The 44,014-nt window shown below is 72.9% G+C and carries 37 protein-coding genes, 2 rRNA genes and 1 pseudogene; 12 read left to right on the forward strand and 28 right to left on the reverse strand.

Translation table 11 applies throughout. The features are described 5' to 3' along the window. The first annotated feature begins 93 nt into the window (after window positions 1-93). Window positions 94-1,377 (forward strand): DUF2637 domain-containing protein, encoded by a 1,284-nt coding sequence (locus CK485_RS05530; RefSeq protein WP_109447463.1) that lies wholly within the window; start codon window positions 94-96, stop codon window positions 1,375-1,377. A gap of 77 nt (window positions 1,378-1,454) precedes the next feature. Here the strand turns inward: CK485_RS05530 and lysS are convergent, their stop codons facing one another. Continuing rightward, window positions 1,455-3,122, reverse strand: coding sequence for a lysine--tRNA ligase (gene lysS, locus CK485_RS05535; RefSeq protein WP_109447465.1), 1,668 nt, complete (start codon window positions 3,120-3,122; stop codon window positions 1,455-1,457). Between the two features lie 210 nt (window positions 3,123-3,332). Here lysS and argS point away from each other — a divergent pair, with 210 nt between their 5' ends. Further along, window positions 3,333-5,084, forward strand: a complete 1,752-nt coding sequence (gene argS, locus CK485_RS05540) for an arginine--tRNA ligase (protein ID WP_109447467.1) — start codon at window positions 3,333-3,335, stop codon at window positions 5,082-5,084. Between the two features lie 112 nt (window positions 5,085-5,196). Here the strand turns inward: argS and CK485_RS05545 are convergent, their stop codons facing one another. Beyond that, entirely contained in the window at window positions 5,197-5,847 is a 651-nt protein-coding gene (locus CK485_RS05545) for a TetR/AcrR family transcriptional regulator (protein WP_241968143.1), read from the reverse strand. Between the two features lie 132 nt (window positions 5,848-5,979). Here CK485_RS05545 and CK485_RS05550 point away from each other — a divergent pair, with 132 nt between their 5' ends. Further along, entirely contained in the window at window positions 5,980-7,092 is a 1,113-nt protein-coding gene (locus tag CK485_RS05550) for an NAD(P)/FAD-dependent oxidoreductase (RefSeq protein WP_109447469.1), read from the forward strand. A 43-nt stretch (window positions 7,093-7,135) separates the two neighbouring features. Here CK485_RS05550 and CK485_RS29385 read toward each other — a convergent pair. The 3 genes and pseudogenes from CK485_RS29385 to CK485_RS05565 form a co-directional block, all read right to left on the reverse strand. Beyond that, a pseudogene (locus CK485_RS29385) lies at window positions 7,136-7,428 on the reverse strand (response regulator transcription factor); the annotation flags it as partial. Between the two features lie 47 nt (window positions 7,429-7,475). Further along, on the reverse strand, window positions 7,476-9,077 hold the full coding sequence (locus CK485_RS29390) for an FAD-dependent oxidoreductase (RefSeq protein ID WP_241968144.1): 1,602 nt from the start codon (window positions 9,075-9,077) through the stop codon (window positions 7,476-7,478). Window positions 9,078-9,197: 120 nt separating this feature from the next. Further along, complete coding sequence (locus CK485_RS05565) at window positions 9,198-9,944, reverse strand: VOC family protein (RefSeq protein WP_109447471.1); 747 nt, start codon at window positions 9,942-9,944, stop codon at window positions 9,198-9,200. Window positions 9,945-10,200: 256 nt separating this feature from the next. Between CK485_RS05565 and CK485_RS05570 the strand changes: the two genes are divergently transcribed. Further along, window positions 10,201-10,641: a nitroreductase family deazaflavin-dependent oxidoreductase gene (locus CK485_RS05570; protein ID WP_109447473.1), complete on the forward strand. Its 441-nt coding sequence runs from the start codon at window positions 10,201-10,203 to the stop codon at window positions 10,639-10,641. 2 nt (window positions 10,642-10,643) lie between these two features. Here CK485_RS05570 and CK485_RS05575 read toward each other — a convergent pair whose 3' ends face one another. After that, window positions 10,644-12,191, reverse strand: coding sequence for an FAD-dependent oxidoreductase (locus CK485_RS05575; protein ID WP_241968145.1), 1,548 nt, complete (start codon window positions 12,189-12,191; stop codon window positions 10,644-10,646). A gap of 125 nt (window positions 12,192-12,316) precedes the next feature. Beyond that, on the reverse strand, window positions 12,317-13,441 hold the full coding sequence (locus CK485_RS05580; protein ID WP_109447475.1) for an FAD-dependent monooxygenase: 1,125 nt from the start codon (window positions 13,439-13,441) through the stop codon (window positions 12,317-12,319). A 330-nt stretch (window positions 13,442-13,771) separates the two neighbouring features. On the opposite strand from CK485_RS05580, the gene CK485_RS05585 reads away from it, so the two are divergent. Then, window positions 13,772-15,406 carry a VCBS repeat-containing protein gene (locus CK485_RS05585; protein WP_109447477.1) on the forward strand — a complete coding sequence of 545 codons (1,635 nt, stop codon included), beginning with the start codon at window positions 13,772-13,774 and terminating at the stop codon, window positions 15,404-15,406. Window positions 15,407-15,475: 69 nt separating this feature from the next. Here CK485_RS05585 and CK485_RS05590 read toward each other — a convergent pair whose 3' ends face one another. Beyond that, window positions 15,476-16,054: an NAD(P)H-dependent oxidoreductase gene (locus tag CK485_RS05590; RefSeq protein ID WP_109447479.1), complete on the reverse strand. Its 579-nt coding sequence runs from the start codon at window positions 16,052-16,054 to the stop codon at window positions 15,476-15,478. A 385-nt stretch (window positions 16,055-16,439) separates the two neighbouring features. Here CK485_RS05590 and CK485_RS05595 point away from each other — a divergent pair, with 385 nt between their 5' ends. The 4 genes from CK485_RS05595 to CK485_RS05610 all read left to right on the forward strand — a co-directional run bounded on the left by CK485_RS05595 (window position 16,440) and on the right by CK485_RS05610 (window position 19,582). Continuing rightward, window positions 16,440-17,267 carry a helix-turn-helix transcriptional regulator gene (locus tag CK485_RS05595; RefSeq protein ID WP_109447481.1) on the forward strand — a complete coding sequence of 276 codons (828 nt, stop codon included), beginning with the start codon at window positions 16,440-16,442 and terminating at the stop codon, window positions 17,265-17,267. After that, the gene (locus CK485_RS05600) at window positions 17,264-17,521 is read left to right on the forward strand and encodes a DUF397 domain-containing protein (protein ID WP_109447483.1); all 258 of its coding nucleotides are present in this window, start codon (window positions 17,264-17,266) and stop codon (window positions 17,519-17,521) included. The genes CK485_RS05595 and CK485_RS05600 overlap by 4 nt, the downstream gene beginning before the upstream one ends. A 21-nt stretch (window positions 17,522-17,542) precedes the next feature. Continuing rightward, window positions 17,543-17,725 carry a DUF397 domain-containing protein gene (locus CK485_RS05605; protein ID WP_109447485.1) on the forward strand — a complete coding sequence of 61 codons (183 nt, stop codon included), beginning with the start codon at window positions 17,543-17,545 and terminating at the stop codon, window positions 17,723-17,725. A gap of 210 nt (window positions 17,726-17,935) precedes the next feature. Further along, complete coding sequence (locus CK485_RS05610) at window positions 17,936-19,582, forward strand: LCP family protein (RefSeq protein WP_109447487.1); 1,647 nt, start codon at window positions 17,936-17,938, stop codon at window positions 19,580-19,582. On the opposite strand, the gene mgtA is transcribed toward CK485_RS05610, so the two are convergent. From mgtA to CK485_RS05660, 10 genes are all read right to left on the reverse strand, one after another. Continuing rightward, window positions 19,560-22,154, reverse strand: coding sequence for a magnesium-translocating P-type ATPase (gene mgtA / locus CK485_RS05615; protein ID WP_241968146.1), 2,595 nt, complete (start codon window positions 22,152-22,154; stop codon window positions 19,560-19,562). The two genes, CK485_RS05610 and mgtA, sit on opposite strands and share 23 nt — an antisense overlap. Window positions 22,155-22,185: 31 nt before the next feature. Further along, a complete protein-coding gene (locus tag CK485_RS05620; protein ID WP_199239231.1) occupies window positions 22,186-22,524 on the reverse strand; it encodes a metalloregulator ArsR/SmtB family transcription factor in 339 nt (112 codons plus the stop codon). Window positions 22,525-22,568: 44 nt separating this feature from the next. Further along, on the reverse strand, window positions 22,569-24,176 hold the full coding sequence (locus CK485_RS05625) for a helix-turn-helix transcriptional regulator (protein WP_109447491.1): 1,608 nt from the start codon (window positions 24,174-24,176) through the stop codon (window positions 22,569-22,571). A 344-nt stretch (window positions 24,177-24,520) separates the two neighbouring features. Further along, entirely contained in the window at window positions 24,521-25,522 is a 1,002-nt protein-coding gene (gene hemB / locus CK485_RS05630; RefSeq protein ID WP_109447493.1) for a porphobilinogen synthase, read from the reverse strand. Window positions 25,523-26,061: 539 nt separating this feature from the next. Then, window positions 26,062-27,681, reverse strand: coding sequence for a uroporphyrinogen-III synthase (locus tag CK485_RS05635; RefSeq protein WP_109447495.1), 1,620 nt, complete (start codon window positions 27,679-27,681; stop codon window positions 26,062-26,064). Then, a complete protein-coding gene (gene hemC, locus CK485_RS05640) occupies window positions 27,678-28,694 on the reverse strand; it encodes a hydroxymethylbilane synthase (protein WP_109447496.1) in 1,017 nt (338 codons plus the stop codon). Before hemC ends, CK485_RS05635 begins: the two co-directional genes overlap by 4 nt. After that, window positions 28,691-30,022, reverse strand: coding sequence for a glutamyl-tRNA reductase (locus CK485_RS05645; protein WP_109447498.1), 1,332 nt, complete (start codon window positions 30,020-30,022; stop codon window positions 28,691-28,693). Before CK485_RS05645 ends, hemC begins: the two co-directional genes overlap by 4 nt. Further along, window positions 30,019-30,768 carry a redox-sensing transcriptional repressor Rex gene (locus CK485_RS05650; RefSeq protein WP_109447500.1) on the reverse strand — a complete coding sequence of 250 codons (750 nt, stop codon included), beginning with the start codon at window positions 30,766-30,768 and terminating at the stop codon, window positions 30,019-30,021. Before CK485_RS05650 ends, CK485_RS05645 begins: the two co-directional genes overlap by 4 nt. Before the next feature lie 131 nt (window positions 30,769-30,899). Then, on the reverse strand, window positions 30,900-31,574 hold the full coding sequence (locus CK485_RS05655; RefSeq protein WP_241968147.1) for a 3'-5' exonuclease: 675 nt from the start codon (window positions 31,572-31,574) through the stop codon (window positions 30,900-30,902). A gap of 631 nt (window positions 31,575-32,205) precedes the next feature. Beyond that, the gene (locus tag CK485_RS05660) at window positions 32,206-32,493 is read right to left on the reverse strand and encodes a glutaredoxin family protein (RefSeq protein WP_199239232.1); all 288 of its coding nucleotides are present in this window, start codon (window positions 32,491-32,493) and stop codon (window positions 32,206-32,208) included. 126 nt (window positions 32,494-32,619) lie between these two features. Here CK485_RS05660 and CK485_RS05665 point away from each other — a divergent pair, with 126 nt between their 5' ends. The 3 genes from CK485_RS05665 to CK485_RS05675 all read left to right on the forward strand — a co-directional run bounded on the left by CK485_RS05665 (window position 32,620) and on the right by CK485_RS05675 (window position 36,325). Next, the gene (locus CK485_RS05665) at window positions 32,620-33,567 is read left to right on the forward strand and encodes an HAD-IB family hydrolase (RefSeq protein WP_109447504.1); all 948 of its coding nucleotides are present in this window, start codon (window positions 32,620-32,622) and stop codon (window positions 33,565-33,567) included. A gap of 358 nt (window positions 33,568-33,925) precedes the next feature. Continuing rightward, on the forward strand, window positions 33,926-34,753 hold the full coding sequence (locus tag CK485_RS05670) for an ECF subfamily RNA polymerase sigma factor, BldN family (protein WP_109447506.1): 828 nt from the start codon (window positions 33,926-33,928) through the stop codon (window positions 34,751-34,753). 327 nt (window positions 34,754-35,080) lie between these two features. Next, on the forward strand, window positions 35,081-36,325 hold the full coding sequence (locus tag CK485_RS05675; protein ID WP_109447508.1) for a DUF5667 domain-containing protein: 1,245 nt from the start codon (window positions 35,081-35,083) through the stop codon (window positions 36,323-36,325). 54 nt (window positions 36,326-36,379) lie between these two features. Here the strand turns inward: CK485_RS05675 and CK485_RS05680 are convergent, their stop codons facing one another. From CK485_RS05680 to CK485_RS05725, 10 genes are all read right to left on the reverse strand, one after another. Beyond that, window positions 36,380-37,645: a lysophospholipid acyltransferase family protein gene (locus CK485_RS05680; RefSeq protein WP_109447510.1), complete on the reverse strand. Its 1,266-nt coding sequence runs from the start codon at window positions 37,643-37,645 to the stop codon at window positions 36,380-36,382. A 53-nt stretch (window positions 37,646-37,698) separates the two neighbouring features. Continuing rightward, entirely contained in the window at window positions 37,699-38,739 is a 1,041-nt protein-coding gene (locus CK485_RS05685) for an NAD-dependent epimerase/dehydratase family protein (RefSeq protein WP_109447512.1), read from the reverse strand. Between the two features lie 310 nt (window positions 38,740-39,049). Next, window positions 39,050-39,148 (reverse strand): AURKAIP1/COX24 domain-containing protein, encoded by a 99-nt coding sequence (locus CK485_RS05690; protein WP_003948845.1) that lies wholly within the window; start codon window positions 39,146-39,148, stop codon window positions 39,050-39,052. Between the two features lie 135 nt (window positions 39,149-39,283). Beyond that, window positions 39,284-39,493, reverse strand: coding sequence for a helix-turn-helix domain-containing protein (locus tag CK485_RS05695; protein ID WP_109447514.1), 210 nt, complete (start codon window positions 39,491-39,493; stop codon window positions 39,284-39,286). A 129-nt stretch (window positions 39,494-39,622) separates the two neighbouring features. After that, entirely contained in the window at window positions 39,623-40,438 is an 816-nt protein-coding gene (locus CK485_RS05700; protein ID WP_109447677.1) for a phosphatase, read from the reverse strand. Between the two features lie 126 nt (window positions 40,439-40,564). Continuing rightward, window positions 40,565-41,746, reverse strand: a complete 1,182-nt coding sequence (locus tag CK485_RS05705) for an acetoin utilization protein AcuC (RefSeq protein ID WP_109447681.1) — start codon at window positions 41,744-41,746, stop codon at window positions 40,565-40,567. Beyond that, window positions 41,715-42,917: an MFS transporter gene (locus CK485_RS05710; RefSeq protein ID WP_109447679.1), complete on the reverse strand. Its 1,203-nt coding sequence runs from the start codon at window positions 42,915-42,917 to the stop codon at window positions 41,715-41,717. Before CK485_RS05710 ends, CK485_RS05705 begins: the two co-directional genes overlap by 32 nt. A gap of 68 nt (window positions 42,918-42,985) precedes the next feature. Next, the gene (locus CK485_RS05715; RefSeq protein ID WP_109447516.1) at window positions 42,986-43,672 is read right to left on the reverse strand and encodes an HAD family hydrolase; all 687 of its coding nucleotides are present in this window, start codon (window positions 43,670-43,672) and stop codon (window positions 42,986-42,988) included. A gap of 79 nt (window positions 43,673-43,751) precedes the next feature. Next, window positions 43,752-43,868: ribosomal RNA gene (gene rrf / locus CK485_RS05720) — 5S ribosomal RNA — on the reverse strand. Window positions 43,869-43,937: 69 nt separating this feature from the next. Beyond that, window positions 43,938-44,014: ribosomal RNA gene (locus tag CK485_RS05725) — 23S ribosomal RNA — on the reverse strand; the annotation flags it as partial.

The raw sequence follows: 44,014 nt of genomic DNA on the forward strand, positions 1-44,014 counted from the left end.
CCGCGGCCGGACTCGGCCGTACCGGCCCGCACCCTCCCGCACACGTGTGCCAGGCTGTCGCCCGCAACAGCCCGAACAGGGAGGGGTTCCCAAGTGACCGCGCCACTGAAGGTCACACGCGCACACCGCGTACTCATCGGGGTGGTCGTCGCGGGTGCGCTGGTCATCGCCGGCATCGGCTTCGCCGGTTCCTACGCTGCCGTGCGCGCGCTGGCCCTCAGGAAGGGATTCGGCGACTTCGCCTACTTCTTTCCGATCGGCATCGACGCGGGCATCTGCGTGCTGCTCGCCCTGGACCTGCTGCTGACCTGGATCCGCATGCCGTTCCCGCTGCTGCGGCAGACGGCGTGGCTGCTGACCGTCGCGACCGTGGTGTTCAACGCCGCGTCGGCCTCCGACCCGCTGGGCATGGGCATGCACGCCGTCATCCCGGTGCTGTTCGTCGTCACCGTCGAGGCCGCGCGCCACGCGGTCGGGCGGATCGCCGACATCACCGCCGACAAGCACATGGAAGGCGTGCGCCTCACCCGCTGGCTGCTGGCGCCGGTCCCGACGTTCCTGCTGTGGCGGCGGATGAAGCTGTGGGAGCTGCGCTCGTACGACCAGGTCATCAAGCTGGAGCAGGAGCGGCTCGTGTACCAGGCGCGGCTGCGGTCGCGCTTCGGGCGCGCCTGGCGGCGCAAGGCACCGGTCGAGTCCCTGATGCCGCTGCGCCTCGCGCGCTACGGCGTACCGCTCGCGGAGACCGCGCCCGCCGGGCTCTCGGCGGCGGGGATCGAACCGCAGCTGCTGCCCGAGCTGCCGGCGCGGCCCACGACACCGCAGGCGCAGGCCCGGCCCGCCCGGCCGATCGACCACGACCGGCCCGTCGAGCCCGCCCAGTACGACGAGCCGGTCGCGCCCGCCGAGGAAGGGCCGAGCCAGTGGTTCGCCACGCCTCAGCACGTGGAGTACACCGGCGACTACGACCCGCACTACGAACCGCCCGCGTACGACGTACCCGTACAGGAGCCGCAGCCGCAGGAGATCCCGGTCCCCGAACCCCGCGCGGCGGAACCCGTGCCGGACCCGGCCGAGGTCCAGGCCGAGGACCGACCCCCCGCCTCCGCCCCCGAGCCCCCGCTCCAGGTGCCCAACGGGGCGGGCGGCGTACGGCCGTTGGGCAAGGGCGCTCAGGAGGCGGGGTCCTCGGAGGAGGAGCTGTACCAGGTGTTCCGGCGCTCGATAGCGGGCGAGGGCATGCCGACGCCCGGCGCGTTCGCCGCCAACGTCGAGGCCGAGTACGGGCTGCGCCTGAAGTCCCGCGAAGTGAACCACTACATGGACCAGTTCACGGCCCGTCTCAACAACGAGCTGATGGAGGACCACATCGCGTGAGGCGCGCCGGGGGCGCCGGACCGCTCACGTGAACGGTCCCGCGCCCCCGGCGGCGGGCTTCCGGACGGCTCCGCGACTCAGCCGGCCGCCAGCAGCTCGCGCACCCGCTGCTCGCCGACCGCCAGCAGCAGCGTGGGCAGCCGGGGGCCGGTGTCCCGGCCGACCAGCAGCTGGTAGAGCAGGGCGAAGAACGAGCGCTGCGCCGCCTTCAGTTCGGGCGTCGGCTTGGCGTCGGCGTCCAGACCCGCCTGGAGCTTCGGCACCGCGTAGACCAGCGTGGTCAGGCCGTCGAGCGACCAGTGGTCGGACAGCCCGTCCAGCAGCAGGCGCAGCGCCTCGCGGTCGGAGTCGCCGAGCGAGTCCAGCGTCTCCTTGTCGGGCTCGGTGCGCACCCGGGTGCGCTGCTCGTCCTCGACGTGGGTGTTGACCCAGGTCTCCGCCTTGTCCAGGCGCGGGCGGGTCTCGTCCAGCGACGCGATCGGGTCCTCGATGGTGAAGTCCCGCAGGATGCGCAGCGTCTGCTCGTCGTCCCCGGTGGTGATGTCCACGACCGAGGCGAGCGTGCGGAACGGCAGCTTGCGCGGGGTGACCGGCAGCTCGCCGAGCGCGGTGCGGGCGGCGCGGCCGTGGACGGCGGCGTCGACCGGGGCGGCCGAGCCGTCGGCGATCTTCCGCTCCAGCGCGTCCCACTCGTCGTAGGTGCGGCTGATCTCCTGGTCGAAGGAGATGTTGAACGCCTGCTTCGGCTGGCGGCGCGCGTACAGCCAGCGCAGCAGCTGCGGTTCCATGATCCGCAGCGCGTCCTCGGCGGTCGGCACACCGCCCTTGGAGCTGCTCATCTTGGCCATGCCGCTGATGCCGACGAAGGAGTACGGCAGGTAGACCGGCGGCAGCCCGCCGAAGATCTCCCGGACCAGCTGCCCGCCCACGGTGAACGACGACCCCGGCGAGGAGTGGTCCACGCCGCCGGACTCGAAGGTCACGCCCTCGTACGCCCAGCGCATCGGCCAGTCGACCTTCCACACCAGCTTGCCGCTGTTGTGCTCCGACAGCCGCACGGTCTCGGTGTGGCCGCACTCGCACACGTAGGTCAGCTCGGTGGTCGCGTCGTCGTACGCGGTGACCCTGGTCAGGTCGCGGGTGCACACGCCGCAGTACGGCTTGTACGGGTAGTAGGCGCTGCCCGCGCCACCCTCGTCGTCCTCGGCCGCGCCCTCGCCCGCCTCGGCGGCCTTCGCCTTCTTGGTGCGGTAGCGGCCGAGCACCTCGTCGATGCGGTGCCGCTCGCGCATCGCCAGCAGGATCTGCTCGCGGTAGGCGCCCGAGGTGTACTGCTCGGTCTGGCTGATCTCGCGGACCTCGACGCCGAGCGCGGCCAGCGCGGCCCGGAACGGCGCCTTGAAGTGGTCCGACCAGCTGGCGTACGCGCCCGACGGGTCGGGCACCGAGGTCAGCGGGCGGCCGATGTGCTCGGCGAACTCGGCGGGCTGCCCGGCCGGCACCTTGCGCAGCCGGTCGTAGTCGTCCCACGACAGGATGTGCTCGCAGTCGACGCCGCGGCTCTTGATCTCGTCGGCGATCAGGTGCGGGACCATGATCTCGCGCAGGTTGCCGAGGTGGATCGGGCCCGAGGGGCTGATCCCGGAAGCGCAGACGATTTTCGCGCCCGGAGCCCGCCGCTCGGCTTCCGCGATGACGTCGTCCGCGGCACGGGCGACCCAGTCGGCTTCGGTGCTCTTGGCCACTGTCCTTGCTTCCTTCCGCTCACGGCATACCACCGCTCATTCTCCCACCCCTAGGAGTCGCTCCGGTGCCACGCGGTTGCCTGGGCCCGGCGGGTATCGCTCCGCGGGGCCGCGGCACCGGTGCCGCTTGACAAACGATTAGGCACCACCGCTTCCCATGGGATACTCGGCCCGTACCCCTTTCCCTTTGACAGGAACGGCACACAGCCCATGGCTTCGGTCCCCGCCCTCTCCGCCTCGATCCAGCAGCGCGTATCGGCCGCCCTCGCGGCAGCCGTGCCGTCGGCCGCCGATGCCGACCCGCTGCTGCGACGAAGCGACCGGGCGGACTTCCAGGCCAACGGAGTGCTGGGCCTGGCCAAGCGGAACAAGGCGAACCCGCGCGAGCTGGCCGCCGAGGTCGCCGCGCACCTGCCCAAGGACGACGTGCTGGCGGACGTCGAGGTCTCCGGCCCCGGCTTCCTCAACCTGACCGTCTCCGACGCCGCGATCCTGCGCAATCTCGCCGCGCGCGCCGAGGACGACCGGCTCGGCGTGCCGGCCGCCGCCGAACCGCGCCGGATGATCATCGAGTACTCCCAGCCCAACGTGGCCAAGGAGATGCACGTCGGCCACCTGCGCTCGACGGTGATCGGCGACGCGCTGGTGCGGATCATGGAGTTCCGGGGCGAGACGGTGATCCGGCGCAACCACGTCGGCGACTGGGGCACCCAGTTCGGCATGCTCGTGCAGTACCTGATCGAGCACCCGCACGAGCTGGACCACGACGGCGGGGAGACCGGCGGCGCCGCGATGTCCCGGCTCGACCGGCTCTACAAGGCGTCCCGGGCGCTGTTCGACTCCGACGCGGAGTTCAAGGAGCGCGCGCGGCGCCGGGTGGTGGACCTCCAGGCCGGGGACCCGCGGACCACCGAGCTGTGGCAGAAGATCGTCGACGAGTCGAAGATCTACTTCAACGCGGTCTACGACCGGCTGGACGTGCTGCTCACCGACGACGACCTGGTCGGCGAGAGCGCGTACAACGACGATCTGCCGGTGCTGGCCAAGGAGTTGGAGGACTCCGGTGTCGCGGTGCGCTCCAACGGCGCGTTGTGCGTGTTCTTCGACGACGTCCTGGGGCCGGACGGGCAGCCGGTGCCGCTGATCGTGCGGAAGGCGGACGGCGGTTTCGGCTACGCGGCCACCGACCTGGCGGCGATCCGCAACCGGGTCGGCGTGCTGAAGGCCGACACCCTGCTGTACCTGGTGGACTCACGCCAGGCGCTGCACTTCAAGATGGTCTTCGAGACCGCGCGCCGGGCGGGCTGGCTGCCCGAGGGCGCCGCGCACCACCTGCCGTTCGGCACGGTGCTGGGCAAGGACGGCAAGCCGTTCAAGACCCGCTCCGGCGAGACGGTCCGGCTGATGGACCTGCTGGACGAGGCGGTGGACCGGGCGCGGGCGGTCGTGGAGGAGAAGAGCGCGGGCCTGGGCGCCGACGAGGTCGGCGAGCGGTCGGTGCAGGTCGGCATCGGCGCGGTCAAGTACGCGGACCTGTCGACGTCGCGCGCCCGCGACTACGTCTTCGACCTCGACCGCATGGTCTCGCTCAACGGCGACACCAGCGTCTACCTCCAGTACGCCTACGCGCGCATCCGCTCCATCCTGCGCCGGGCGCAGGAGCGCACGCCGAAGGCCCACCCGCAGCTCGAACTCGCCCCGGCGGAGCGCGCGTTGGGCCTGCACCTGGACGAGCTGGCGGCCACGCTCGACGGCGTCGCGGAGACCTACGAGCCGCACAAGCTGGCGTCGTACCTGTACGGGCTGGCCTCGGCCTACACGACGTTCTACGACCAGTGCCCGGTGCTGAAGGCGCCGACGCCCGAGATGGTGGAGAACCGGCTGTTCCTGTGCGACCTCACCGCGCGGACGCTGAGCCGGGGCATGGGCCTGCTGGGCATCAGGACGCCGGAACAGCTGTGACCGGCGCACGGTAGGCGCGGTCTTCCAGGGCCGCCCGCGGGGGGTGGACGCGTCAGTCCACCCCCCGCGGGCGGCCCTTCCTCTGTGTCCGGGTGCGCGGCGGCCCCGGTGCTCAGGTCCCGCCGGCCCTGCCCGGGCGCGCCGTCTCCCAGCCCCGTTCCAGCAGCGCGAACACCCGCCGCACCGCCTCCTGCGGGTCGGGCTGCCGCCGGGCGAGGAAGGACGACTCCAGGGTGAAGCGGGCGAGCGCCGCGCAGACCACGTCGTCCGGCGGCGCGCCCTCCTCCTCGGCGATGGCCCGGGCGAGCGCGGCCTCGTGGCGCAGCCACATGCGGTGGCGGTAGTCGATCAGCGCGGGCGTGCTCTCCACCATGCGCGAGAACGCGGCGAACTCCTCGTCGTCCTCCGCCGACGGCCACTCGGGCCCGTTCAGGAGGCGGTCGCGCAGCGCCTCGGGGACGGACTGCCCGGCGGGGCGGTCGCGCACGGCCGCGACGAGAGAGGCCTCGATGTCGTCGTCGAGGTCGAAGACGAGCGCTTCCTTGCAGGGGAAGTGCTTGAACAGCGTCGTCACCGACACGTCGGCGGCGTCGGCGACCTCCTTGACGCCGACCTGGTCGTAACCGCGTTCGAGGAAGAGCCGCAGGGCCGCGTCGGCCAGCGCCTGGCGGGTCCGGGCCTTCTTGCGCTCCCGGCGGCCGACCGGAGGGACGCCCGCCCGGGGGCCGGCGGCCGGGGGGTCCTGGTTCACGTCGACGTTCACCGGATCAGGGTACCTCCCTCTAGGTTGTCTCGCTGCGAAAGTTTATCCGTTGCACTTTTTTAGTCGCTGTGCTTTCGTGGAGGAGCCCGGCCGGTCCCCTCGACTCCCGGCCTCCAGAGAAAGGGCAGCCTCATGACGAATCCCGCCCGCTCCCCCCGTATCGCCGTCTCCGGTGCCGGCCCCGGCGGCCTGACCTGCGCCCGCGTGCTCCAGCTGCACGGGTTCGACGTCACCGTGCTCGAACTCGACGCCTCCCCCGACGCCCGGCCGCAGGGCGGCACGCTCGACCTGCACGAAGGGGACGGCCAAGTGGCCCTGAAGGCGGCCGGGTTGCTCGACCGGTTCCTCGAACTGGCGCGGCCCGAGGGCCAGGAATGGCGGACGCTCGACGCGTACAGCGCGCGGCGGCTGGACGTCCGGGTGCCTGCCGAGGGCGCGACCGAGCGGCCCGAGATCGACCGGGGCACGCTGCGCGCGATGCTGCTGGAGTCGCTGGCGCCGGGCACGGTGTGCTGGGGCAAGGGCGTGGCGTCGGCGCAGCCGCTGGACGGCGCGGGCTGCCGGGTCGCGTTCCGGGACGGCTCTAGCGAGGAGTTCGACCTGGTCGTCGGCGCGGACGGCGCCTGGTCGCGGGTGCGCGCGGCGGTCTCGGAAGCGGTGCCCGCGTACACCGGGGTGACCTTCGTCAGCACCGGCTTCGAGGACGCGGACGTCCGCCACCGGGCGCTGGCGGAGCTGGTCGGCCCGGGCACGATGATGGCGCGGGCGGACGGCAAGGGCCTGTGCGTGCAGCGCAACAGCGGCGGCTACCTTGACTGCGCGGCGATGCTGCGCGTGCCCGAGCAGTGGCGGCGCGACGGGTTCGAGGACCAGGAGGGGGTGCGCGCGGAGCTGCTGGAGCTGTACGGCGACTGGCACGAGGACCTGCGCCACGTGTTGCGCGCCGGCGAACGCCCGCTGCTGCGGCGGCCGTTGTACGCCCTGCCGGTGCCGCACGAGTGGCGGCACGTCCCCGGCGTGACGCTGCTGGGCGACGCGGCGCACCTGATGCCGCCGCTGGGCGTCGGCGCGAACCTCGCCATGCTGGACGGGGCGGAACTGGCGCTGGCCGTCGCCACCGCCGCCACGGTCGACGAAGGCGTCCGCGCCTACGAGTCCGTCATGCTCCCGCGCTCCGCGAAGTACGCGAGGGACTGCGAGGAGGGCCTGAAGACCTTCCTGCCGGAGGCCGAAGCGATCGCCTGAGGCCGCTCCCGGTCACGGCGCCCTTTGCCTCACGCGCGGTCGCTCAGCCTCGCAGCAGCCCCCTCGCCAGGGCCTCCGTGACCGCCGCCGTGCCGCTGGAGACGCCCAGCTCGCCGTAGGCGCGCAGCAGGTGGGTCTTGACCGTCGCCTCGCTGATGAACAACCGTCTGCCGATCTCGGCGTTCGTCGCGCCCTTGGACGCGAGCGTGAGGACCTGGGTCTCCCGGGCGGACAGCGGGGGGCCCGCGGGGTGCGCAGGTGGGTGACCAGGCGGCCCGCCACCGTCGGGGACAGGACCGTCTCGCCGCGGGCCGCCGCCCGGACCGCGTCGGCCAGTAACCGCCCGGCCACACCCGTTGTCCACCGAACGGTGGACAACGGGGTCAGGGCGCGGCCGAGTCCGGCGCGGGCGCGCCGAACCACCGGGCGAGCGCGTCGCGCAGCGCGGGCACGGCGGCCGACGCCGGTTCGCCGAGGGCGGCGGCCCAGGCGACGTGGGCGTCCGGGCGGATCAACAGGGCGTCGGCAGGCGGTTGTCCGGTGGTGGCGGACACGACGTCCACGCGATCGCGCCAGCCGTACGCGGCCTCGCGCAGGTCGTCGCCCTCGCCGAGCAGAAGCAGCACCGGCCGCGCGGTGTGCAGGAGCCGGGCGACGCTCGTCGTGCCCTCACCGGTGGTCAGGCTCAGATCGGGCGCGAAGTCACCGGACAACGCGTGCCCGTTGGGGTTCGGCAGCCGGTAGCGGACGTCCGTGCCCGCGACGAGGGCCGCGATCCTGCGCAACGCCCCCTCGTCCGCGCACAGTTCCCGGAACACCTCGCGCAGCGCGTCACCCGCCGCGTCGTGTGAGCGCCGCAACGCCACCTGCGCCTGGGTCTGGAGCATCGTCCGCTCTCCGGCGAAGCGGCGTTCGTCGTGGTACGTCTCCAGCAGCACGTCGGGCACGCGGCCGTGGACGACGGCGGCCAGCTTCCAGCCGAGGTTGACCGCGTCGAGCATCCCCACGTTGAGGCCGATGCCGGTGGCCGGGAACTGGTGGGCCGCGTCGCCCGCCAGCAGAACCCGCCCCTCGCGGTAGCGCTCGGCCAGCCGGGCCTGGAACCGGTAGCGCGACAGCCGCGTCGCGCCGTCGAACGGCAGGTCCGCGCCGAGCACCCGGCGGATGCTCGCCCGCAGTTCGTCCAGCGTCATGGGCACGTCGCCCTCGTCCGTCACCGACTCGTCCTCGGTGGTCTGCACGAGCAGGTCACCCCCGCTCAGCGCGCCGAACGCGAACACCCCGCGATCCGTGCGCGTGAAGCCCGCCCGGAGCCGGCCGAGGCCGGGCACGTCGAGGCCGCCGTCGTCCCGCAGCGTCAGCGCGTCGGGCACGGGGACCTGCGCGAGCCGGTTGACCTCCGGGTACGCCGTGCCGGGGAAGGCGATGCCGGCCGCCTCGCGGACCCGGCTCCAGCCGCCGTCGCATCCCACGAGGTAGCGCGCGGTGATCGCGTCCGTGCCGTCGGGGCCGCTGACGTGCGCGGTCACCGCGGTCTCGTCCTGGGTCAGCCCGGTCACCGTCCGGCCTCGCAGCACCCGCGCGCCGAGGTCGCGCGCGCGTGCGTCGAGCAGGCGTTCAAGCCGTGGCTGGGGGAGGTGGAGCGCCTGGAGCGGGGAGTCGGGCAGGCGGCCGAGGTCCAGCTGCATGCCGCCGAACGGGATCGAGGGACTCGGCACGAGGCCGCGCCCGCCCTCGCTGAACCCGTCCAGCAGCCCCCGGTAGCGGAGGAGTTGGACGATCCGCCCGTTCATGCCGCTCGCCCTCGGCGTGTCCCCGGGGCCCTCCCTCCGGTCGAGGACGAGCACGTTCGCGCCGGCGAGCCGAAGTTCGGCGGCGAGCATCAGCCCCGTCGGCCCCGCGCCGACCACGATGACGTCGGCGTTGGTGACGGCGGCGTTCCCGCCCGGCTCGCGCTCGGGTCGTCCTTCAGCGGCGGCGTGCAATGCGTACTCCCGTTTGCGCAGGTCATAGGCGTCGGTCAGCGATTGTGCGGCACGACGGGGGCCTTGCCGCAAGGCCCCCTGTGCGCTATACGTTGAAGTGGCGGAACAGGCCCCGCCTTGTCAGGAGGACCGGCCCAGCACGCAGAACTCGTGGCCCTCCGGATCCGCCAGGCACGTCCACGGGACGTCGCCCTGCCCCAGGTCGAGGTCGGTGGCGCCGAGCCCCCGCAGCCTGGCGACCTCCTCCGCCTTGTCGTCGCCGGGATACGGCAGCAGGTCGAGGTGGACGCGGTCCGGCACGGTCTTCGGCCCGGGCGCGCGCAGGAACTCCAGATACGGCCCGACGCCCCGCGCGGAGCGCAACACCGCGCGGTCGTCCGCCACTTCGCGCACGTCCCAGTCCGTCGCCTCGCCCCAGAACCGGGCCATGGCGCGCGGATCCACGCAGTCGGCCACCACGGCCGCGATCGGCCCGGTGTCCCGGTAGGTCTCCCGGGGCTCCAGCACGCAGAACTCGTTGCCCTCCGGGTCGGCCAGGACCGTCCACGGCACGTCGCCCTGACCCACGTCCGCGGGCGTCGCGCCGAGCGTCTTCAGGCGGGCGACCAGTTCGGCCTGGTGAGCGGCGGAGGTGGTGGCGAAGTCGAGGTGCACGCGGTTCTTGGTGGCCGTCTTGGCTTCCGGTACGGCGACGACGTCGATGCACAGGACGGCCGGGTCGGGCCAGACGAAGTCGCCGCCGGGCTCGACGTTGATCACACCGGGCCCTTCGCTGGAGACGCCCCAGCCGAGCGCGTCCGCCCAGAACCGCCCGACCACCTCGCAGTCGAGGGCCTTGAAGTTCACCTGAACAGGTCGCAGTGCCATGCGGCGATCCTAGGCACGCCCCGCACCCGGGACCCGCGGCTTACCGGGCAGCGACCGCGCCGCCGCCCCGCGATGCCCGTCTGGGCCCTGCCCCGGGGTTCGTCGTCAAGCGTGTGGGCGGATTCGGCCGGAGGCCCGCTCTCAGCCGTGGGGCCTGGTGGATCATGGGGACGGCAGCATCCGACCGAGGGCGTGGAACGGCGACCGGCCGCGAGTCGGGCACCTTCCGCCCTCCGCCAGTGGAACGAGGAACCGCATGCCTCTCAGCGGCGAGTACGAACCGAGTCCGGCGCAGTTCGTGCGCGACCAGGTCGCGTTGTACGAACGTTCCGGCGGCACCGAGGGAACGACCTTGCGGGGCAAGCCCGTTGTGGTTCTCACCAGCCTGGGCGCCAAGAGCGGCAAGCTGCGCAAGACGCCGCTGATGCGCGTCGAGCACGACGGCTCGTACGCCCTCGTGGCCTCGCAGGGCGGCGCGCCCAGGCATCCGACCTGGTACTTCAACCTGGTCGCGCACCCGGTCGCCGAGTTGCAGGACGGGCCCGTGCGGCAGGACATGCGCGCCCGCGTGGTCGAGGGCGCGGAGCGGGACGCGTGGTGGGCGCGGGCGGTCGAGGCGTGGCCCGACTACGCGGAGTACGCGAAGAAGACGGACCGCGTGATCCCCGTCTTCGTCCTGGAGCCGGTGGCGGGCTGACGTCAGCTCGCGGGTTCGCCCGCCCAGCGGCGCAGCGCGGTCTTCAGGCCCGCGCCGTCGGTGGCGTCCGTGGCCCAGGCGATCACGCCGTCCGGGCGGACCAGCACGCCGGCCGGCGTCGCGCGGCCGTCGGCCACGATGGTCACCTGGCCGGTCCAGGGCGCGGCGACGCGGGCGAACGCGCCGTCCGGCGTGCGGTCGAGCAGCAGGAACCCACCGTCGTGGCCGTGGTCGACCAGCCGTGAGCCGTCGTGCAGCCGCAGATCGGGCACGTAGCGGCCGGTCAACGGGTGGTCGCCGGGCAGGGCGACCCGCTGACCGACGCCGGAGATCAGCTTGACGGCGTAGGTCGCGCCTTCTCCGGTGGCCAGCAGGTCGGCGACGACCTTGCGGAGCGCCGTGGACTTCGCGTCGCCGCGCAGCACGCCGATCTGGGCGCGGGTCCAGTCCAGCACCCAGGCGCCGAGGGGGCGGCGCTCGGCGTCGTAGGTGTCGAGCAGTTCCTCGGTCGCGCGCCCGGTGGCGACCGCGCCGAGCTTCCAGCCGAGGTTCATCGCGTCGCCGACCCCGAGGTTGAGCCCCTGGCCGCCGAACGGCGGGTGCACGTGGGCGGCGTCACCGGCCAGCAGCACCCGGCCCAGGCGGTAGTCGGCGGCCTGCCGGGCGTTGTCGCTCCAGCGGGTCGCGGCGCCGCGCAGCGCGGTCAGCGTGACGTCGGTGCCGGAGACGCGCCGCAGGCTCTCCTGCACGTCCTCCAACGTGACCGGCGCCGAGCGGTCGGCCGGGAGGCGCCCGAACTCGACGGTGACCACGCGCCCCGGCTGCGGCCCGTAGCGGTAGGCGCCGCGCGGCGACCACGTCCAGCCGTCGGCGAGCTTGCCCGGGTCCTCGATGTCGGCGAGCGCCATGTGGCCGGTCAGCTCGGGGTCGGTGCCGGGGAAGCCGATGCCCGCGAGGCGGCGCACGGTGCTGTGCCCGCCGTCGCAGCCGGCCAGCCAGCGGGTGCGCACCGTGCCGTCGGTGGTGCCGACGAGCACGCCGTCGACGGTGTCCTCCAGCGCCGTCACCTCGACCCCGCGGATCACCGGGACGCCGAGCCGGGCGACGTGCGCGGCCAGCAGTTCCTCCAGCTCGCGCTGCGGCACCATGCGCGCGCCGTCGACGGCGGCGTGCGCGGCGAGGTCGGGGTCGGACCAGTCCACGAGGCCGGGGTCGAGGACCATCCCGGCGAAGTGCCCGGTGAAGCGCGGCACGCCGCCGGGCTCGCGGTCGCCGGACTCACGGCCGCCGGCCCCGCGGTGGAACGATCCCACCCGCTCCAGCGTCTCCCGCTGCACCCGCTCGGCGGCGGGCAGCAGGCCGCGGCGGTCGAGCGCTGCGGCGGTCGTCACGTTGATCGCGCCCGCCTTCATCCCCTCGTCCGGGTCGGTCCGCCGCTCGATCACCTGCACCGACGCCCCGGCGAGCGCCAGCTCGGCGGCGAGCACGAGCCCCACCGGTCCGGCCCCGACCACGGTCACGTCCGCGTCCTGCTTCACTCGCATCGTCATCACGAACACTGTTCTATAAACGAACGCTGTTCGTGTCAAGCGGCACGGAACCCGCCGCCCCCGAGAGCCGAAAGCCCCGCGTCCCCTTGGGGCGGCGCGCGGGCACGGCGCCGTGCGTTCCGCCCTCAGGACAGCTTCGCCTCAGGAGCGAACGCGGGCAGCTTCGCGAGACTGCCGCGCACGGCCTCGGCGCCGTACGCGAACATCTGCCGCTCGTACTCGCCGACCGCGCCGAGCAGATCCGTGCGGCCTTCTTCAGCCTCGATCAGGCGGCGGCGCAGCAGGTCGGCGTCGCGCAGCGCGGTGTTCGCGCCGTTGCCGCCGGTCGGCGAGGTGGCGTGGATCGCGTCGCCGAGCAACGTGACCGGTCCGGGCGCCCAGCGCTCACCGGGCTCGACCACCCGGATGGACAGCAGCGTGCTGTTGTCCGGGTCGGCCTGCTCGATCAGCGCGCGCAGCTGAGGGTGCCAGCCCTCCATCCTGGACAGCACGGCCTCCTGAGCGGACGCCTCCCCCAGCGTGCCGTTCGGCGGCAGGATCATGGCCCAGCGCACGTAGTCGCCGATGTCGGGCAGCGTGACGTCGGGGGCCAGTCGCTCGGCGGCCTGCTTCGGCGGAGTACGGAAACGCATCGCGCCGAGCAGCAGGCTGACGCCGTCGCCCGTGATCTTCGAGCCGTAGGCCTTGGACAGACCGGAGAACTCGTCGGTCAGCGGGGTGCGGCCGATGACGAACCGGACGCCGGTGTCGGTCGGGACGGTCCGCGGCGTCAACACCCCGCGGACCGCGGAGTTCACGCCGTCCGCGCCGACGAGCAGGTCGGCGGTGGCCGGATCGCGGCGCGCGAACCGGGCTCGGACCGTACCGTCGGCCAGCACGTCGTAGCCGGTCAGCGCGGCGTCCGTGTGCACGGTGAGCCCGGTCAGCAGCAGGTGCCGCAGCACCTGCCGGTCGACCACGATGCCGGTCCGGCCGGCACCGAGCCTGCCGATCTCGTTCAGCCGCGGGTCCAGGATCAGCTGCTCGGCGGAGGCGTCCATGACGATCTCGTCCAGCAACGGGTGCCAGCGCGCCGGCAGGCAGTCGCGCACCGCCTGGAATCCGGCCGGGTCCAGCACGAGCCGGTAGCCCTGGAACCGCGCCACGATCCCCGGATCGCGCTCGAACACCTCGGCCTCGATCCCGGCCCCCCGCAGACCCTGCGCGAGAGCCAGGCCTCCCAGACCGGCTCCGATTACGGAAACTCGCATCACACACCTCCAGGACATCGTCACCACGACTGAGGAACGCCGTTCTAGCTATACGATCACTGTTCTACTCAACGAACGACGTTCGAGTCAACTTCCAGCGGCCTGCCCTCCCGCCGATCCCCAGGTCGTGTGGGTGAGCTCATGGGTGGTCCTGACTCCGGCCCGGGCCCGCGTGCCGCGAATCCCGCCGGATACAATCCGGCGATTCTGCAGGGCTGAGGCCTCGGAGGGGCGCTCGGCTCCGCCCACTTCCGCGTGCTTACGCGCGACAATTCCGGGGGGCAATCGTCCATGGTGTTCAGACCTCGTCCCATGAGACGGCTCGCCGTCATGGCCACAGCCACCGCCCTGGCCTTGGGGGCCATGACCGGTGCCGCCAACGCGACGAGCCCCGCCTCGTCGACGGTGAAGCCGCCCGAACGAGTGACGACGCGACAGGGCGTCCTCTTCGCCAAGCCGGCCGCCGCCGGCGCCACCACCGGCGAGGGCAAGGCCGCGGCCACCGGCTGGGCCGAGCCGTCCAGCATGACCGCGCAGACGTATTCCATGGCGCTGCTGACCTTCGACGACCAGGGCGGTACGTCCGTCGCATCCGGCGCCGACGAGTACCGTCAACTCCTGGACATCGGCGACGTCAGCGGCGGCAAGGGTGACGACCTGCTGGCGATCACCGAGTCAGGCCAGTTCCGGCTCTTCCCGAGCACTTACTCGCGGCCCAGTTCCAAATACCTCGTGATCGGCTGGGGTTGGCAGACCTACAACCAGGTCGCGGTCGTCGGGGACCTCACCGGCGACGGCCGTCCCGACCTGGTGGCCCGTGACACGCACGGCAGGCTCTGGTTCTACCCCAGCAGGAACAGCCTCACCCAGCCCTTCGGCCCGCGCGTCCAGGTCGGCAGCGGCTGGAACATGTACGACCAGGTGGTCGGGGCCGCCCACTTCGACGGCACGGCCACCGGTTCGCTGCTCGCCCGGGACCAGCAGGGCCGCCTGTGGCTCTACGACGGCCGCGGCGACGGCACGTTCGGCCCGCGCAAGCTCGTCGACGCCGGCTGGGGCACCTACAACCAGCTGATCGGCCTGGACTACAACGGCGATGGCCACGGCGACGTCATCGCCCGCACCGAGTCCGGCGACCTGTACGCGTACGAGAGCGACGGCGCGGGGGGCCTGACCGCTCCCACGCGGATCGGCAGCGACTGGTCCGAGTACAACGCGCTGGGCAACGAGGGGCACCAGCCCGACTTCGGCAAGGGTGAGATCTTCGCGCGCTACTCCAACGGCGACGCGTACTGGTACACCAGCGAGGAGAACGGCAAGCTCGACACGCGCTCCACGGCCGCGACGGGCTTCACCCCCGCGACCTGGCCGACGATGACCGCGACCGTCGCGCCGACCGACAACGGCATGACGGACATCGCCACGATCGCCTACGACCACGCCCTGACGTACCTGGAAGCGTTCACCAGCGGGACGATCCCCACGGTCGCGTACAACGTGGTGGTCGGCCCCGGCGACCTGAACGGCGACGGCAAGCCCGATCTGCTGGGCCGCAACCCCAGCGGCTACCTGTGGTTCATCCCCGGGGACGGCAAGGGCTCGACCGACGGCAAGCCGGTGTCGCTGGGCGGCGGCTGGAACGCGTACAACCACATCGTCGGCGCGGGCGACCTCACCGGCGACGGCGTCCCCGACATCGTCGCCACCACGCCGGGCGGAACGCTCTACCTCTACCCCGGCCTGGGCAACGGCGCGTTCGGCTCCCGCAGGGCCATCGGCAGCGGCTGGCAGATGTACGGCAGGATCGCCGCCCCCGGCGACCTCACCGGCGACGGCAAGTCCGACCTGGTCGCCGTCGACTCCGCCGGACGGCTGTGGCTCTACCCCGGCCTGGGCGACGGCACGTTCGCCAAGCGCGAGGAGATCGGCACAAGCGGCTGGAACGGCTTCCACGACATCTCCTGAGGAGACCTCGCGGCCCGGCTCCGCGGGGCCGCGCGACCGGCAAGCCTCGCGCCGGGCCCGCCTCGTCCGTCACTCCTCGTACGGGAACCGGGCGAGCGGCGCCTCCTGGGCGAAGAACGTCTTGGCCCGGGTGACCGCCCGCTCGTCGGCGAGCACCTGGCCCGGCCGGGAGCCGTTGCCGAGCAGTACACCGCCGAAGCGCATCCCCATGTACGCGGCGGTGTGCTGGAGCGTGCCCACCAGCGGCTCGGCGACCACCTCCTCGCGGTGCGCCATCACCGTCACGCCCCACAGCGTGCGTCCGGTCATCTCCGCCCGGAAGCCCGGGTCCGGGGTGGCCAGCCACTTCGACCAGTAGTCGAGGTAACGCTTGGCGTAGGACGACACCGAGTACCAGTACAGGGGCGACGCGATCACGATGTCGGTGGCGGCGAGTGTCGCCCGCCGCAGCAGTTCCTCGTTCTCCTGCTCCGGCCAGGGCGCGTCGGCGTGCCGCGCGTCGACGTAGTCGGGCAGGGCCAGCTGGGCCAGGTCCAGCCAGCGCTGTTCGGTGTCGCCGGGCAATTGCTCCGCCGCGGCCCGGGCCAGCAGCTCGGTGTTGCCGTCCGATCGGGCGCTGGCGAGGAGGAAGAGAAACGAGCGGCTCACGTGAACTCCAGTCGTCGCAGTAGGCTCGCCTCCCCCAACCCCACCCGCTCACCCGGTATTTCCTCCGGTCTCAGCCACCCCGGAAAGCCTGCTCCCGGCAGTTCACCCGATGGCACGACCGCCGACGAGGCGTTCCGCGGTGCTCCACTCCAACAGGGGCCGGTGGCGTCGCGCAGGGACCTGCCCGGCACATCCACTGCGTCGGCACGGCACCGGAGGGCATCGTGCGACGCCCCGTGCCCGCCACCGCTAGAACTCACCCCGTGAGCCAGAGGCGAGCCGCGACCCGCTCACACGTACGGGTCAGGTTTTCCGGAACCCGTACGAACGCAACGTACGGGCGTGGTTACGGTGCGCTGGGAAACGCGTGGGGAGTTGATGGGACATGCAGCCACAACGAAAGCGCAGGAAGAAGCCGACGACCGCGTGGGGGCTCGTGGGCGCGCAGGTCGCGCTGTTCCGGGGCCTCAACGGACTGACGCAGGTCGAACTCGCGAACCGCGTGACGATCAGCGGGGAGTTGATGTCGTCCATCGAACAGGGACGGCGCCCGTTGCTGCCCGATCTGGCCCGCAGGCTGGACCGCGTGCTCGACACGAAGGGTGTGTTCGAGGTCGCCACGGACAACATGCCGGAGGTGGACCGCTATCCCGTCTGGGCCGAGGAGTTCATGCTCTACGAGCGGACGGCGGTCGCGCTCTCATCGTTCGAGAACCAGGTGCTGCCCGGACTGCTGCAAACCGAGAACTACGCGCGTGCCGTGTTCCGCAACGAAATCCCGCTGCTCAGTGACGCAGAGATCGAAGAACGCGTAGCGGCTCGCGTGGAGCGTCAGGAGATCCTGCATCGTGCTGTGCCCGTGTCTGCCAGCTTCATCTTCTCCATGGCCACGCTCAAGGACCGTTTCGGCGGCGATGACGTCCACCGCGAGCAGTTGGCGCACCTTCGCGCGTGCGCGGATCTGCCCGGTGTCACGATCCAGGTGATGCCTGAAGGCCGCACCACGCACGCCGGGTTGTCGGGCCCGTTCGTACTGCTGGAAACCTCCGAACACGTACACCTCGCCTACACGGAAACGCAGCGCGGCAGCCACTTGATCTCCGACCCGGACGAGGTAAGCATCCTGGCACGGAAGTATGCGATGCTGCGATCCCAGGCCTGCAATCCCGAGGAGACCAAGGGCCTGTTGGACAGCCTGCTAGGAGAGCGATGAACGGCGCACTGCAATGGTTCAAGTCCAGCTACAGCAGCGAGCAAGGCGGCAACTGCGTCGAAGTCGCCTACGCGTGGCACAAGTCCAGCTATAGCAGCGAAGAGGGCGGCGCCTGCGTCGAGGTGGCCGCCTGCCCCTCCGTCGTCCATGTCCGCGACTCCAAAGACCCCGAAGGCCCCGCCCTGGCCTTCACCCCCACCGCCTGGGCCGCGTTCACCAGCTTCGCCGCGCAACACCCCGCCCCTGAGGCGTAAGCGCCGCCCCCGGGGAGAGGGATGAACGACGCACTGCGTTGGTTCAAGTCCACCCACAGCGGTGACGAAGGCGGCGCCTGCGCCGAGGTAGCCGCCTGCCCCTCCGTCGTCCACGTCCGGGACTCCAAGGAGCCGCAGGGTCCCACCCCGCACAACGCCCTGTCCCCGACGCGTAAGCGTCAACAGCTCATCCTTGAGGCCTGAGTTAACGCGAGGTTTAATCTCCCCCAAGCCTTTAATCATCTTCCAAGGGCCCAGGGCTACGGTCCACCGACCCGCGTGAGCGGGTCCGGCAGGACGAAGAACCCGCCGCCCTGGGATTGCGCACACTTGCTACATTGCGCAAGTGGAAACCGCAGCCCGGGCCCCCACCGTCTTCCTGAAGCAGGAAGCCGCGCGACAAAGGGTGTGAGGATGACAGGCAGCCACGGACAGCGGGCAGGGGTGCACGACGCCCGCGAGGGCGGGCGGGCCGCGGCCCGGCAGGCTGCGCGGCGGGGCCGGGTGCCGGCCCAGGGCGGCTCCGGCGGCCGCATGGACGGGAGCGGCGGCCCGGGCCGCCGTGACGCGCGCGGACGTCCGAAGCGGACCCGCAAGAGGTTCGCGCTCGCCGTCACGGCGTCGGTCGTCGTGCTGGTGGTCGCCGCGGTGGGCGCCATCTACCTCAAGCTGAACGGCAACATCTCGACGTTCGACGCGAACGGCCTGAGCAAGAACCGCCCGGCCGACTCCTCCGCCGGCCAGAACATCCTGCTGATCGGCTCCGACTCGCGCGCCGGGGACAACAGCGACTTCGCGGGCGGCACCGGGGACATCGGCCGCAGCGACACCACGATCCTGCTGCACGTCTACTCGGACAACAAGCACGCGGTGGGCGTCTCGATACCCCGGGACGCGCTGGTGACCGTTCCGCCGTGCCTGCTGCCGAACGGGCAGTGGACGCAGCCCGCGTACAACCAGATGTTCAACTCGGCCTTCTCCGTGGGCAACACGGTCAAGGGCAACCCGGCCTGCACGCAGAACACCGTGGAGCAGCTGACCGGGATGCGGGTGGACCACACGATGGTCGTCAACTTCGCCGGGTTCGCGGCGATGACGGACGCCGTGCACGGCGTGCAGGTGTGCGTGCCGAACGACATCTACCAGGGCGACGTGAACCCGAACCTCGGCTACAAGGGCAACCTGGTCTTCGCCAAGGGCCTCCAGACCGTCTCCGGTACGAAGGCGCTGGACTACGTGCGCCTTCGGCACGGCATCGGGGACGGCTCGGACATCGGCCGCATGCAGCGCCAACAGGCCTTCCTGTCCAGCCTGATCAAGAAGGTCGAGGCGCAGGGGCTGAACCCGACCTCGCTGCTGCCGCTGGCGAACGCGGCGACCAAGTCGCTGACGGTCGACCCTGGGCTGGGGTCGGCGGAGAAGCTGATCTCGTTCGCGATGTCGCTCAAGGGCATCGACCTGAAGAACATCCAGTTCATCACGACGCCGTGGAAGTACGTAGGCGCGCGCGTGGACCTCGTGCACCCGGACGTGGACGCGCTGTGGGCGACGCTGCGTGCCGACCGCACGCTGGACGGCAAGGAGGCGGGCGGCGGCAAGAAGGGCAAGCAGGCCCCGGCACCCTCATCCGCCCCGCCCACCGCGGCCTCGGTGAACGGCGCGGGCATCAGCGTCGCGGTCTACAACGGCACGACCGCGGGCGGTCTCGCGGCGAAGGCGGCGCAGGCCCTTCAGGCAGACGGCTTCACGGTGACCGGCGCGACGACGGCCGCCCAGCAGGACCACCAGGTGACGCTGATCGAGTACGGCTCCGCGCACCTGCAGGGCGCGCAGGCGCTGGCGAAGCTGTTCCCCGGCGCCCAGTTGGAGCCGACCGCGACCTCCGGGATCAACCTCGTGCTCGGGCGGGACTACGCGAACGGCACCACGGGCCCGTCGGTCGGCGGCGCCCCCGCCGCGGCCGGGCCCACGCCCTCGGTGCTGCCGTCGAAGGACGCCGGGAGCGCCCGCAGCGCCGCCGACAACCCGTGCTCCAACCTCAGCTACGGCGCGGGCGGCTGACCCGTACGGCGCGCCGCCGCCTTGACCGGTGGCGGCGCGCCAGCGCGAGCCCCGTGCCGTACGCGGCCAGGACGACGGCCAGCAGCCCGTAGTACAGCGGGGGCAGCGCGCGCAGCCGCAGGGGCGCGGCGAGCGGGCTGAACGGCAGCAGCAGCCCGATGGCGGCGAGCGCGGCCACGGCGAGCCGCACCGGCCTCGGCGGCACCGTCCGCTCACCGTGGTCCCGGGCGGAACCGGAACGCAGCATCACCATGATCATTGCCTGGGTGATGAGGTTTTCGGTGAACCACCCGGCGTGGAAGGCGCGTTCACCGGAGGCGACCACCGCGAGCACGCCGAACGTCGCGAGGTCGGCCGCCGCGTTGAACACCCCGTAGAGCGTGACGAAGCGGGTGAACGCCTCCGGCCGCAGCCGCGCGGGGCGTCGCAGCACCGAGGGGCCGGGGCGGTCGTAGGCGAACGCGAGTTGGGCCGCGTCGAAGCAGAGGTTCTGCGCGAGCACCTGCGCGGGCAGCATCGGCAGGAACGGCAGCAGCACGCCCGCGACCAGCATGGAGATGACGTTGCCGAGGTTGGAGGAGACGGCGACGCGCAGGTAGGTCGCGATGTTGCCGGTGGCGCGGCGGCCCGCGGCGACCGCCGTGCCGATGGCGGACAGGTCCTTGGCGGCCAGCACCACGTCGGCCGCCGCGCGGGCCGCGTCGGCGCCGTCGCGGGGGCTGACGCCGACGTCGGCGGCGCGCAACGCGGGCAGGTCGTTGACGCCGTCGCCGAGGTATCCGGCGACCCGGCCCGCGCGGCGCAGCGCGTCCACCACTCGGGCCTTGTGGGCGGGCGTGCAGCGGGCGAACAGGACGGCTCGGGAGGCGAGTTCGGTGAGCGCCTCGTCGTCGAGGGTGTCGACGCGGTCGCCGGTCAGGACGAGGGCGGACCCGCGGGCGGGATCGGCGTGCGGGCCGTCCGGGTCCGCCCACGCGTCCGGGCCGAGGTCCAGGCCGAGGTCGTGGCAGACGCGGGCGGCGGTGCCGGGGTGGTCGCCGGTGAGGACCTTGACCTCCACCCCGGCGGCGGCGAGCGCGGCGAGGGCGGCACGGGCGCCGGGCGCGGTCTCGTCGCGCAGGGCCAGCAGACCGCGCGGGGTCAGCCCGCGTTCGTCGGCCGGGGTGAACGGCCGCCCCCGATGCGGGCGTTCCGCGGTGGCCACCGCCAGCACACGCAGACCGCCGCCCGCGAGCGCGTCGGCCCTGCGGCGCAGCGCCTCGCGTTCCGCCTCGTCCACGGCGCACCGCGCGAGGACGTCCTCCACCGCGCCCTTGACGACCAGCACCCGTACGCCGGGCCGGGCGGGCCGCGTGAGCACCACGGTGGACAGGCGGCGCGCGGGGGTGAACGGGAGGACGTCGACGCACGTGTGGCCGGGCGGCAACGGCTCGGGGACGTCCGGCGGATGCGCGAGCAGCGCCTCGTCCACCGCGTCGAGGCCGAGGCCGTCAGAACCGTCCAGCAGCCACCGGCTGCCCAGCGCCGCCCACGCCACCGCGTCCCGGTCACCGGCCGCCGGGTCGACCACCAGGGTGCCCCGGGTGAGGGTGCCGGTCTTGTCGGTGCACAGCACGTCCATCGCACCCAGGTCGTGCAGCGCGGGCAGCCGCTTGACGATGACGCCCTCGTCGCGGGCCAGGTCGCGCGCGCCGCGCACGAACGCGGCGGTCACCACGACCGGCAGCATCTCCGGGGTGAGGCCCACCGCGACCGCCACGGCGAACGGCAGCGTCTCCCAGCCCCGGCCGCGCACGGCCGCGTTGACGGCGAGCACGACCGGCACGGCCAGCGCCATGATGCGCACCAGCGTCCACGACACCCCGTTGACGGCACGGCCGAACGCGGTGGTGCGGCGGCGGCGCAGCGGCTCGCCGGTGGCGGCCAGCACCGTTCCCGCGCCGGTGGCGGTGACCACGCCGGACGCGGTGCCGGAGGCCACGTCGCTGCCCGCGAAGCACAGCCGCTCGTCCTCGTCCGCCCCGTCCGGCGACTTGGGCACCGGCGCCGACTCGCCGGTGAGCGCGGCCTGGTGGACGGTGAGGCCCCGCGAGCGCAGCAGCCGCACGTCCGCCGGGACCACGTCACCGGGGGCGAGCTGCACCACGTCCCCGGGCACGATCTCCTCGACCGGCACCTCCCGGGCGAGCGGCGCGCAGGACTCGGTGGCCCGGCGCCGCACGGTCGCCGTCGACGGCACCAGCCGCCCCAGCGCCGCCGCGGCCCGGTCGGCGCGCAGCTCGCCCCAGGCGCGCAGCACACAACTGACGCCCACCAGCGCCAGGATGACCCCGGCCGTGCCCCAGGCCCGGTCCAGCGCGGAGACCACGCCGAGCCCGAACAGCACGCCGGTGAACGGATCGCGGGTGGCCAGCAGCAGGCGCGGCGCCCACCCGGGGGCGGGCAGCGGGCGCACCACGTTCTCCCCGGCCCACGACAGCCGTTCGGCCGCCTCGCCCTCGGTCAGCCCGCGCGGCCGGGTGCCCAGCCCCCGCAGGACGCCGACGACCGACGCCCCGGCCCGTTCGTTCACCTGCCGCACGCCACTGGCGCGACGCGGGGACTCACGCGCCCAGCCCGCGCACCCGCTCGCGCGCGGTGAGCTGGCCGACCATGAGGCGGACGATGGTGACGACGTCGGGATCGTCGACGTAGTAGACCTGCCGGCGGCCCTCGCGCCGGGAGCGCACCAGACCGGCCAGTTTCAGCTTGGCCAGATGCTGGCTGACCGCGGGCAGCGCGCCGCCCACCCGCTCGGCGAGACCGCTGACGTCGCACTCGCCGCGCGAGAGCACCCACACGATGTGCAGCCGGGCGGGCGAGGCGAGCAGGCCGAACGCGGCGGCGGCCTCCTGGAGCACCTCGGCGGGAGGGTCGTCGAAGCGCGTGGCGTCGCCACCCACCAGTCGTCCTCCCGTCCGCGAAGGGGCCCTGCGAAGGCCCAAGTCTACGCGTCGGCCGGTCCCGGGGAACGGCGTTGCGCCAGGCCCGGCAGCGCCTCGGTGAGCGGCCGCACCTGCTCCTCCAGGCTGGCCGAGCGGATCCGGGCGGCGATCTGGAGGGCCTGATCCGCCGTCTCGTACGCGCCCTGCGGATCGCCGAGACGCAGCCTCGCCTGCGCGGACCTGGCCAGCGCCAGACCCCGCGCCCGCGACCGCCCGGGCCCGAGGCGCGTCGCCGCGAGGTCCAGCAGGTGCGCGGCCTCACGGTGGTCGCCGAGGTCGAGGTGGCAACTGCCCGCCTGCGCCTGGATGTCGCCTTCGCCCAGCGGCGGCAGCCACTGCGGCTCCTCGCCGCCCCGACCGCGTACGCACAGCTCCGCGGCGAGCCCCAGCGCGCGCAACGTCTCGCGGCGGCGCCCCAGCCGGGCGTGCCCGCGCGCCTCCCAGGTGAGCAACGCGGCGTGCAGGGCGGGGGCGTCGTACTCCCGGGTGCCCTCGCGGGCCGCCCTGGCCAGGTCCACCGTGGCCACCGGCTGCCCGGTGCGGCAGGCGCCCACCGCGAGCCCCAGCAGCACGCCCGCGCCCACCCGGGCGTCGTCGGCGACGTGCGCGACGCGCAGCGCGGCCAGCAGCAGCCGCAGCGAGGCGGCGACCGGGCGGCCCGATTCCACCTGGAACCAGGCGGCCTGCCCGGCGGCGTCGGCGGCCACGGCGGCCAGCTCCCGCCCGGTCCCGGCGTCGTAGCTCCCACCGCGCAACAGGCCGACGACGACGCCCAGATGGGCGGTCGCGGCGGGCGCGAGGCTGCCGCCGCCGTGCTCCTCGTCCATGCCGCGCAACACCTCGGTGGTCGCCCGCAGCCGCTCCGGCAGCCCCGCCGCGACCTCGGCGCCCGCGCCGTCGCGGCGGGCGGCGTCGCACGGCCCCGCGGTCGCCCAGCGGTGCGCGTGACCGGTCAGCTCCGGCAGCCTCGGCACGGCGGCGCAGGCCACGCCGGAGGTCAGCGCGGCGGTGGCGTCGGCGAGGGCGGTGACCGCGTACTCCGCGGTCCACGGCGCATCGGCGTCCGAGCGCCGCGAGTCCAACTCCGTCACGGAGGACGTGCGTTGCGCGGGCAACGACACCGTGCCGCGCGGCACCGACGCGAGCGAGGCGGATCGCGGCGCGGCGGCGGCCGGGGCGGTCCTGGGCACCGGCCGGCGGCGCGGGACGCGGACCAGGTCGGCGGGGACGGCGAGCCCGTCGAGGAAGTCGACGATGCGGTCGATGCTGGTCAGGCGGCGGGCCCCGGACTCCAGCATGGACAGGAAGCCCTGGCTCAGCCCGGTCAGTTGGGCCACGTCCTCCTGCCGGATCGACCCGCGCTGCCGGACCAGACGGGAGACCTGGCCGAAGTTCCAGGCGGCCAGCGCCTCGCGGATCTCCGGGTCGGACCACACCCGGGCGGGCACCTTCGGCGTGTCGTCGGCGGGCGGCAGCGCGGCACGGGTGCAGGCGCCGCACGTCTCGTCGGTGTTGTACGCGCTGAGCACACAGCCGCACCGAGCGCACCGGCGGCCCTGGGACGTCACCGGCCCGCCGGCCGGGGCGGGCGACTTCGCCGTCGTGGTCATCGGGATGCGCTCCTCCAGCTCAGGCACGGCCAGCTAAGGCACGACGTGGAGACATGAGTCCGGGGGCGCTCGCGTACGCCCGACTCCGCGTCATGCGCGTTCCCCGCCGAACACCCTTACAACTCCCGTACTTTAAAGGGGAGTTGACCGCAGACGTTAACGGGGTGGCCGAATATGCGCTTTCCTTGCGGGCGCTCGTGGAGCAAATTCGCCATCGCCGTCCCGGCAGGCGGGCCCGGCGGATCGGGAAAAGCCCCGCAACGGCGGAGGGCGGGCACCGGCCGAACACGGCTGTGCGCCGTCTCGCCGATGACCCGCCCACCTGTGCAAGCGTCAAGAACCGGTCAGTCGGAACGCAGCCGCTCCGCGACCTCGGTCGCCCAGTAGGTCAGCACCATGCCCGCTCCGGCACGCCGCACGCCGAGAAGCGTCTCCATGATCATCCGGTCCCGGTCCACCCAGCCGTTGGCCGCGGCGGCCTCCACCATCGCGTACTCGCCCGACACCTGGTAGGCCGCGACCGGCACGTCCACCGCGTCGGCGACCTGCCGCAGGATGTCGAGGTACGGCAGCGCGGGCTTGACCATCACCATGTCCGCGCCCTCGGCCAGGTCCAGCGCCAGTTCCCGCAGGGATTCGCGAGCATTGGCCGGATCCTGCTGGTACGTCTTGCGGTCGCCCTTCAGCGAGGAGTCGACCGCCTCGCGGAACGGGCCGAAGAACGCCGAGGCGTACTTGGCGGTGTACGCCAGGATCGACACGTCCTGGTACCCGGCGCCGTCCAGCGCGTCACGGACCACCCGCACCTGGCCGTCCATCATGCCGCTGGGGCCGACCACGTCGACGCCCGCCGCCGCCTGGACCCGGGCCATCTCCGCGTACCGCTCCAGCGTCGCGTCGTTGTCCACGCGGCCCGCCGCGTCCAGCACACCGCAGTGGCCGTGGTCGGTGAACTCGTCCAGGCACAGGTCGGACATGACGACCAGCGCGTCGCCGGTCTCCGCCTTCACGTCCTGGATGGCGACCTGAAGGATCCCCTCGGGGTCCGTACCGCCCGACCCGATCGCGTCCTTGTGCTCCGGCACGCCGAACAGCATGATGCCGCCCACCCCGGCCGCGGCCGCCTCGGCGGCGGCCTTGCGGAGGCTGTCGCGGGTGTGCTGGAGGACTCCCGGCATCGAGGAGACCGGCCGCGGTTCCCTGATCCCCTCGCGCAGGAACGCGGGGAGGATCAGGTCGGCCGGGTGCAGGCGCGTCTCCGCGACCATCCGCCGCATTGCGGGGGTCGTCCGCAGGCGGCGCGGACGCTCGATCGGCACGAGCGGTCCGCCGTCTTCGTGGGTCATCGTGCGGCTCCTTCTCTTCTGCGGTTCGGCTACGCGCCACGCGTCTCCCGGCCGTCCCCCGGCCCGGCGGGGCCCATCCGATCGCGCGAGTCCGAAAGGGGCGCGGGAAACGGCGCGCTCAACCAGTGACGGCCAGTGGTCCTGAAACGACCGTAGCCCCACGGCGAGTGGCCCTCTGCCCCTCCGCCCCGGCTGGTCGCGCAGTTCCTCGCGCCCCTTCGAAGTCACGAAGATCGCATGAGCCCCGAGGGGCGCGGCCGGTGGGCCCTGAAACGACCGTAACGCGCACGGCGAGTGGCCCCCTACCCGTCCGTCCCGGCTGGTCGCGCAGTTCCCCGCGCCCCCTTCGAAGTCACGCGATCGCATAAGCCCCGCAAGGGGCGCGGGGAACTGCGCGCTCAGCCACTGACGGCCGGTGGTCCTGAAACGACCGTAACCGCGACGGCGAGTGGCCCTCTATCCGTCCGTCCCGGCTGATCGCGCAGTTCCCCGCGCCCCTTACGGGGCCCAGGCGATCGTTTCCTTCGGGCCCGAGGCGGTCAGCCTCGGGCTCGCCTGCGGGAGCCGGGGCGGCGTTCGCTGGGGCGGGTCACCGGGTCGCCCGCCTCCAGGGCCGCGGCCCTGCGGGAGCGGCCGAAGTCCGCCAGGGCTTCGGCCAGCGCGTGGACCGACGGCTCCGGTGCCATGACGTCGACCCGCAGCCCGTGCTCCTGCGCGGTCTTCGCCGTGGCGGGCCCGATGCACGCGATGACGGTGACGTTGTGCGGCTTGCCGGCGATGCCGACAAGATTCCGTACCGTGCTCGACGAAGTGAACAGCACCGCGTCGAACCCGCCGCCCTTGATCGCCTCCCGCGTCTCGGCCGGCGGCGGCGACGCCCGCACCGTGCGGTACGCGGTGACGTCGTCCACCTCCCAGCCCAGCTCGATCAGGCCCGCCACCAGCGTCTCGGTGGCGATGTCCGCGCGCGGCAGGAACACCCGGTCGATCGGGTCGAAGACCGGGTCGTACGGCGGCCAGTCCTCCAGCAGCCCGGCCGCCGACTGCTCGCCGGACGGCACAAGGTCGGGCTTGACGCCGAACTCGATCAGCGACCGCGCGGTCGACTCGCCGACCGCCGCGACCTTTATCCCCGCGAAGGCGCGGGCGTCCAGGCCGTACTCCTCGAACTTCTCGCGAACCGCCTTGACCGCGTTGACCGAGGTGAACGCGATCCACTCGTAGCGGCCGGTCACCAGGCCCTTGACCGCGCGCTCCATCTGCTGCGGGGTGCGCGGCGGCTCCACCGCGATGGTCGGCACCTCGTGCGGCACGGCGCCGTAGGAACGCAGCTGCTCCGAGAGCGACGCGGCCTGCTCCTTGGTGCGCGGCACCAGCACCCGCCAGCCGAACAGCGGCTTGGTCTCGAACCAGGAGAGCTGGCCGGGCTCACCGGCCGCCCGCTCGCCCACCACGGCTATCGCCGCCTGGCCCGGCTCCGCCGCGGGCAGCGCCCGGGCCGCCTTCAGCTCGGCCGCGATCGTCGAGAGGGTCGCGTTCCAGGTGCGCTGCCGGGTCGTGGTGCCCGCCACCGTGACGGTGAGGGTCGTGTCCGGCTTGCGGCCCGCCGCCATCAGCTCGCTCGCGGTGGCGGCCACCGACTCCAGCGTGGTGGAGACCACCAGCGTGGCGTCGGAGGACCCCACCTCGGTCCAGCACCGGGTGTCCGCGGTCGCGGCGTCGATGAACCGCACGTCCTGCCCGATCGGCACGCCCGCGTAGGCCGGCACGCCCACCGCGGTCGCGACGCCCGGCACCACCTCGAACGGGATGCCGGCCTGCGCGCAGGCGAGCATCTCCTCGGCGGCGCCGCCGTCAAGGCCGGGGTCGCCCGCGACGGCACGCACCACCCGCTTGCCGTTGCTCGCGGACGCCATGACAAGCTTGGAGGCATGCGCGGCGGCACCCACGACGCCGTCCAGCGCCGCGAGTTCGGGTGCCTCCGCGGCGGCCCGCGCGTGCACGCGCACCACGTCGAGCACCCGGGGGTCGGCGACCAGGACATCCGCGTCGGCCAGCGCCTCGACGGCGCGCAGTGTCAGCAGCCCGGGATCCCCGGGCCCGGCACCGAGGAAGGTGACGTGCCCCTGGACGGGCTTGTGCGTGGCGGTGGGGCTCAAAGTGCTCGCTCCCCCATCAGACCGGCCGCGCCCTTGGCCAGCATCTCCTCGGCGAGTTCGCGGCCCAGGGCCACCGCCTCGTCGTGGGATGCCGGAAGGCCGCCGGTGGCGGACATCTGCATCAGCGTGGTGCCGTCGGTCGTGCCGACGACCCCCCGCAGACGCAGCTCGGTTACTTGGTGCGCGCCGGACCCGTGGGTGCTGGGCTCGGCGAGCGCGCCCACGGGGGCGGAACAGCCGGCTTCCAGGGCGGCGAGCAGGGATCGCTCCGCGGTCACGGCGGCCCGGGTCGCCGGGTCGTCGAGCCGCGCGAGCGCGTCGGCCAGCGCGGTGTCGCGGGCCGCGCACTCCACGGCCAGGGCGCCCTGGCCGGGCGCGGGCAGGACGGCGTCGGTGTCGATGAACTCGGTCACCGGCCCCAGCCGCCCGATCCGGGTCAGTCCCGCCGCGGCCAGCACCACGGCGTCCAGCTCACCGGAGGTGACGTACCCGACCCGGGTGTCGATGTTGCCGCGGATCGCGACGGTCTCGATCCGGCGGTCCAGCTGTCGCGCCCAGGCGTTCAGCTGGGCCATCCGGCGCGGCGAGCCGGTGCCGACCCGCGCGCCGTCCGGCAGCTGTTCGAAGGTCAGCCCGTCGCGGGCGACCAGCACGTCGCGCGGGTCCTCCCGGCGCGGCACGGCGGCGAGCGTCAGGCCCTCGGGCGCGGCGGTCGGCAGGTCCTTCAGGGAGTGCACGGCGAAGTCCACGTCCCCGGCGAGCAGCGCGTCGCGCAGCGCGGAGACGAACACACCGGTGCCGCCGATCTGCGCCAGCGCCTCACGCGAGGTGTCGCCGTACGTGGTGATCTCGACCAGCTCGACGGGCCGGCCGGTCAACTCCCGCACCGCGTCGGCCACCTGGCCGGACTGGGCCATGGCGAGCTTGCTGCGGCGGGTACCGAGCCGCAGTGGTGCCGCGCCCTCCCGTCGCCCGCCACCGCCCTCGACGGAGGCGCTCCGCGCCGCGGTCATGATGTTCCTCGATTCGGGTCGTTCGGGCCCACGGCGTCGGCGCGGCTGACGGCGACGACCGCTTGCGGGTCGAGGTCGAACAGTTCGCGCAGCGCGTCGGCGTACCCGGCGCCGCCGGGCTCGCCCGCGAGCTGTTTGGCCCGCACGGTGGGCGCGTGCAGGAGCTTGTCGACGACGCGGCGCACGGTCTGGGTGACCTCCGCGCGCGACCGGTCGTCCAGGTCGGGAAGGCGCCCGTCCAGGCGGGCGAGTTCCGCGCTGACCACGTCGGCGGCCATGGTTCGCAGCGCGACGACGGTCGGCGTGATGCGTTCGGCCCGCAGGGCGGCGCCGAACGCCTCGACCTCCGACGAGACGATACGCCGAACCGCGTCCACGTCGGCGGCCATCGGCGCGTCGGCGGAGGCGGCGGCCAGGTCCTCGATGTCGACGAGGTGGACGCCGGGCAGGTCGTGCACCGCGCCGTCCACGTCGCGCGGCATGGCCAGGTCCAGCAGTCCGAGCGGCGCGGCGTCCGGCGCCCGCTCGGGCAGTACGGCGGCGACCGCGTCCCGGTCGAGCACCAGGCCGGTCGCCCCGGTGCACGAGACGACCACGTCGGCGCGGACCAGCTCGCGGCCGACGTCCGCGAACGGCACCGCCCGCCCGCCGAGCTGCGCGGCGAGGCGCTCGGCGCGCTCCAGGGTGCGGTTGGCGACCACCAGGTCGGCGACGCCGGAACGGGACAGCGTGGTGGCGGCCAGCGAGGACATCGAGCCCGCGCCGACCACCAGGGCGCGCTTGCCCGGCAGTTGGCCGATCAGGGCGGTGAGCCGGTCCAGGCCGAAGGTGACCAGCGACTGGCCCGCCTTGTCGATCCCGGTCTCGCTGTGGGCCCGCTTGCCGACCCGAAGGGCCCGCTGGAACAGGTCGTTCAGGCCGCGGCCCGCGGTGTGCAGCTCCTGCCCGAGGCTGAGCGCGTCCTTGATCTGGCCGAGGATCTGGCCCTCGCCGACCACCATCGAGTCCAGGCCGCAGGCCACCGAGAACAGGTGGTGCACCGCCCGGTCCTCGTAGTGCACGTAGAGGTGCTCGGTCAGCTCGTCCAGGCCGACGCCGCTGTGCAGCGACAGCAGGGTGGACAGCTCGGCGACGCCGGCGTGGAACTTGTCCACCTCCGCGTACAGCTCGATGCGGTTGCAGGTGCCCAGCACGGCGGCCTCGGTGGCCGGTTCGGCGGCGAGGGTGTCCTGGAGCAGCTTGGCCTTGGCGTCCTCGGTCAGCGCGGCACGCTCCAGCACCGTCACCGGAGCGCTGCGATGACTCAGGCCGACGACGAGCAGACTCATACGGGCATCACGGCGGGAACGTCCCCGTCCGATCCCGGGCGCCTGACGGCCTTGCGGGCGGTGGCGACCGCCTCGCCCAGTTCCTCGCCCGCCTTGCGCTGCTCGTGGAAGGCGAGGATCTGCAGCTCGATCGACAGGTCGACCTTGCGCACGTCCACCCCGTCCGGCACGGACAGCACGGTGGGCGCGAAGTTGAGGATGGAGGTGACCCCGGCGGCCACCAGCCGGTCGCAGACCTCCTGGGCGGCACCGGCCGGGGTGGCGATCACGCCGATCGACACCAGGTTGTCCGAGATGATCGATTCCAGCTCGTCGGTGTGGCGGATCGGCAGGCCCGCGACCATCTTGCCGGTCTGCGCCGCGTCGGCGTCTATCAGCGCCGCGACCCGGAAGCCGCGCGAGGCGAAGCCGCCGTAATTGGCCAGCGCCGCGCCGAGGTTGCCGATGCCGACGATGACGACCGGCCAGTCCTGGGTCAGGCCCAGCTCACGGGAGATCTGGTAGACGAGGTACTCGACGTCGTAGCCGACACCGCGGGTGCCGTAGGAACCGAGGTAGCTGAAGTCCTTGCGCAGCTTGGCGGAGTTGACGCCCGCCGCGGTGGCGAGTTCCTCGGAGGAGACCGTGGGTACGGACCGCTCCGACAGAGCGGTGAGCGCCCGCAGGTACAGCGGAAGCCTGGCGACGGTGGCCTCGGGAATCCCTCGGCTCCGGGTCGCCGGTCGGTGAGTTCGGCCAGTTGCCACGATGCTCCTGCGGGTAGAGCTGGGCTGCGGACGCACGCCTTCCCTGGCGTGGCCCTGTACTCGCCAGGCTATGTCTTTGTGAACGCGTGCACAAAGATGGTGTCCGATTTGCCCCTGTGAAGTGATGGGCATCACGCACCCCCGTCACGGCCGGAGGAAACCATTCGGCGGTCTCGTTCGTCCCCATTTCCGGCGCCCGCGAGGGGACGGAAACCGGCCCGCCGGGCTATCCAGCGGGCATCCGCGTCCGTCATATGCGCCGACACGGGCCACCGCACCGCGGCGGCCTCGGCCAGCTCCCCGCGGTCCTCGGGAGCGCACCGGGCGAACAGCTGCCCCGAGGCGCGCGCGTCGCCCAGCGCGGTGTGCGCGGCCCAGCCGGATATCCCCGCCGCGCGGGCGCAGGCGCGCAGGCTCAGGCCGTAGGGCGCGCCGAAGGACTCCTGCGCCAGCCGCATCGTGCACACGGTGGGGACGTCGGGCATCGCGATCCCGGCGCGGTCGAACTCGGCGGCGAGGAAGGCGCGGTCGCAGCCCACGTTGTGGCCGACCAGGACCCGGCCGCGCAGGAGGGCGGCGAGGCGGGCGGCGATGCCGGGGAAGCGGGGGGCGGGCAGCAGGTGGTGCGGCTCGATGCCGTGGATGTGGGTCGGGCCGACCGGGCCCTCGGGGTCGATCAGGGTGCTGAACTCGCCCTGGACGCGGCGCTCGGCGTCCAGCTGGACGACGGCGACCTCGACGACGCGGTGCCTGCGCGAGCTGGATCCGGTGGCCTCGACGTCGACCACCGCGTAGCCGGGAAGCACCCGTTCACCGTCCTTGCGTATGCCCCCAGCCCGAACAAAACGCCTCGATGGTAGTCGAAGGCAACCGAATACGCGACCAGGAGGAAAACCCGGGGAAGACGGCGTAAGACGCCCCGAAGACGCCCGTATGACCACGGAAGGCAACGCGACGGGAACGGGCCGTAGCGGCCCGTCCGACGGGAGGTGGGGTGCGAGGTCGGGGCCGGCCGGGTGGACGGGGGCGAGGCGCCCAGGCCTCATGCCGCAGCCGCACTCACGGCGACTCCGCGGGCGCTGGGCCCGGGCCGCGGGCCCATAGTCCGGCGCGGTCGCGCGGGGCGCGGGGCGCGGGGCGCAGCTCAGGCTCGGGCCGCAGGCTCGCGGCCCGGCGGAGCCGGAAGCGCACCCACCGAGACGCGGGCCGCAGGCCCATCGCCCTGGCGCAGCCGCAAGCCGCCGGCAGGGAGGGGAGCGAGCCGATCCCGTGCGCGGACCACAGGCCGACAGCCCGGCACCGCCGCAGCCAAAACGGCCCCGCGCTATCGCCAAGCGCGCGCACACAAGCCGCGGGCCCGCACACCAAGCCCGGGCCGCAGGCCCGCAGGGCACCGGGGTGCGGGCTCGTCCCCGGCAGGGGCCGCCAGGCCCCGGGTCAGGCCCCGAGCGCCTTGCGCAGGCGCCGTTCGTCGACGCGCCAGAAGTCGTGCTGTTCGCCGTCGATCAGGACGACCGGGATCTGCTCCCAGTACGTACGGAACAGCTCCTCGTCGCGCGTGATGTCCCGCTCCTCCACCGTCGCGCCCACCTCGGAAGCGACCTTCGTCACGATCGCCCGCGCGTCGTCGCACAGGTGGCAGTCCGGCTTGCCGATCAGCGTCACGACGCGGTCGGCGGGGTTCTTGGCGGCGCTGCGGCCGAACAGAGGGCTCACGCCCGCCATTGTCCCCCGCCCCGCCCGCGCGCGGCGTCCCGCCCGCGTACCCCGTCACACCCGCGTCCTGAGGAGTTCACGTCAGCGCGCGGCGCCCGTCCCTGACCGGTCGAACGCAATGGCTATGCTCGCCCTATGCCCGCTCTTGGATGGCTCACCGCGCGGCGCCGTTCCGCGAGTCCGCGCAGCGTGCTGGCCGGAGAGGCCGCCGCCGAGGCCGCTCTCGCGGTGCGCGAACAGGCGGCGCCCGCCGAGGCGGCCGACGACGCGCGCGAGGCGGAGGACCGGGAGTCCCGCTTCCCCGTCGCCGGGGACCCCAGGGCCGCCGCGTTCTTCGACCTCGACAACACCGTGATGCAGGGCGCGGCGATCTTCCACTTCGGCCGCGGCCTGTACAAGCGCAAGTTCTTCCACAAGCGCGACCTGCTGCGCTTCGCCTGGCAGCAGACCTGGTTCCGGGTCGCGGGCACCGAGGACCCGGGCCACATGGAGGACGTGCGCAACAGCGCGCTGTCCATCGTCAAGGGCCACCGCGTCGAGGAACTGATGGCCATCGGCGAGGAGATCTACGACGAGTACATGGCGGGCAAGATCTGGCCCGGCACCCGCGCCCTCGCCCAGGCCCACCTGGACGCGGGCCAGCCGGTCTGGCTGGTGACCGCCGCCCCCGTCGAGACCGCCACCATCATCGCCCGCCGCCTGGGCCTGACCGGTGCGCTGGGCACCGTCGCCGAATCGGTCGGCGGCGTCTACACCGGCCGCCTGGTCGGCGAACCGCTGCACGGGCCCGCCAAGGCCGAGGCGGTCAAGGCGCTGGCCGCCGCCCGCGGCCTCGACCTGGCCCGCTGCGCCGCGTACAGCGACTCCGCCAACGACATCCCGATGCTGTCGCTGGTCGGTCATCCGTACGCGATCAATCCTGACAGCGCGCTGCGCAAGCACGCCCGCGAACACGACTGGCGACTGCGCGACTACCGAACCGGCCGCAAGGCGGCCCGCATCGGCCTTCCGGCGGCGGCCGGCGTGGGCGCGGTGGCGGGCGGCGCGGTGGCCGCCGCCGCCATACAGCGCCGCAGGCGGTAGCCGGATCAACGGCCCCGCACGCGCGGTGCGGACGGCCGCGTCCGCACCGTCCGCGCGGGCATCCCCGTCCCGTACCCCGGCGCGGCCCGCGCCACTCCCCGGGCCGCCACATCGGCACAACACGCCCTGGTTCCGGACATTCCACGCACCCAAACGGTCAACTTAGGCCGCTCACCCCGTAATTGACCGGTCATCAATGCGATACGGAACGAGCGCATCCGGCTAATTCGGCAACTCGGTGTAGCGTCGTCTGTACGAAGCGTTATTCTCCTCAGACGCACACCGGTACCCACGCGTCCCTACGGCGGGTGAACGGTTCCGTACTGATCGTGATGGAAGTCCTGCATCTGGGAGTCCCGTGTACCCACTCGTCGGGGTTGACGCCTCGGGCCTGGCCGCGCTGCGGGCACAGGTTGCCGACCGCTTGCGCCAGGTCCTCCCCACGTACGCCGTCCCCGCGTACGCCGTCCCCGCAACCGCGTTCGCCATGGCCGCCGGCGGCACCTCCGCCGTCGGCAGAGCAGTTCCGCGCACCTCCCGCCTCGGCAGCCCGGCGGCGCAGCGCACCGGTACCCGCGCCCCCGGAACCCGGTCCCCCGGCGCCGGCGCCTCCTCGCGGCGTCCGCCCGCCGACAGCGACAGCCTGCGGATGATGGAACTGGTCGAGCGCGCGCAGGCCGGCGAGACCGAGGCGTTCGGCCGGCTCTACGACCATTACTGCGACACCGTCTACCGGTACATCTACTACCGGGTCGGCGGTAAGGCGACGGCCGAGGACCTCACGAGCGAGACGTTCCTGCGGGCGCTGCGCAGGATCGGCACGTTCACCTGGCAGGGCCGGGACTTCGGCGCCTGGCTGGTCACGATCGCGCGCAACCTGGTCGCGGACCACTTCAAGTCGAGCAGGTTCCGGCTGGAAGTGACCACCGGCGAAATGCTCGACGCCAACGAGGTCGAGCGCAGCCCGGAGGACTCGGTGCTGGAGCACCTGTCCAACGAGAGCCTGCTCCAGGCGGTCAAGAAGCTCAACCCGCAGCAGCAGGAGTGCGTGACCCTGCGCTTCCTCCAGGGCCTGTCGGTGGCCGAGACCGCCCGGATCATGGGCAAGAACGAGGGCGCGATCAAGACCCTCCAGTACCGCGCCGTCCGCACCCTGGCCCGGCTGCTGCCGGAAGACGCCCGCTGACCTTCCGGTGACCCGGCGCCGGAAGACGCCCGCCGACCCGAGGTCGGCAGGCGTCCGCTGGTCCGACGTCGGCAGGCGTCCGCTGACCCGGCACGCCCCCGCGCGCCGGGCCGAACTCCCCACCGCATAACGGAATTTCTGCATGTACCGGTCACATCATCAGTGCCGCGTAACCCGCGTGCCACGACGCTCGTTGCATGGAGTGCGGACTCCCCGTGGCCGCACGACGCCTCGCTCCACTCACTCGATCGAGTGGTCACACGCACCGTGCGCAACCCTCCGGGCGCCCGCGGGAGTCGAAGGTGATGACGAGAGGAGGTGCCGCCCGTGATCGGACAAGCAACGGCGCACCGGCGGGCGAACGCCTTCGCCCAGGGTCTGGAGTCGATGGAGTCGGCGGGCACGCGGCCGGCGGGCGAGAGGGAGTCCGCCGACGGCCATCCGGCGCACGCCGCGGACCGGCACGCCGACCCCCAGCAGGGTCAGCTGCTCGCCGTGGCCCGGGCCGTCACGGCCCTGCCCAAGCCGCAGATGGACGCCGAGACCAAGACGGTGCAGCGCGCCCAGCTGATCGCGGCCATGGAGGCGGCGATCGCCGACGGCTCCCTGGAGACCGCCGGCCGGGTGCCCGAGCAGCGCGCCACCCGCGCCGGTTCCCGCCGGGACCTGGGGCGGCTGCGGCCGCGGACCCGCTGGTCCCGGCGGCTGGCGGCGGGTGGTCTGGCGGTCGGCGTGACGGCCGGCGCGTTCACCGGCGTCGCCGCCGCCAGCACCAACGCGCTGCCGGGCGACACGCTCTACGGCCTCAAGCGCGGCATGGAGGACCTGCGCCTCGGCATGGCGGGCGACGACGCCGCCCGCGGCCAGGTGCTGCTGGACATGGCCTCCACGCGGATGCAGGAGGCCCGCCGCCTGATGGAACGCGGGCGTTCCGGACCGCTGGACGCCGAGTCGGTGCGCGAGGTGCGCGGCGCCCTGCTCGGCATGCACAACGAGGCGGCCGAGGGCCACCAGCTGCTCAGCGCCGCCTACAAGCGGGACGGCTCGCTCGCCCCCATCGAGGCGCTCAACGCGTTCCAGCAGCAGCACGGCGTGGCCTGGGACCAGATGCGCAAGCACCTGCCCTCGCAGCTGACCGGCGTGGGCGACCAGGTGACCTCGGTCTTCACCGCCATACAGCGCGAGGTCGCACCGCTGCGCCACCTGCTGCCCGCCACCTCCGGCGCCGTCCACCACGACACCCGGGGCGGCGGTTCCGAGAACTCCGCGCCCGGCGACAGCGGCCACGAGCCGTCCGGCGTGAGCGGCAGCCCGTCCGGCGACCAGGGCCGCACCGGCCACGGCAAGGGCAGCGCGGCACCGTCCGCGTCGACCACCTCGGGCCAGGGCCTGATCGGCGGCAACACCGGCGGCCTGCTCAACCCGGCCCCGACCAGCGGCAGCCAGCCCCCCGCCTCGGGTGGCTCGGGCAGCGGCGGCGACGGCAGGTCGCAGCCCGGTGTCACCGTGCCGCCGCTCCTGCCCGGTCTGCTGCCGGGCCTGGGCATCACCGGCGGGGACGACAGCAAGTAGCGCGTACGCACGCACTTATCGGAAGGCCCGCACGCTGGTTGCGCCGCGGCTCGGTCAGAAGAACACCGAGCGGCGGCGCACCAGCAGCTTGTAGAGCGTGTGCTGAATCGTTTCCCGCACCTGGTCGGTCAGGTTGAAGACCAGCATCGGGTCGTCCGCCGCCTCGGGCGCGTAGCCGTCGGTGGGGATCGGCTCGCCGAACTGGATCGTCCACTTCGTCGGCAGCGGCACCAGCCCCAGCGGCCCCAGCCACGGGAACGTCGGCGTCACCGGGAAGTACGGGAAGCCCAGCAGCCGGGCCAGGATCTTCGCGTCCCCGACCATCGGGTAGATCTCCTCCGCGCCCACGATCGAGCACGGCACGATCGGCACGCCGGTGCGCAGCGCGGTCGAGACGAAGCCGCCGCGCCCGAACCGCTGGAGCTTGTAGCGCTCGGAGAACGGCTTGCCCAGCCCTTTGAAGCCCTCCGGCATCACCCCGACCACCTCGCCGCGTTCCAGCAGCAGTTGGGCGTCCTCGGCGCAGGCCAGGGTGTGTCCGGCCTTGCGCGCCAGCTCGTTGACGAGCGGCAGCACGAAGACCAGGTCGGCCGCGAGCAGCCGCAGATGGCGCCCCGAGGGGTGGTGGTCGTGCACCGCCACCTGGGCCATCAGCGCGTCCAGCGGCAGCGTCCCGGAGTGGTTGCCGACCACCAGCGCGCCGCCGGCGGACGGGATGTTCTCCACGCCCTTCACCTCGACCCGGAAGTACGAGTCGAACAGCGGCCGCAGCAGTGACATCAGGACCTGGTCGGTCAGCTCCTCGTCGAAGCCGAACTCGTCGACCTCGTAGTCGCCGGTGATCCGCCGGCGCAGGAACGACAGCCCGCCCGCGACCCTGCGGTCCCAACGCCCGCCCAGCACGCGGTCGGCGGCCCCTGCGACCGCGTCGGTGAGGGCACCGGCTACCGCGCCGAGCGCGGAACCCGGCGAGGCGCTCTCCGGCTCGTCGGGGGCGTGCGCGCAAGGAGCGCCGGCGTCGCCGTCGTCCCTGGGCCCCTCCAACGCGGCCTCGGCGACGGCGGCCTCCCCGCGTGCGGCGCCTTCACGTGCGGTGTCCTCGCGTCCCGCTTCCCCACGTGCCGCGTCCCCACGTGCCGTGCCCTCACGGGTCCCGTCGTCGCGGGACGCGTCACCGCGCGCCGCCGCCTCGTCCGTGCGGACCGCCGCCAGGCCCGGGCGGCCGGTGGTCCTGCCCCGGGGCCGCCCGCCGCCTCCCGCCCGCGCACCACGCCGAGCGCGGGTGTCCTCGTCGAGTGGGATGACCTTGGCGTCCGCCATCGTGCGGCTCCTCCCGGTAGAACGCTTGAGGGTGCTGGAAGTGTCGGCGGTGCTCATGCCTCGTGCGGCAGCGCCGCGGCGATCCGGTCGACGGCCCGGGCCAGCCGGTCGGGCGGCAGGAGTCCGGGGCCCCGGCACGCCGCGAAGTCCTCGAACGTGCCCGCGGTGGTGTACCGCGGGGTGAATCCGAGCGTCTCACGCATCTGCGTGGTGTCCACCACCCGCCCGTGCGTCAGCAGCCTGATCTGCTCCCGCGAGAAGTCGGTCACCCCGACCCCGCGCAGCGCGGCGCCCACCCAGCGCACCGCGGGCAGCAGCACCGGCACGGTCGGCTTGCCCAGCCGCCGCGCGGTCTGCGACAGCAACAGCACGCCGTCGCCCGCGATGTTGAACGTGCCGCTGTTGAGGGTGCCGCGTTCCGGCTCGCGGGAGGCCACCCGCAGCACTTCCAGCACGTCGTCCTCGTGGACGAACTGCAACCGCGGGTCGTAGCCGAGGACGGTCGGCAGCACCGGCAGCGAGAAGTACTCGGCGAGCGGCGAGTCGGCGCTCGGCCCCAGGATGTTGGCGAACCGCAGCACCGCCACCGCCACGTCGGGCCGCCGCCGGGCGAACCCGCGCACGTACCCCTCGACCTCGACGGCGTCCTTGGCGAAGCCGCCGCCGGGCAGCGACTTGGGCGAGGTGGTCTCGCGGAAGACCGCCGGGTCGCGCGGGGCGGACCCGTAGACCGTGGTGGTCGACTTCACCACCAGCCGCCGTACGCTCGGCGCCTTCTGGCAGGCGCCGAGCAGCTGCATGGTGCCGATGACGTTGGTCTCCTTGACCAGCGCGCGCCCGCCCCTGGCGCGGCCGAGCGGCATGCCGGTCACGTCCAGGTGGACGACCGTGTCGACCGCGTGCTCGGCCAGCACCTTGGCGATCATCGGGTGCCGGATGTCGGCCCGTACGAACTCCGCGTCGCCGATGGGATGTTCCGGCGGCACGGAGTCCACCCCGATCACCCGGTCCACGCCGGGCTCGCGCTGGACGCTCCGGATGAACCGGCCGCTCAGCCGCCGAGCCACTCCCGTGACGAGCACGACGTTGCCCAAGGTCGAAGCCTTCCTTCTCACCCGGCTGTTCGAGCCACCGTTACGCCACCGTATCGGTTCGATATTGCGCTGTGGTGTCAGGGGAACGCGGGACGTGACGGACGATGTACGCCAAGTGTCGGCGCGGTGGCCCCCACGCACCACACCGGACGCGGGCGTTTCGGCCACGAACCACCGGGGCGGGCCCCACGTGGTGACGCCCCCGCCATACACCACTGCCCCCGGTCCGCCGTCGTATGACCGACGGTGGCCCGGGGGCAGGGAGAGCCCACGAACGGCTCGCTAACGCATGGCGCTCGCTCGCTTGGCCTTACTTCTTGTTACGGCGCTGCACACGCGTCCGCTTGAGCAGCTTGCGGTGCTTCTTCTTGGCCATGCGCTTGCGGCGCTTCTTGATGACAGAGCCCACGACTACCCTCGCTCACGATTGGAATCACTCGGTGCGGGGCGTCCGAGCCCACACGACCTACGTCGGCCAAGACTACCCGCCCGATCGCGGCGGACGTAATCCGGGGTGACGCCAGGCCGTCGGCGCGGGTGAACTCTAAGCCGATTCCACCCCCACGTAGGACTCCCTGAGGTAGTCGTGGACGGCCTTCTCAGGCACGCGGAAGGACCTGCCCACCCGGATCGCCGGCAGATGACCGCTGTGCACCAGCCGGTACACGGTCATCTTGGAGACGCGCATCACTGCGGCCACTTCGGCCACGGTCAGGAACTGGATCTGGCCGAGAGAACTTTCGTCTGTCGCCATGACAACACCTGAACCTTCCGCACATGACGGCCACCGGCTTCCCCTCCGGCGACTCGGGCACTCACGTGCGCTCTACACCAGACTAGGTGCGGGTGAGGCAAGTGGGGAAGAGGAGTACCGTTCGGTTGCCTACTGTGACAGACACGCTCGATTGAGTACATAGCGAGTAAGCGGCCGGTAGTAATCAGATCGCACAGCGTCATCAAGCGGAACGGCGACCGCCACTCTCCCCTCCGCCTCACCGACGAAGAGCGCCGGATCGTTGACGTCCGCCAGCCCGATCGCCTCGACCCCCAGCTGACCTGCCCCGCAGACCCATCCGTGGTCACCGATCACCAGCCCGGGCAGCGGCCCCTCACCCTCGGCGGCGGCCGCGAGCGCCGCCCGGACCGGCAGCGGCGAGTGGCTGTGCGCCCCCGGACCGCTCCCGTTCGCGCCGCCGTCCGCGGGGCGCACCACGGCCACACCGTGCAGGTAGTCCAGGGTGTGGGTACGTAGCCCGAATCGGGTCGAGATGTCGATACATCGACCGTACGCGGGGGTGAGTACCGGACAGCCCGCCGCCGACAGCGCACCCGCCAACACGGCGTAGAACCCCAGGAGTCGCTGCGGGTGCCCGGTCCCCAGCAGCACCGGCGACCGCTCCCGCGCGGCCGCCCCGATCCGGCCCGCGAACGCGTCCAGCGCCGCCACCGTACGGTCCGGGTCGATGAACTCCTGCCCGGTGACGCGGAACGGATCGGGCGAGTTGCCGCAGCGCTCCGACATCAGCCGTAACAACTCGCCCCGGGTCCAGCGCCCTCGGGGATCGAGCCCGATCAGGTAGCGGGGGTCGCGCTGGGCGAACAACTGGTAGCTGCGCAGGCTCGACTCCCGAGCCGTGGCCACCGGCCCGGCGAGCCGGGCGGCCAGCAGATGCGCGCGCAGGGCGCAGGCACTCACCATGTCCCGATGCTGACCCATACGCGGCGGACTACACCGACATGTCGCCAAATCCCCCTCTTTTGAGGGTCTTTCGGACCAGCCGCACACGCTGCCGGGCCGCGTCATGACGCGGAAGCGGCGGCGGCCTCAGGGCAGCAGTCCGTGCGAGGGGAAGACCGCCCGCCGTGTCGCCAGGATCGCCTGGTCCAGGCGATCGGCCGGGTCGTAGCCCTCGTCGAAGTCCCGCCACTGCGGCGTGCGTCCGTCCGTCATGCGCAGTGGCGCGCTCTGCCGCGCCCTGCGGTAGACCTCGTGCCGCCACTCCTGCGGTGTCTCGGTCTCGGGCGCGATCGGCGCACCGGCCGCCAGCGCCACCAGGTGCGTCCAGGTGCGCGGTACGACGTCCACCACCGCGTACCCGCCGCCGCCCAGCGCGACCCAGCGCCCGCCGGTGTGCTCGTGCGCCAGCTCGTGGCAGGCCTCGGCGACCGCGCGCTGCGCGTCCAGACTCACCGCCAGGTGCGCGAGCGGGTCCTCGAAGTGGGTGTCCGCGCCGTGCTGGGTGACCAGGACCTCGGGGCGGAACGCGGCCAGAAGCGGCGGCACCACCGCGTGGAACGCCCGCAGCCACCCCTCGTCGCCGGTCCCGGCGGGCAGCGCCACGTTGACCGCGCCGCCCTCCGCCGCCGCGCCGCCGGTCTCCTCCGGCCAGCCGGTCTGCGGGAACAGGGTGCGCGGGTGCTCGTGCAGCGAGATCGTCAGCACCCGCGGGTCGTCCCAGAACGCGGCCTGCACGCCGTCGCCGTGGTGGACGTCCACGTCCACGTACGCCACCCGCCGCGCGCCCAGTTCCAGCAGCCGGGCGATGGCCAGGGCCGGGTCGTTGTAGACGCAGAAGCCGGAGGCCGCGCCGGGCATCGCGTGGTGCAGGCCGCCCGCGAAGTTGACCGCGTGCTCCACCTCGCCGTGCCACACCGCCTCGGCCGCCCCCACCGACTGGCCCGCGATCAGCGCGGACACCTCGTGCATGCCCTCGAACGCCGGATCGTCCTCCGTGCCCAGCCCGTAGCCGCCGTCCGCGCTCTTCGGATCGGCCGAGGCCCGCCGCACCGCGTCGATGTAGTCCGGCCGGTGCACCAGGCGCAGCGTGGACTCGCCGGCCGCCCGGGCCGCCACCACCGGCACCCGCCCGGGCCCGGCACCGGTCAGCTCGAACGCCTCGACCAGCGCTCTGGTCAGCGCGAGCCGCACCGGGTCCATCGGGTGGCCGGACCCGAAGTCGTAGCCCGTGACCGCCTCATCCCACATCAACCGCGCGCGCCCGCTCATGCCCGACACCGTATCGGTCCGTTTTGCCACCGAACGAACGGGCGTACAGCAGTGTCGCCAGCACCAGCACCATCGGCACCAGCATGGCGCCCCGGTAGCTCCACGCGTCGCCGAGCCCGCCGACCAGCGGCGATCCCACCAGGAACCCCACGTAGTTGAAGACGTTGAGCCGCGCGATCGCGGTGTCGGAGGCCTGCGGGAACAGCCGCCCGGCCGCCGCGAACGTCTGCGGCACGATCACGCACAGCCCGAAGCCCAGCACGGTGAAGCCGAGCATCCCCATCCACGGCCCGGTCGCCGCCGCCACCACCGCGAACCCGCAGGCCGCCAGCACCGACCCGAACCGCACCACCGGCGCCGGCCCGAACCGCCGCACCCCCAGGTCACCGACCGCCCGCCCCAGCAGCGTCGTCACCATGTAGACGTTGTACGGGACGGTCGACAGCTGTTCGGAGCTGTGCAGGATGTCCTGGAGGTACTTCGCGCTCCAGTTGGAGACCGTCGAGTCCCCGATGTACGCGAACGCCATCACGAAGCACAGAGGCAGCAGCGGCCGGAACGACAGCGCGGCGGCGGTCCGTTCCTCCTCCTGGAGCGCCTCGGCCACCTGCGGCTGCTCGTCGACGAACCACCTGCCGGCCACCACCGCGACCGGGATCAGCACGACCACGCTCGGCGCGTACAGCGCGGCCAGCGACAGGTGCCAGTGCGCCCCGACCCACGCCAGCGACGCCCCGACGATCCCGCCCAGGCTGTACGCGGCGTGGAACCCCAGCATGATGCTGCGGCCGTACGCGCGTTGCAGGCTGACGCCGAGCATGTTCATCGAGGCGTCCAGCGCGCCGACCGTGATGCCGAACAGCGCCAGGCCCGCGGCGCACTCCCACAGCCGGCTGCCCGACCCGGAGGCCAGCAGCGCCAGGCACACCACCGGCTGCACGCACCGCAGCACGACCGTCGGCCGCACCCGTTTGACCACGTGCTCGGTCGTCACGCTCCCGACCCCGGCGAGGATCGGCACGGCGGCGAGGAAGACCGGCAGCAGCGCGTTTGATATCCCGTAGCGGTCCTGCAACGCGGGGATGCGCGTCACCAGGAGCGCGAAGACCGCCCCCTGCACGAAGAAGCTGACGGCGAGCGATGCCCTGCCGCGCCGAAGCCGTGCGTCCACGTCCACCTCCGCGTCCCGTTGGAGGTGGAGCGTACGGGGAGGGGCGCGTTTACGGGAGAGAGATCACGCTACTGATTGGTATCCGATGCGGAGAGGCCGCGGGCACGGGCTCCCGCCAACAGACCCGGCAGCTCGGAGGGGTGGGCGTACAGGGCGGTGGTACGGCCCAGACGCTCGGCCGGCGTCATGGCGACGAAGCCGATCACGTCCATCCCGGCGGCGACGGCGGCCCGGACGCCGAGCGGGCTGTCCTCCACGACGACGCAACGTTCCGGGGCGACGCCCATCGAACGGGCCGCGTGCAGGAAGAGGTCGGGGGCCGGCTTGCCGCGTCCGACGTCCTGTGAGCTGAACAGACGCGCGTCGTCGAAGTACCGCGTGAGCCCGGCCGCCCGGTGCCCGACCCGGATTCGCTCATGGCTCCCGGACGACGCCACACAGTACGGCACCCCGTCCGCGTCCAGCTTCTCCAGCACCTGCGCGATCCCGTCCACCGGCCGCAGCTCACGCTCGAACGCCTCGAAGACGCGGGCGTGGAAGACGTCGTCGAATTCCGCGGGGAGCGTGCGGCCCGACCGCTCGAGTACGACGTCGTGAACGCGGTGGAGCGCGGCGCCCATGTAGTCCCGGACGGAGTCCTCGTAGGTGGTGGGGTGTCCGAGCTCGGTGAGGTAGCCGGCGAGTATCCGGTTCGACAACGGCTCGCTGTCCACCAGCACACCGTCGTTGTCGAAGATCACGAGGTCGTAGCGCATCGCTCTACTGTAACGAGACAACGCGAAAAAGCCGCTGGCCTGTGACGGAACACCATCACAGGCCAGCGGCTGAAGAATTGTTCGGCGGCGTCCTACTCTCCCACAGGGTCCCCCCTGCAGTACCATCGGCGCTGAAAGGCTTAGCTTCCGGGTTCGGAATGTAACCGGGCGTTTCCCTAACGCTATAACCACCGAAACACTATGAAACTGTGAACCATGACCATGGTTCGTTGTCTCAGAACTGACATAGTGGACGCGAGCAACTGAGGACAAGCCCTCGGCCTATTAGTACCGGTCAACTCCACCAGTCACCTGGCTTCCATCTCCGGCCTATCAACCCAG

Origin of the sequence: Streptomyces sp. ICBB 8177 (assembly GCF_003144095.1) — a bacterium.
Lineage (GTDB): Bacteria > Actinomycetota > Actinomycetes > Streptomycetales > Streptomycetaceae > Streptantibioticus_D.

Coding starts and splice junctions, on each gene's coding strand:
- CK485_RS05610 (WP_109447487.1), top strand. CDS start 17,936: ATGACAGGCAGCCACGGACAGCGGGCAGGGGTGCACGACGCCCGCGAG.
- CK485_RS05585 (WP_109447477.1), top strand. CDS start 13,772: ATGGCCACAGCCACCGCCCTGGCCTTGGGGGCCATGACCGGTGCCGCC.
- CK485_RS05580 (WP_109447475.1), bottom strand. CDS start 13,441: ATGCGAGTTTCCGTAATCGGAGCCGGTCTGGGAGGCCTGGCTCTCGCG.
- CK485_RS05645 (WP_109447498.1), bottom strand. CDS start 30,022: ATGAGTCTGCTCGTCGTCGGCCTGAGTCATCGCAGCGCTCCGGTGACG.
- CK485_RS05595 (WP_109447481.1), top strand. CDS start 16,440: ATGCAGCCACAACGAAAGCGCAGGAAGAAGCCGACGACCGCGTGGGGG.
- CK485_RS05695 (WP_109447514.1), bottom strand. CDS start 39,493: ATGGCGACAGACGAAAGTTCTCTCGGCCAGATCCAGTTCCTGACCGTG.
- hemB (WP_109447493.1), bottom strand. CDS start 25,522: ATGACCCACGAAGACGGCGGACCGCTCGTGCCGATCGAGCGTCCGCGC.
- hemC (WP_109447496.1), bottom strand. CDS start 28,694: ATGACCGCGGCGCGGAGCGCCTCCGTCGAGGGCGGTGGCGGGCGACGG.
- argS (WP_109447467.1), top strand. CDS start 3,333: ATGGCTTCGGTCCCCGCCCTCTCCGCCTCGATCCAGCAGCGCGTATCG.
- CK485_RS05680 (WP_109447510.1), bottom strand. CDS start 37,645: ATGGCGGACGCCAAGGTCATCCCACTCGACGAGGACACCCGCGCTCGG.
- CK485_RS05715 (WP_109447516.1), bottom strand. CDS start 43,672: ATGCGCTACGACCTCGTGATCTTCGACAACGACGGTGTGCTGGTGGAC.
- CK485_RS05665 (WP_109447504.1), top strand. CDS start 32,620: ATGCCCGCTCTTGGATGGCTCACCGCGCGGCGCCGTTCCGCGAGTCCG.
- CK485_RS05705 (WP_109447681.1), bottom strand. CDS start 41,746: ATGAGCGGGCGCGCGCGGTTGATGTGGGATGAGGCGGTCACGGGCTAC.
- CK485_RS05565 (WP_109447471.1), bottom strand. CDS start 9,944: ATGGCACTGCGACCTGTTCAGGTGAACTTCAAGGCCCTCGACTGCGAG.
- CK485_RS05660 (WP_199239232.1), bottom strand. CDS start 32,493: ATGGCGGGCGTGAGCCCTCTGTTCGGCCGCAGCGCCGCCAAGAACCCC.
- CK485_RS05550 (WP_109447469.1), top strand. CDS start 5,980: ATGACGAATCCCGCCCGCTCCCCCCGTATCGCCGTCTCCGGTGCCGGC.
- CK485_RS05625 (WP_109447491.1), bottom strand. CDS start 24,176: ATGACCACGACGGCGAAGTCGCCCGCCCCGGCCGGCGGGCCGGTGACG.
- CK485_RS05605 (WP_109447485.1), top strand. CDS start 17,543: ATGAACGACGCACTGCGTTGGTTCAAGTCCACCCACAGCGGTGACGAA.
- CK485_RS05575 (WP_241968145.1), bottom strand. CDS start 12,191: ATGACGATGCGAGTGAAGCAGGACGCGGACGTGACCGTGGTCGGGGCC.
- CK485_RS05600 (WP_109447483.1), top strand. CDS start 17,264: ATGAACGGCGCACTGCAATGGTTCAAGTCCAGCTACAGCAGCGAGCAA.
- CK485_RS05700 (WP_109447677.1), bottom strand. CDS start 40,438: ATGGTGAGTGCCTGCGCCCTGCGCGCGCATCTGCTGGCCGCCCGGCTC.
- CK485_RS05570 (WP_109447473.1), top strand. CDS start 10,201: ATGCCTCTCAGCGGCGAGTACGAACCGAGTCCGGCGCAGTTCGTGCGC.